The organism is Streptomyces sp. NPDC058469, from assembly GCF_042721125.1.
Classification (GTDB): Bacteria; Actinomycetota; Actinomycetes; order Streptomycetales; family Streptomycetaceae; genus Streptomyces.
On sequence record NZ_JBHXME010000059.1, the window covers coordinates 1 to 54,930 of the forward strand.

The following is a 54,930-nucleotide window of genomic DNA, read 5'->3' on the forward strand; positions in this document are numbered from 1 at the left end:
CGGGTGCCCTGCGCCGGGTGGAGAGTGGTCGTCGCGGTGCCGCTCGGCGGCCAGGTCGCCGACGTGACCCAAGCCACAGACACCACCGCGGCCGGAGCCGTCGTACGATCCCGCCGATCCCGCGGACGTGCCCACCGGCGCCTACCCCGACGCCCGTATCGGAGTCGCCGGGCTGTCCCTGCGCTATCAGGTCGGCGCCGCGCTGGCGGTCGCGGTCGTGGCGGTGGCCGCCCTCGTCCATCTCGGGATGGTGTTCCTGCACGTCGCGCCGTCGAACACGGTGACGAAGCAGCACGGCAAGGCGATCGACGAGTGGATCTACCCCGAGTTCGAGCAGAACTGGAAGCTCTTCGCGCCGAACCCGTTGCAGCAGAACATCGAGGTCCAGGTGCGCGCCGATGTCCGTACCGCGGACGGCACGACCCGTACGACCGGCTGGTACGACCTGTCGGCCGAGGACGGCGCGGCCATCGACGGCAATCTGCTGCCGAGCCACACCGAGCAGAACGAACTGCGCCGGGCCTGGGACTTCCTCACCGCCACGCACGACAACGCCAATCGTCCGATCGGCCTGCGCGGCACGCTCGCGGAGACGTATCTGCGGCGCATCGTCGTGCTGCGCCTGGGCCGGGACGACGCGGCCGGCGGGCAGGGCGGCGTGATCCAGCGCGTCCAGATCCGCTCCCGGACCACCAACGTGCCCCCGCCCGAGTGGAGTGACGAGCAGGTGTCGACCACCCCCCAGTACCGCCTGCTGCCCTGGTGGCCGGTCCCGGCGGACGAGGCCGCGGGAGGCGTCCGGTGAACGGTTTCGCCCTGTCGGTGTCCCGAGGCATCGCCCGCGTCACCGAATCGGCCCTCGGCCCCTACCAGAGCGCCGTGATCCGCATCGGCTTCGCCGGCACCTGGCTGCTGTTCCTGCTGCGCGAACTGCCCCACCGCCAGGAGCTCTACGGCCCCGACGGACCGTGGAACTGGGACCTCGCCCGGCAACTGATCGCGGACAACGGCGCGTTCACGGCCCTGATGTGGTGGGACGGGCAGTTCTGGTTCGAGACGGTCTACGCGCTGGCCGTGCTGGCGAGCGTTCTGCTGCTGCTGGGCTGGCGCACCCGCACGATGTCCGTGCTGTTCATGGTCGGCGTGCTCTCGCTGCAGAACCGCAGCGTCTTCATGGGCGACGGCGGCGACAACGTCCTGCACCTGATGTCCCTGTACCTGGTGTTCGCCCGCTGCGGCCGGGTCTGGTCCCTCGACGCGCGCCGGGCCCTGCGTACGCGGGAGGCACGCGCGCGTGGGGAGTGGATTTCCGACCGGGTCGGGCCCGTCCTGTGGGTCGTGCTCGGCGCGGCGCTCGTCGCGGTGACCGCGACGGGCCGGTTCGACAGCGACTGGTTCGTGCCCGCGCTCCTGTGGGGCGTCTGGCTGGCGCAGGCCCTGTGGTGGGTGATCGGGCGGTACGCGAAGTCGTACGAGCCCCGGGTGCTGCTCGACATCGTCGCGAACGTGATCCACAACGGCGCGCTGTTCGTGATCGCGAGCGAGGCCTGTCTGATCTACGCGACGGCCGGCTGGTACAAGATCCAGGGTTCGCGCTGGCAGGACGGCACCGCCGTCTACTACCCGCTCCACCTCGACTACTTCTCACCCTGGCCCGCCCTCGCCGACCTGCTGGCCGGCAACGGCACGATGGTCATGCTCGTGACCTACGGGACCGTGATCGTCCAGGTCGCCTTCCCGTTCACGCTCTTCAACCGACGCGTCAAGAACGTCCTGCTGGCCGCGATGATGACCGAGCACGCCGTGATCGCCGTAATCCTGGGGCTGCCGTTCTTCTCCCTGGCGATGATCGCGACGGACGCGGTCTTCCTGCCAACGTCGTTCCTGCGCAGGGTGGGCGACTGGGTGGCACGCGCGCGTGGACGGGTGTTTTCCGCACGCGGCCCAGCGCTGTTCCCCGAAGGGGCCGGCTCCGCCCCGCTACCGGAGGGCGGTTCTACGGTGCCCTCCGCGTCCGGTCCTACGACGCCCTCCGCGTCCTCCGCGTCCGGTTCCACGGCGCGCCCCGAAGGTGCCCCCACGACGCCGCGTCGGCGCCCCGAGGAGTCGCCCGCGGCTCCGGAGGACCCCGGCACCCAGGAGAGCCCCGCGCCCCGGACGACCCCGAGCACACCCACGTAGGCTGCACGGCATGACCGCCCTCGCCCCCGCCACAACCGCCTGGCGCCGGCTCGCCGACACCTCCGTGCTGCTCGACGGCTTCCACGCCCTCAAGCACGCGCTGCGTTTCGGGGCCGAAGTCCCGGTGGCGGTCGCCACGGACCGGCGAGCGGCTCTCGCCCTCGCCGACGAACTGGCCCCGGACGTACGGGACACCCTGGACGCGCTGTTGACCGAGGTCCCGGAGAACACGTACCGCTCCTTCGTGCCGCGCCCGCACCCCACCGGGGTGGCCGCCCTGGCCGTACGCCCCGCGCGCGAGGCCAACCTCCGACAACTCGGGCACACGCCCCGTAGCGCGCCCGTGATCGTCCTCGACAACCCGCGCAACCTGGGCAACGCCGGGGCCGTGATCCGGCTCGCCGCCGGTTTCGGGGTGACCGGTGTGGTCACCACTGGGACGCTCGACCCGTGGCATCCCACGGTCGTACGCGCCGGGGCGGGCCTGCACTACGCGACCGCCGTGGAGCGGCTGACGGTCGACGAGCTGCCGCCCGGACCGGTGTTCGCCCTCGACCCGGAGGGCGACGACATCCGGGGGCTGAAGCTGCCGGACGACGCCGTGCTCGCCTTCGGCTCCGAGCGCAGCGGACTGTCCGCCGAACTACGCGCGCGTACCGACCACTTGGTGGCCCTGCCGATGCGCCCCCAGGTCTCCAGCTACAACCTCGCGACCAGCGTGGCGATGACGCTGTACCACTGGAGCACGTCCACTGCAGCGCCCCTTTAGGGGCGCGGGGAACGGCGCGACAAGCCACAACGAACCGTCAGCCGCACAACAACCGCACCCCCCGAGCTCCTAGGCGTCCCGACGAACCTCAACAACCCGGAACCGATTGGCAACAAACGCCCCATCACACAGCGCCGCATTGGCAGCCGGGTTACCGCCAGAACCGTGGAAGTCGGAGAACGCGGCCGTCTGATTGACGAACACCCCGCCGGTCAGGTTCAGCGACAACTGCGCGGCCTCCTCCAGACAGACCTCCTCGACGGCCCGCTCGACCTCATCGTCGGTCGTGTACGCGCCGACAGTCATCGCACCCTTCTCACGCACCGTGCGCCGCAGCAGCTCCACCGCGTCGGTGGCCGAGTCGACCGCGACGGCAAAGGAGACCGGCCCGAAGCACTCGCTCATGTAGGCGGCCTCGTCGTCCGGCTTGGCCCCGTCCAGCTTCACGATCACCGGGGTGCGGACGACCGCGTCCGGGAAGTCCGGGTTGCTGATCTCCCGTGAGGCGAGGGCGACTTCACCGAGTCCGGCGGCGGCTTCCAGACGGGCCTTCACGTCCGGGTTGACGAGCGCGCCGAGCAGGCCGTTCGCGCGCGCGTCGTCGCCGAGGAGGCCGTCCACGGAGCGCGCGAGGTCGGCGACCACCTCGTCGTAGGACCGGGGCCCCTGGTCGGTGCGGATGCCGTCGCGGGGGATCAGCAGGTTCTGCGGGGTCGTGCACATCTGGCCGCTGTACAGGGACAGCGAGAACGCCAGGTTGGACAGCATCCCCTTGTAGTCGTCGGTCGACTCCACGACGACCGTGTTGACGCCGGCCTTCTCCGTGTAGACCTCCGCCTGGCGGGCGTTGGTCTCCAGCCAGTCGCCGAAGCCCGTCGACCCCGTGTAGTCGATGATCCGGATCTCGGGGCGGGTGGCCAGCGTCTTGGCGATGCCCTCACCGGGACGCTCGGCGGCCAGCGCCACCAGGTTCGGGTCGAAGCCCGCCTCGGTGAGCACCTGGCGCGCGATCTGCACCGTGAGCGCGAGCGGCAGCACCGCGCGCGGGTGGGGCTTCACCAGGACCGCGTTGCCGGTGGCGAGGGAGGCGAACAGGCCCGGATAGCCGTTCCACGTAGGGAAGGTGTTGCAGCCGATGACCAGGGCGGTACCGCGCGGCACCGGTGTGAACCGCTTGTTCATCACCAGGGGGTCGCGCTTGCCCTGGGGCTTGGTCCACTCCGCGGTGTCGGGGGTGCGGACCTGCTCCACGTACGCGTACGCCACCGCCTCCAGGCCGCGGTCCTGCGCGTGCGGGCCGCCCGCCTGGAACGCCATCATGAAGGCCTGGCCGCTGGTGTGCATGACCGCGTGCGCGAACTCGTGCGTCCGGTCGCTGATCCGCTTGAGGATCTCGACACAGACCACGGAACGCGTCTCCGCGCCCGCGTCCCGCCACGCCCGCTGCCCGGCGCGCATGGCCGGCAGCAGGACATCGAGGTCCGCGTGCGGGTACGTCACGCCCAACTCGACGCCGTACGGCGACACTTCGCCGCCCACCCAGTCGTCCGTGCCGGGCTGGCCGAGGTCGAGGCGGGTGCCCAGGAGGGCGTCGAAGGCGGCCTTGCCCGCCGCCGCGTCCAGGCTGCCGTGCTCGCCGTACGCCTTCGGGTGTTCGGGGTGCGGGGACCAGTACGCGCGCGTGCGGATCGCTTCCAGCGCCTGGTCGAGTGTCGGCCGGTGCCGGGCGATCAGCTCGTGCGCGGTCAGTACGGCGGCCATGCGGGACCAACTCCTCGTTTCAAGAACTCGTCTACGAGCTCATGACCTGGGCAGAGACATGGGCGGAAACAGGCAGTCAGAGTTAGAGTAACCGAACGATCGGTCGGGACAAGGGGGTCCGCCGCATCTGTGGAAAACCCCGTGCGGGAGGATCGCGCACATGACAGCACTCGACCTCAGCAGCCCCGTGGCCGTCGTCGGCACCGGCACCATGGGCATGGGCATCGCCCAGGTCGCGCTGACCGCGGGCAACGTCGTACGGCTGTACGACGCCGTCCCGGGGCGGGCCCGGGACGCGACCGCCGCGATCGGCGCCCGGCTCGACCGGCTCGTCGAGAAGGACCGGCTCACCGCCGCCGACCGGGACGCCGCACGCACCCGTCTGCTGCCCGCCGAGGCCCTCGCCGACCTCGCGGACTGCACCCTGGTCGTCGAGGCCGTGCTGGAGCAGCTGGACGTCAAACAGCAGCTGATGCGCGACCTGGAGGACATCGTCGGCGAGGACTGTCTGCTCGCCACCAACACCTCGTCCCTGTCGGTGACAGCCATCGGCGCTGCCCTGCGCAACCCGGGCCGCCTCGTGGGCCTGCACTTCTTCAACCCGGCGCCGCTGCTGCCGCTCGTCGAGGTCGTCTCCGGGTTCGCCACCGACGTCACGTCGGCCACGCGCGCGTACGAGATGTCCCGTGCCTGGGGCAAGACTCCTGTGGCCTGCGCCGACACGCCCGGCTTCATCGTCAACCGCATCGCCCGGCCCTTCTACGCCGAGGCCTTCGCGGTCTACGAGGCGCAGGCCGCCGACCCGGCCACCATCGACGCCGTCCTGCGCGAGTCCGGCGGCTTCAGGATGGGCGCCTTCGAACTGACCGACCTCATCGGGCAGGACGTCAACGAGTCCGTCACCCACTCCGTGTGGCAGTCCTTCTTCCAGGACGTGCGCTTCACGCCCTCGCTCGCGCAGCGCCGCCTGGTCGAGTCCGGCCGCCTCGGCCGCAAGACCGGGCACGGCTGGTACGACCACGGGGACGACGCCGAGCAGCCCGAGCCGCACACCGCGGAACCGGCCCAGGCGCCCGCGTACGTCGTCGTGGAGGGCGACCTGGGCCCCGCCGCCGAGCTGGCCACGCTGATCCGCGAGGCGGGCATCGTCGTACGCGAGGAGGAAGAGGACCACGGCACCCGCATGGTGCTGCCCGGCGGCGGTCAGCTGGCGCTCGCCGACGGGCAGACCTCCGTCGAGTTCCGTGACGTCGTCTACTTCGACCTCGCCCTCGACTACCGCAGGGCCGGCCGCATCGCCCTGTCCGCCTCCCAGGACACCGCGTCCCAGACCCTCACCGAGGCGATCGGCCTCTTCCAGGCGCTCGGCAAGAACGTCAGCGTCGTGGGGGACGCCCCCGGGATGATCGTCGCCCGCACGGTGGCCCGGATCGTCGACCTGGCGCACGACGCCGTCGCCAAGGGCGTCGCCACCGAGGAGGACATCGACACCGCGATGCGCCTGGGTGTCAACTACCCTCTGGGTCCGTTCGAATGGAGCCGCAGGCTCGGCCGCAGCTGGGCCTACGACCTCCTGGACGACCTGCACCTGCGTGACCCGTCGGGACGGTACGCGCCGTCCCTCGCGCTCTACCGCCACGCCTACGCCACCGAGAAGCGGGAGGGCACCCCATGACCACCGCCAAGCGCGACACGTACACCCCGGAGACCCTGCTCTCCGTCGCCGTCCAGGTCTTCATCGAGCGCGGCTACGACGGCACCTCCATGGAGCACCTCGCCAAGGCGGCCGGTATCTCCAAGTCGTCGATCTACCACCACGTCACCGGCAAGGAGGAACTGCTCCGCCGTGCGGTCAGCCGCGCCCTGGACGGCCTCTTCGGGATCCTCGACGAGGAGCACGCACGCGTGGGGCGCGCCGTCGAGCGGCTGGAGTACGTCGTACGGCGGATGGTCGAGGTGCTGACCTCCGAACTGCCGTACGTGACGCTGCTGCTGCGGGTGCGCGGCAACACCGGCACCGAGCGGTGGGCCCTGGAGCGGCGCCGCGACTTCGACCACCGGGTGGCCGAGCTGCTGAAGGCGGCGGCGGCCGACGGCGATCTGCGCGGTGACGTGGAGGTACGGCTCGCGACCCGGCTCGTCTTCGGGATGATCAACTCCATCGTGGAGTGGTACCGGCCCGACGGGCGGGGCATGGGCGAGCGCGAAGTGACCGACGCGGTGGCCCAGTTGGTCTTCTCCGGGCTGCGCGCGCAGAGCCAGGGCTGAGCCGAAGAAGGTCAGCTCTGGGGCTCCAGGTCCTCCTCCTCGAACACCAGCAGCGTGCGCGAGCTGAGCACCTCGGGGATCGCCTGGAGCCGGGTGAGGACCAGCTCGCGCAGCGCCCGGTTGTCCGGCGTGTGCACCAGCAGCAGGACGTCGAAGTCGCCGCCCACCAGCGCGATGTGCGAGGCACCCGGGAGCAGTCTCAGCTGCTCGCGGACCGTGCGCCAGGAGTTCTGCACGATCTTCAGGGTGATGTACGCCGACGTGCCCTGACCCGCGCGTTCGTGGTCGACCCGGGCGCCGAAACCGCGGATGACGCCGTCCTCGATGAGCCGGTTGATCCGCGCGTAGGCGTTGGCACGCGAGACATGCACCCGTTCGGCGACCGACCTTATCGACGCGCGGCCGTCCGCCTGGAGCATCTGCAGGATGTCCTGATCAATGGCGTCCAGCGGACGCGGTGGCGGCAGAGTGTTGCCCGCCTCCGGGCCTTCGGCCATTTGTTCAGGTGCCATGTCCCCCCGCCTCCCTACCATGGACGTACTGCGTTCATTTCAGGCTGTGGAGAACCGTTTGTCCACAGCCTGGAGGTGCCTGTAGCCAAAATGTGCCGACGACCGAACAATCGGTAGGGAGGCGCCGCACGTCCGACGCGCCTCTCCGAGCCACTCCCCTGAGGAGGTGCCGTCATGACGGTCATGGAGCAGCGGGGCGCGTACCGGCCCACACCGCCGCCCGCCTGGCAGCCGCGCACGGACCCCGCGCCGCTGCTGCCCGACGCCGCGCCGTACCGCGTGCTCGGCACCGAGGCGGCCGCGCAGGCCGACCCCGGGCTGCTGCGCCGGCTGTACGCCGAGCTGGTGCGCGGCCGCCGGTACAACGCGCAGGCCACGGCCCTCACCAAGCAGGGCCGGCTCGCCGTGTACCCCTCCACCACCGGCCAGGAGGCCTGCGAGGTCGCCGCCGCGCTGGTCCTCCAGGAGCAGGACTGGCTCTTCCCCAGCTACCGCGACACCCTCGCCGCCGTCGCCCGCGGCCTCGACCCCGTGCAGGCCCTCACCCTGCTGCGGGGCGACTGGCACACCGGCTACGACCCGCGCGAGCACCGCATCGCCCCCCTGTGCACCCCGCTCGCCACCCAGCTCCCGCACGCCGTCGGCCTCGCCCACGCGGCCCGCCTCAAGGGCGACGACGTGGTCGCGCTCGCCATGGTCGGCGACGGCGGCACCAGCGAGGGCGACTTCCACGAGGCGCTGAACTTCGCCGCCGTCTGGCAGGCCCCGGTCGTCTTCCTCGTCCAGAACAACGGCTTCGCGATCTCCGTCCCGCTCGCCAAGCAGACCGCGGCCCCGTCGCTGGCCCACAAGGCCGTCGGCTACGGCATGCCCGGCCGCCTGGTCGACGGCAACGACGCGGTCGCCGTGCACGAGGTGCTCGCCGACGCCGTACGGCACGCGCGCGAGGGCGGCGGTCCCACGCTCGTCGAGGCCATCACCTACCGCATCGAGGCCCACACCAACGCCGACGACGCGACCCGCTACCGCGGCGACACCGAGGTCGAGACCTGGCGCGCGCACGACCCGATCGCCCTTTTGGAGCACGAACTCACCGAGCGCGGGCTCATCGACGAGGACGGCATCCGGGCCGCGCGCGACGCCGCCGAGACCATGGCGGCCGAGCTGCGCGCGCACATGAACCAGGACCCGGTGCTCGACCCCATGGACCTGTTCACCCAGGTGTACGCCGAGCCCACCCCTCAACTGCGCGAGCAGGAAGCCCAGTTGCGGGCGGAGCTGGCGGCGGAACAGGAAGGGACGCACTGATGACCACCGTCGCCCTCAAGCCCGCCACCATGGCGCAGGCCCTCACGCGCGCGTTGCGCGACGCCATGGCCGCCGATCCCACGGTGCACGTCATGGGCGAGGACGTCGGCACCCTCGGCGGTGTCTTCCGGGTCACCGACGGACTCGCCAAGGAGTTCGGCGAGGACCGCTGCACGGACACCCCCCTCGCCGAGGCGGGCATCCTCGGCACGGCCGTCGGCATGGCGATGTACGGCCTGCGCCCGGTCGTGGAGATGCAGTTCGACGCCTTCGCCTACCCGGCGTTCGAGCAACTGATCAGCCACGTCTCCCGCATGCGCAACCGCACCCGCGGCGCCATGCCCCTGCCGATCACCATCCGCGTCCCCTACGGCGGCGGCATCGGCGGCGTCGAGCACCACAGCGACTCCTCCGAGGCGTACTACATGGCGACCCCGGGCCTCCACGTCGTCACCCCCGCGACCGTCGCCGACGCCTACGGCCTGCTGCGCGCCGCCATCGCCTCCGACGACCCGGTCGTCTTCCTGGAGCCCAAGCGCCTGTACTGGTCGAAGGACTCCTGGAACCCCGACGAGCCGTCACCCGTTGAACCGATAGGCCGCGCGGTAGTGCGCCGCCCGGGCCGCAGCGCCACGCTCATCACCTACGGCCCGTCCCTGCCCGTCTGCCTCGAAGCCGCCGAGGCGGCCCGGGCCGAGGGCTGGGACCTCGAAGTCGTCGACCTGCGCTCCCTGGTGCCCTTCGACGACGAGACGGTGTGCGCGTCCGTACGGCGGACCGGCCGCGCGCTCGTCGTGCACGAGTCGGGCGGCTACGGCGGCCCGGGCGGCGAGATCGCCGCCCGAGTCACCGAGCGCTGCTTCCACCACCTGGAGGCGCCGGTGCTGCGCGTCGCCGGGTTCGACATCCCGTATCCGCCGCCGATGCTGGAGCGGCACCATCTGCCAGGCGTCGACCGGATCCTGGACGCCGTGGGCCGGTTGCAGTGGGAGGCCGAGAACTGATGGCACAGGTGCTGGAGTTCAAGCTCCCCGACCTCGGCGAGGGCCTCACCGAGGCGGAGATTGTGCGCTGGCTGGTCCAGGTCGGCGACGTCGTCGCCATCGACCAGCCGGTCGTCGAGGTCGAGACGGCCAAGGCGATGGTCGAGGTCCCCTGCCCGTACGGAGGCGTGGTCACGGCCCGCTTCGGCGAGGAGGGCACGGAACTGCCCGTAGGGTCACCGCTGTTGACGGTCGCGGTGGGGGCACCGGCCTCTGACGTCACAGATGAGACCGGCGCCGAGACCGAGGGTTCGGGGAACGTGCTGGTGGGTTACGGCACGGGGGCGCCTCCGGCGCGGCGGCGGAGAGTACGGCGGATGGCGGCGGATGTCGTGACGTCGGTGGCCGATGCCCCCGCCGCTGAGACCGGCGGTCGCGACGACGGTCCCGTACCCGTGATCTCACCCCTCGTGCGACGCCTCGCGCGGGAGAACGGCCTGGAACTACGGGAGTTGACGGGTTCCGGGCGGGACGGGCTGATCCTCCGGGCGGACGTCGAGCAGGCGCTCCGCGCGGCGGCGACCCAGGAGGCGACCACACAGGAAGCGACCCTCCTCCCCCCGGCCACGCTCCCCACGACCACGACCACGACCGACACCGACGGAGTCACCCGCACCCCCCTCCGCGGCATCCGGGGCGCCGTGGCCGACAAGCTCTCCCGCAGTCGCCGGGAGATCCCCGACGCGACCTGCTGGGTGGACGCCGACGCGACGGAGTTGATGCGTGCCCGCGCGGCCATGAACGCCGCCGGTGGGCCCAAGATCTCCGTGCTCGCCCTCCTCGCCAGGATCTGCACGGCAGCGCTGGCCCGGTTCCCCGAGCTCAACTCCAGCGTGGACATGGAGGCGCGGGAGGTCGTCCGGTTCGACCGGGTCCACCTCGGCTTCGCCGCGCAGACCGAGCGCGGGCTGGTCGTGCCCGTCGTACGGGACGCGCAGACGCGGGACGCGGAGGCGTTGAGCGCCGAGTTCGCCCGGCTGACCGCGGCTGCCCGGGCGGGGACACTCACGCCCGGGGACCTCACCGGCGGAACCTTCACGCTGAACAACTACGGGGTGTTCGGCGTCGACGGTTCCACGCCGATCATCAACCACCCCGAGGCGGCCATGCTCGGCGTCGGCCGTATCGTCCCCAAACCCTGGGTGCACGAGGGCGAGTTGGCGGTGCGGCAGGTCGTCCAGCTCTCGCTCACCTTCGACCACCGGGTGTGCGACGGCGGCACGGCGGGAGGTTTCCTGCGATATGTGGCGGACTGCGTGGAACAGCCGGCGGTGCTGTTGCGCAACCTGTGATCACTGCGGCGCGGACAAGTTCCTTGTGATCAGGGCGGGACGCATACTCGGGGGGTGACCGCGTACGAGCCCCCCGACGCCGTTCGCGACGCCTATGACGCCGTCGTGCTCGCCGGTGGTGCCGCCCGGCGGCTCGGCGGTGCCGACAAGCCGGGCCTGCGGGTCGGCGGCCGGGCGCTGCTCGACCGGGTGCTCGGCGCCTGTGCCGACGCCGGGACCACGGTCGTCGTAGCCGACCCGAGGCCCGTCCCCCGGCCGGTGCGCTGGGCGCGTGAGGACCCGCCCGGCGCGGGCCCGGTCGCCGCGCTCGACGCCGGTCTGCGGCACACCACCGCCGTCGCCGTCGTGGTCCTCTCGGCCGACCTGCCGTTCCTCGAAGTGGCGACCGTACGGCGGCTGTTGACCGCTCTGCGGAGCAGCGGCGCCGAAGGGGTACTGCTCACCGACGCCGACGGGCGCGACCAGCCACTCGTGGCCGCGTACCGCGCGTCGGCCCTCCGCCGGGAGCTGACCGCACTCACCTCAGCTGCATCTGTCGGCGGCTCCGCTGCGGGCGGCGGCCTCACCGGGCTGCCCCTGCGCCGGCTGACCGCCGCGCTCGATCTCACCCGCGTCCCCGACCCCGTCGCGTCCTTCGACTGCGACACCTGGGACGACCTCGCCACCGCCAGGGCACGCATCAGGGAGCATGGGCACGTGTTGGATGAATGGATTTCCGCAGTCAAGGACGAACTGGGCATCGACCTGGACGTCGACACCGGCATCCTGCTCGACCTCGCCCGCGACGCCGCCCACGGGGTGGCCAGGCCCGCCGCACCGCTGACCACCTTCCTGGTCGGCTACGCGGCGGCGCAGGGCAAGGGCGGCCCCGAAGCCGTAGCCGAGGCCGCCCGCAAGGCCGCCGCGCTCGCGCTGCGATGGGCGGACGAGGAGACCCCGGAAGCCCCGTCCGACGCCAAGCCGGACGCCGCATCCGGTGCCGAGCCCGACGCCCCGGCGTCCGCCCCGGGTCCGGACGTCGCCTGATGACCGCGCGCGGTATTCACGCCGGTGAGCACGCCCAGGACACCGAGGACCTCCTCGACGTCGAGGAGGTCCTCGCCCTCGTGAACGAAGGCAGCAGCAACGGCGACCCCGCCGTGCCCCCACCGTCGACCTCCCCCTCACACTCACCGCAGGGCACCCCTCGCAAGCCCGACACCGACCAGCACAAGGCCACCCCCTGGCCCGAGGCCCGCGCGATCGCCGGCCGCGCCGCACGCACCGGTTCCCGCCGTGCCCCCGTCTCCGTGACCCTCGACGCCGCGCTCGGCCTCGTCCTGGCCGCGCCGCTCGTCGCCCTGAGTGACCTGCCCTCGTTCGACACCTCGGCGATGGACGGCTGGGCGGTCGCGGGCCCCGGCCCCTGGGCCGTACGCGAGGACGGGGTGCTCGCCGGGCACGCGCAGCCGGAGCCGCTGAGCGACGGCGAGGCCGTGCGGATCGCGACGGGCGCCCGGGTCCCCGCGGACGCCACCGCCGTCATCCGCAGCGAGCACGGCCGCACCGACGACAAGGGCCGCCTCCACGTGGTCCGGGACGTCGGACACGGCCAGGACATCCGCCCGCGTGGCCAGGAGTGCCGTAGCGGCGACCATCTGCTGCCCGGCGGCACCCTGGTGACCCCGGCGGTGCTCGGTCTCGCCGCGGCCGCCGGGTACGACACGCTCACCGCCGTACCCCGCCCCCGGGTCGAAGTCCTCATCCTGGGCGACGAGTTGCTCACCGAGGGGCTGCCCCGGGACGGGCTCATCCGGGACGCGCTCGGGCCGATGCTGCCGTCTTGGCTGCGCGCGCTCGGCGCCGAGGTCACCGCGGTCCGCCGGCTCGGCGACGACGCGAAGGCGCTGCACAAGGCGATCACCGCCAGCGGAGCCGACCTCATCGTCACCACCGGCGGCACCGCCTCCGGCCCGGTCGACCACGTCCGCCCCACCCTGCGCCGTATCGGCGCCGAACTCCTGGTGGACGGCGTGAAGGTACGCCCGGGCCACCCCATGCTGCTGGCCCGCATCAAGGACGACCAGCACCTCGTCGGCCTGCCCGGCAACCCGCTCGCCGCGATCTCCGGCCTGCTCACCCTCGCCGAACCGCTGCTGCGGACCCTGTCGGCACACCCCGCCCCGGAGCCGTACGCGCTGCCCCTCCAGGACGCGGTGCACGGGCATCCGTACGACACCCGGCTCATCCCCGCCGTCCTGCGCGGCGACTCTGCCGTGCCGCTGCACTACAACGGCCCGGCCATGCTGCGCGGGATCGCGGCGGCCGACGCACTCGCGGTCGTACCGCCCGGTGGTGCGCGGCAGGGGCAGCAGACGGAGCTCATCGATCTGCCCTGGGCGGCCGCCGGGATCGGGGTGTGTTTCACGTGAAACAATCGGGCCATGATGCGATCGCCCGCCAGGCGGACGAGCATCTCGTGACCCATCGGGTGGAACTCCCGAAGAAAGTGGTTGAGCACCCCTTCCAGCAGGTCGCGAAACGGCTGTCCATCGCGCTGTTCCTGCTCGTCGCGACCGCGTTGATCGTCTATGCCGACCACGAGGGCTACAACGACAACTCGGACGGCTCGGTCGACTTCCTCGACGCCTTCTACTACGCCACGGTCACCCTCTCGACCACCGGCTACGGCGACATCACCCCGGTCAGCGACGGCGCCCGGCTCACCAACATCCTCGTCGTCACGCCGCTGCGAGTGCTGTTCCTGATCGTCCTCGTCGGCACCACCCTCGAAGTCCTCACCGAACGCACGCGGGAGGAATGGCGTCTCAACCGCTGGAGGTCCACGTTGCGGGATCACACCGTCGTCATCGGCTTCGGGACGAAGGGGCGGTCGGCGATCCAGACCGTGTGCGCGACGGGGCTGAAGAAGGAACAGGTCGTCGTGGTCGACCCCAGTGGGAAGGCGATCGAGGCGGCGAGCAGCGAGGGATATGTCGGAGTCGTCGGCGACGCCACCCGCAGCGAGGTCCTCAAGCGCGCCGAGGTGCACAAGGCGCGGCAGATCATCATCGCGACACAGCGCGACGACACGGCCGTGCTGGTGACCCTCACGGCGCGGCAGCTCAACCGCGGCGCGAAGATCGTGGCCGCGGTCCGCGAGGAGGAGAACGCGCCGCTGCTCAAGCAGTCCGGCGCCGACGCCGTCATCACCAGCGCCAGCGCGGCCGGCCGCCTGCTCGGCCTCTCCGTGCTCAGCCCCGCCGCCGGCATGGTCATGGAGGACCTCATCCAGCAGGGCAGCGGGCTCGACATGACGGAACGCCCGGTCATAAAGGCCGAGGTGGGCAGGTCGCCGCGCGACACGGACGACCTGGTGGTGAGCGTCGTACGCGGGCACCGGGTGCTCGGCTACGACGATCCGGCCATCGGGACCCTTCAGCTGACGGACCGGCTCATCACGATCGTGCGGGTCTCGCCGGGTTCGCAGGTCGCGCCGGACACCCGGCCGTTGCCGGAGTGACACACCTTCGGCGGTCGGCCGCATGACGAGGAGTAGCGTCGGCCTCATGTATGCGATCACGATTCCCGAACCTGGTGGACCCGAGGCGCTGGTGTGGGGCGAGGTCCCGGATCCGGTGGCCGGCGAGGGCGAGGTCCTGGTCGAGGTGGTGGCCAGTGCCGTCAACCGGGCCGACATCATGCAGCGCCAGGGCTTCTACGACCCGCCGCCCGGCGCGTCCTCCTACCCCGGCCTCGAATGCTCCGGCCGGATCACCGAGATCGGCCCCGGGGTGTCCGGATGGTCGGTCGGCGACGAGGTGTGCGCGCTGCTCGCGGGCGGCGGTTACGCCGAGAAGGTGGCCGTTCCGGCCGGGCAGCTGCTGCCCGTGCCCGCCGGCCTCGACCTGAAGCAGGCCGCCGCGCTGCCCGAGGTGGTCTGCACGGTCTGGTCGAACGTCTTCATGGTCGCCCACCTCCGCCCCGCCGAGACGCTCCTCGTGCACGGCGGTTCCAGCGGCATCGGCACCATGGCGATCCAGCTCGCCAAGGCCGTCGGCGCGAAGATCGCCGTCACGGCGGGTACCAAGGAGAAGCTCGACTACTGCGCCGAACTCGGCGCCGACATTCTGATCAACTACCGCGAGCAGGACTTCGTCGCCGAGATCCAGCAGGCCACGGATGGTGCGGGCGCCGACGTCATCCTCGACAACATGGGCGCCAAGTACCTGGACCGCAACGTCCAGGCCCTCGCCGTCAACGGTCGGCTCGCGATCATCGGGATGCAGGGCGGCATCAAGGCCGAGCTGAACATCGCCACCCTCCTCGGCAAGCGGGCCGCGATCAGTGCGACCTCGCTGCGGGCCCGTCCGCTCGGCGAGAAGGCGGCCATTGTCGCGGCCGTACGCGAGCACGTGTGGCCGCTGATCGAGGGTGGTCACGTGCGGCCGGTCGTCGACCGGGAGCTGCCGATGAGCGAGGCGGCGAGCGCGCACCAGGTGGTCGAGGACAGCGGGCACATCGGGAAGGTGCTGCTCGTCGCGCCGTAGGCCCGGCGGGTTCTAGCTCCGGCGCACCCGGAGGGCGATGAAGGCGAGGCCCAGGCCGAGCCCGATGAGGATCAGGCCGCTGCCCAGCGGCAGGATCCGCAGCACGGGCTCGGCGGAGCCCTCGGCGCGGCTGACGGTCTGGTGCAGGGGCTGGAGCGGCGGCGAGGACGGCACGGGTGCCGCCTCCTGGTCGGACGCGGAGTCTGCGGGAGCGGGACTGGCGGGACTGGCCGATTGGCTTCCGTCGTCGTCACCGTCCGCTTTCAGGCCGGCCGTGTCGTCGCCGTCTCCTCCGCCGCCATCCCCTCCTCCTCCTCCTCCGCTTTCGTCCTCGTCCTCGTCGGCGGTCGGTTCCGCGGTGCGGCCCGGCCGTTCCCGTCCTTCGCCCGCCTGGCTTCCGGCTCTGGAGGGGTCGGGGGAGGCGGGAGCGGGGGCCAGGGCATCACCTGGGCCGGGTGCGTGGGCCGGTGGACGCGGATGAGGTTGTGCGGGGAGGCGGCCGGTATCGGAGCCGGGGCCGGGGGAACCGGGACGGGAGCCGGGGCCGGAGTCACCGCCGGGCGCGGAAGCAGTCGTAGCGCGGGCCGCAGCCGTAGCGCCATCACCGCTGACGGCAACCACAGCCGTCGCACCCCCCACCTCCGCCCCATCCCCACGCCGTACGCCAGGACACCCCCGTAAGGGCCCACCACCGCACCCGTGCCCAGCACAAGCAGCAGTCCCGTTGTACGCAGCCATGGAGTCACGTGCGTGACCCCCTCCCGAGCCGAGGCGGCAAGATCGACGCAACCAGCGTCACATCGGCCGGACGCTCCGGCACTCCGGGTTCGGCCAAGCGGAAACGCTGGATCACCCTTCTAGGGGGGCACCACGGTGGTGAGGTGTACGAGTGCGAGAGAATGGCGGCATGGAGATGCCGAGGAACGAAAGGTCACCGGAGAAGCCTCAGATCCTGGTCGTGGGACAGGACGGGATGGCGCTCGGTGGCACCGGGGACGAGGACTCCCGCGAGATCCCGGTGACGGAGATGGTGGAGCAGCCGGCCAAGGTCATGCGGATCGGCAGCATGATCAAACAGCTTCTCGAGGAGGTGCGTGCGGCTCCCCTCGACGAGGCGAGCAGGGTGCGGCTCAAGGAGATCCACGCCAGCTCGGTGAAGGAGCTGGAGGACGGGCTGGCGCCGGAGCTGGTCGAGGAGCTGGAGCGGCTCTCGCTGCCGTTCACGGACGAGGCGATCCCGAGCGACGCGGAACTGCGTATCGCGCAGGCCCAGTTGGTGGGCTGGCTGGAGGGACTCTTCCACGGGATCCAGACCACGCTGTTCGCCCAGCAGATGGCCGCGCGGGCCCAGTTGGAGCAGATGCGCCGGGCCCTGCCGCCGGGTGCCGGCGACGGCACCGAGGAAGGGCTGCCGGGCGGCCGGGTAGGGGGGCCGTACCTCTAGGGATGTCCATGGGGGACCCCGACGAGTGGGGCCGGGATGCGGCGAGGACGACGGAGACAACATCGCGTGGAGCTGGCACCACTTCAACGGCAGCAGCTCCGGTGAGTCGGCGACCTACGACACGTCGGCGTCGTCGACGAACGGCATCGCTGCCGTGCGGGTCCAGGCCGGGGCCTTCGAGGGAAATACGCTGGAGACCATCTGCTCCAGCACTCTGAAGTACAACCCGTACAACTGACGGCTCAGCGGGATGTCAGTGGGGTGGGGCCGCTCGCGGCTCCACCCTGTACTCGTTACTGGGGCGGGTTGCCCGTCGAGACGCTGAGCTCGATCTCCGGCATCTTCTTCGGATCGACGTCCGTGCCGGCGGAGGGGAACTGATCCCTGATGGAGCCCTCGCCGTACGTGTTCTCGTCGACGGACGTGACTTTCACCTTCCAGCCCGCGGCCTGCAGGCAGGCCTTGACCGACCCGATGTACTTGAACTGGAAGTCCGGGACCTGGATCTTGGTGGGGTCGTTGTACGACTCCTGCGGCTCCGTGCACGCGGTCGTCTCGATCGTCTTCGACGTGTCCGGCCCGCGGTGACCCTCGACCGCGGTCGCCGATGCGCTCGCGCTGGAGCTGCTGCCGTTGCTGCCCTTCAGGTCGGCGGCGCCGCCGTTGGACATCGCCAGGGCCGTGATCAGCGAGCCGACCGCGACGAGAGCGACCACGATCGCGCCGATGATCACCGGCTTGTTGTTCTTGCCGCCGCGTCCCCCGGAGGCCGGCGTCGGGTGCTGCGGGTTCAGGTTGTACGGCGGCGGGGTCGCGATGCCCTGCTGCCCGAACCCGACCGAGGGCTGCGGCTGGTAGCCCGCCTGCTGCGGATAGCCGTAGGCCGGAGCGGGCGTGCCGCCGTAGGGACCCGGCTGGTACGGCGTCTGTACGGGGCCGGTGGGTGCCGGGGCCGCCTGGTCGACCGGCGGGAACACCGCGGAGGCGACGCCCGCGCCGCTCTGCGAGGGTGCGCCCGGCACGATGCTCGGGGTCGCCGCGTGCAGCGAGGACACGACGCGCAGACACTCGTCGCGCATGGCCTCGGCGCTGGGAAAGCGCTCGTTCGGGTTCTTCTTCAGCGCGCGGGCGACGAGCGCGTCCACGGCCGGCGGCAGGGAACGGTTGATCGAGGAGGGCGCGACCGGCTCCTCCTGCACATGCGCGTACGCGATGGCCAGCGGCGAGTCCGCGTCGAACGGGATCCGCCCGGTGACCAGTTGGAACAGCATGATGCCGACCGAGTACAGGTCGCTGCGCGCGTCCACGCCCCGGCCGAGCGCCTGCTCCGGCGAGAGGTACTGCGGGGTGCCGACGACCATGCCGGTCTGCGTCATCGAGGTGACGCCGGACTGCATGGCGCGGGCGATGCCGAAGTCCATGACCTTGACGACACCGCGCTTGGTCATCATCACGTTGCCCGGCTTGATGTCCCGGTGGACCAGGCCCATCTCGTGGCTGATGTCCAGCGCGGCCAGCACGTCCGCGGTGATCTTCAGCGCCTTGTCGGCGGGCATCGCGCCGAATTGCCGTACGTCCTCGTCGAGTACGGAGCCGAGCGGGCGGCCCTCGACGTACTCCATGACGATGTACGGCATCGTCGTGCCGTCGAGGGCGTCCTCGCCGGTGTCGAAGACCGAGACGATGTTGGTGTGGGTGAGTTTGGCCACGGCCTGGGCCTCGCGGCGGAAGCGCTCGCGGAAGGCCTGTTCCCGGCCGAGTTCGGTGTGCAGTGTCTTGATCGCGACCTGGCGGTCGAGCACCGAGTCGTACGCCAGGTGCACGGAGGCCATGCCGCCCTCGCCGAGCAGGTCGCGCAGTTGATAGCGGCCACCTGCGAGCGCGCGCCCCGCATACCGGCCCTGTGCGCCGTCCTGGCTCATGTTTCCGTGTCCCCCATCGGCGCCGGCTCAGTGATCGAATGTGCGATTCCCGGCCAAGTCTGCCGGAGGGCACTGACACGTCAAGCGCGGTGCCCGTTCCGTGACCGTACGCGAAAGAAGAGTCGTGGAAGCGTTACAGGTGCTGTACCGGCGGTACACAGAATTTGCACGACGGCGCGTGATACCGATTTGATGGCCGGTCCGTCTCCGGACGATTCCGGCACCGATCCCGGACCGGAGGCTTGCGCCGAGCCTGTAGCGTGGCCGACGGAGACCGTAACAACACCGCGCGCACCGCGGGCAGAAACGACGGCGAGGACTGATGGCACAGCAGCACGCTCAGGGCCCGTCCGACCCCGAGGCGGCTGGCGGCGGCGGAATGTCGGACGCACCGGAGCTGTGGGGCAACGGCGGACTGGTCGGCGACGGCCGGTACCGGCTGACCCACAGACTGGGCCGGGGCGGTATGGCCGAGGTCTTCGCGGCCGAGGACGTACGGCTCGGGCGCACGGTCGCGGTCAAGCTGCTCCGCTCGGACCTGGCCGAGGACCCGACGTCCAAGGCCCGCTTCACGCGCGAGGCCCAGTCGGTGGCCGGGCTCAACCACCACGCGATCGTCGCCGTGTACGACTCCGGCGAGGACTACGTGGGCGGCATGTCGGTGCCGTACATCGTGATGGAGATCGTCGAGGGCCGCACGATCCGCGACCTCCTCCTCAACGCCGAGGCGCCTGGGCCCGAGCAGGCCCTGATCATCGTCTCCGGGGTGCTGGAGGCGCTCGCCTACTCGCACCAGCACGGCATCGTGCACCGCGACATCAAGCCCGCGAACGTGATCATCACGCACAACGGCGCCGTCAAGGTCATGGACTTCGGCATCGCGCGCGCCCTGCACGGGGCGTCCACGACGATGACGCAGACCGGCATGGTCATGGGCACGCCCCAGTACCTCTCGCCGGAGCAGGCGCTCGGCAAGGCCGTCGACCACCGCTCCGACCTGTACGCGACGGGCTGCCTCCTCTACGAACTCCTCGCGCTGCGGCCCCCGTTCACCGGCGAGACGCCCCTGTCCGTGGTCTACCAGCACGTCCAGGACATCCCGGTCCCGCCGTCCCAGACGTCGAACGGCGTCTGCCCGCCGGAGCTCGACGGCCTCGTCATGCGCTCCCTGGCCAAGGACCCGGACGACCGTTTCCAGACGGCCGAGGAGATGCGCGGGCTCGTCCAGTACGGCCTGCAGATGCTCTACGACCAGGGCGGCCACACCGGCACCTGGAACACCGGGCCCGTGACCGTGGCCAACGGGCAGGGGACCCCGCCCGGGGGCTTCGCCGGTACGACCGCGATGCCCCAGGACGCCTCCGGCACCACGCAGATCCCGCAGCCGATCCTGCCCGGCGGCTACGGCAACGGCGACGACGGCGGTTTCGAGGGGCACGGCAACCACGGCAACGGCCGCGGCAAGCTGTGGATTCTCGCCGTGCTCGCGGTGATCGCCATAGCGGCGGGCGTCGCGCTGGCGCTGAACAACACCGGCAACGGCAGCGGCGGTTCGGGCACCACCCAGTCGCCGACCACCTCGCAGTCCGCGACCGACGACACGGCCACCGAGACGCCGAGCGACGATACGACGGCCTCGCCGACCGACACGAACACGGACGACAGCGGCACGAGTTCCGGTTCGCAGTACACGCCGACGCCCACGCCCTCGTACACCCCGACCGAGACGGCCACCGAGGAGCCGTCGAACACGCCGACCCCGTCGGCCACCAAGGAGCCGTCGAACACCCCGTCCGCGACGACCTCGGCGAACCCGACGGACACGGGTGGCACCGGTGCCGACGGCGGTACCGACGCGGGCACTGTCGCGGGCGCCCTGGGCGGCGGCTGACCCGGCTCGGATCACCGGCACCAAAGAAGTTCACGCGTGCGTGCACCCCGTAACAGGGGTCCACGCGCGCGTGCTGTTTTTCACAGCCCCTATGGGGCGCTCTCCGCGAACGCCTCGCACACCGCGTCGTACTCCCGCGTCCACCACACGGCGAGTGCCGAGGCCGCCGGGAACTGGGGGTCCGCGCGGGTGTCGCCGCGTTCGTAGTGCCAGCGCAGCATCCAGAAGTCGTTGAGCCGCTCCCACCACACCCGGTGCACGGCGGCGGCGAGTTCGGAGGGCGAGGCGCGCGCCGAACGCCGGTACGCGTGCGCGTAGGCCCGCACCTTCGGCAGGTCGAGGGCACCGTCGGGCCGTACGAAGAAGATCGCGGCGGCGCGTACGGCCTCCTCCGCGCGGGGCTGTACGCCGAGGCGGTCCCAGTCGACGATCGCGGCGGGGGCGTCGCCCTTGTAGAGCAGGTTGAACGGGTGGAAGTCCCCGTGCACCCACCCCACGGAGGCCCCGCGCGGCGGACGCCGGTCCGCGTGCCGTTCCAGCAGCTCCCGCCGCTCCAGGAGCCGGTGGCGGGCCAGTTCGTCGAAGGCGTCGGCGGGTTGGTGCCGGCGGACGTGCCCGAGGAGGTCGTCGATGAGGGCGAAGGTGTCGGCGGGGTCGGCACCCGGCGCACACTCCTCCCGGCGCCCCGGCATGACCCGCTCCAGACTCGCGTGGACGACCCCCAGCAGCGCGCCGAGGCGTCCGCACTGGACGGTGGTCAACTGGCCGCCGTGGCGGTGCCTGCCGTCGATCCAGGGGTGCAGGGCGTAGGCGTGACCGCCGACGACGGCGACCGTACGGCCGTCGCGGGCGGGCAGCGGGGGTGCCACGGGGACGCCGAGGTCGGCCAGGCGGCGGGTCGCGGTGTGCTGGCGGGCGATCGCCGCCGGGTCCGCGGTCTCGGGGTCGAAGTGGTGTTTGAGGAAGTAGCGGCCGCGGGTCGTGCGGAGCCGGTAGCCGCGGTTCAGCAGGCCCTGCTCGACGGGATCACAGGTGACGGCGGACCCGGCGGCGTACTGGCGGAGGAGGGCGCCCAGCGGGGGCGCGTGGAGCACGGGGGGTGGTACACGTAAGGGCGGCACGCGGCCGATGCTAGGGCACGGGACGGGCCCTTGAGCTGCGGTTTGTCACAGAAAGTCACCGCTCGGTCGTCGATGGTCACTTTCGGTCACAGGGGGTGCCCGAAGTGCCGTTCCAGGCCGTCGTCCGTCGAGTGCACGGTGCCCAACTGCGGCTCGATGCGCAGATAGACCGGCTCGTACGACGCGCCGTCCACCGTGGCCGGAGCGGGGCCGAAACGTTCGACCTGGTCGGCCGTCGGCTCATGGGTCTCGCACGCGCCCACGACCTGCACGGACCACAGGCCCTCGTCCGGTCCGGCCGAGCCCAGGTTGTCGGCCCCGTAGGCGACGACGCTGCCCACGCACGCGTGGTGGTAGCCGTGGCTCCGGGGCATGCGCAGCAGCAGCCGGCCGTCCTGCACGATGTGGCTGGCGAAGGCCAGGAAGGGCAGTGCCCGCAGGGTGGTGGCGACCCTGCCGTGATCGGTGCGGGCGAGCAGGTCGACGGCGAGCTGTTCGGCGCCGGGCTGTGCGTCGATGGACATAGGAACACTGTCGGCCGGACCGCGTGCCCAGGGGAGGGGTCTTTGGTCCCTAATGGGGTCCCAATGGTGCCGAATCGATCCCCAGGGGTCTCAATGGCGCTGCTGCTCGACCTGTCTGCGCGCCACGTAGGCCGCCGCCTGCGAGCGCCGCTCCATGCCGAGTTTGGACAGCAGACTGGACACGTAGTTCTTGATGGTCTTCTCCGCGAGGTGCAGCCGTTCGCCGATCGCCCGGTTGGTGAGCCCCTCGCCGATCAGGTCGAGGATTCTGCGCTCCTGGTCGGTGAGCCGGTCGAACTTGTCGTCCTGCTTGGCGCCGCCGTTGCGCAGCCGCTCCAGGACCCGGGCGGTCGCCACCGGGTCGAGCAGCGACTTTCCGGCCGCCACGTCCCGTACGGCGGTCAGCAGTTCGTTGCCCCGGATGGCCTTCAGGACGTACCCGGAGGCGCCCGCCATGATCGCGTCGAAGAGAGCCTCGTCGTCCGCGAACGAGGTCAGCATCAGGCACTTCACGGACTCGTCCCGGGCGCGGATCTCGCGGCACACCTCGACACCGCTGCCGTCCGGGAGCCGTACGTCGAGAATCGCCACATCCGGGCGCGTGGCCGGGATCCGCACCAGCGCGTCGGCCGCCGTACCGGCCTCGCCGACCACCTCGATGTCGTCCTCGACCGAGAGCATCTCGTGGACACCCCGGCGGACCACTTCGTGGTCATCGAGGAGAAATACGCTGATTTTTCCGTCTCCACGCACGCGGTAAGTCTCACATACGGGCTCTTCCCGTGCCCGAGGTGGGCGAGATAACGTGCCGTTGTTCCGGCCCCCTGCAAGGCTGTGACCAGGACTTGTTCCCGACTTTCGCGATTTACTTGGAAATCCAAGCAAAAACGCAGGTCAGGAGGGGTTTCACAGAATTGTGGAGCACTGGGTAACGTGCCTTTTGCAGGGCGCTCGCCGGGGCACCTGTCACGCCTGTTCCCGACGAACCGCACCCACCCTGTGCGTCCGTGGGGCGCAGGTGAGCCGCACTGGCACCCGGCGAACCCGGGGAGCCGGACCGACGGAGGAGCACACGTGACCGTGGAGAGCACTGCCCCGCGCAAGCCGCGACGCAGCGCCGGAAGCAAGGCCAAGGGCGCCGACCCGGACCTCGTCCAGCTGCTGACGCCCGAGGGCAAGCGAGTCAAGAACGCGAAGACCGCCCCGTACGACAAGTACGTCGCCGGCATCACCCCCGATGAGCTCCGCGGCCTGTACCGCGACATGGTGCTCACCCGCCGCTTCGACGCCGAGGCCACCGCCCTGCAGCGCCAGGGCGAGCTGGGCCTGTGGGCGTCGCTGCTCGGCCAGGAGGCCGCCCAGATCGGCTCCGGGCGGGCCACCCGCGAGGACGACTACGTCTTCCCGACGTACCGCGAGCACGGCGTCGCCTGGTGCCGCGGGGTCGATCCGACCAACCTGCTCGGCATGTTCCGGGGCGTCAACCACGGCGGCTGGGACCCCAACACCAACAACTTCCACCTGTACACGATCGTCATCGGCTCGCAGACGCTGCACGCCACGGGCTACGCGATGGGCGTGACCATGGACGGCGCGGACAGCGCCGTGATCGCGTACTTCGGGGACGGCGCCTCCAGCCAGGGCGACGTCGCCGAGTCGTTCACCTTCTCCGCGGTCTACAACGCCCCGGTCGTGTTCTTCTGCCAGAACAACCAGTGGGCCATCTCCGAGCCCACCGAGAAGCAGACCCGTGTCCCGCTCTACCAGCGCGCACAGGGCTACGGCTTCCCGGGCGTCCGCGTCGACGGCAACGACGTCCTGGCTTGCCTCGCGGTCACCAAGTGGGCGCTGGAGCGGGCCCGCAACGGCGAGGGACCCACGCTGGTCGAGGCGTACACGTACCGCATGGGCGCGCACACCACCTCCGACGACCCGACCAAGTACCGGGCCGACGAGGAGCGCGAGTCCTGGGAGGCGAAGGACCCGATCCTGCGCCTGCGCAGGTACCTCGAAGCCTCAAACCACGCGGATGAGGGATTTTTCGCGGAACTGGAGACGGAGAGCGAGGCGTTGGGCAGGCGAGTGCGCGAAGCGGTCCGTGCCATGCCGGACCCGGACCGGTTCGCCATCTTCGAGCACGTGTACGCGGACGGGCACGCGCTCGTCGACGAGGAGAGAGCCCAGTTCGCCGCCTACCAGGCGTCGTTCGCGGACGAAGAAGGGGGTAAGTGACATGGCGGAGACCGCGACTTTCAAGAACCTGCCGCTGGCCAAGGCGATCAACGAATCGCTGCGCGCCGCCCTGGAGTCCGACCCCAAGGTCCTCATCATGGGCGAGGACGTCGGCAAACTCGGCGGCGTCTTCCGCGTCACCGACGGCCTCCAGAAGGACTTCGGCGAGAGCAGGGTGGTGGACACCCCACTCGCCGAATCGGGCATCGTGGGCACGGCCATCGGCCTCGCCCTCCGCGGCTACCGCCCGGTCGTCGAGATCCAGTTCGACGGCTTCGTCTTCCCGGCCTACGACCAGATCGTCACCCAGCTCGCCAAGATGCACGCCCGCTCCCTGGGCAAGGTCAAGCTCCCGGTCGTCGTCCGCATCCCGTACGGCGGTGGCATCGGCGCGGTGGAACACCACTCGGAGTCCCCCGAGGCGCTGTTCGCGCACGTCCCGGGCCTGAAGATCGTCAGCCCGTCGAACTCGTCGGACGCCTATTGGATGATGCAGCAGGCCATCCAGAGCGACGACCCGGTGATCTTCTTCGAGCCCAAGCGGCGCTACTGGGACAAGGGTGACGTCAACACCGAGGCGATCCCCGACCCCCTCCACAAGGCCCGCGTGGTCCGCGAGGGCACGGACCTCACCCTCGCCGCCTACGGCCCGATGGTGAAGCTCTGCCAGGAGGTCGCCGACGCGGCCGCCGAGGAGGGCAGGTCACTGGAGATCCTGGACCTGCGCTCGGTGTCCCCGCTGGACTTCGACGCGATCCAGACCTCGGTCGAGAAGACCCGCCGCCTGGTCGTGGTCCACGAGGCACCGGTGTTCTTCGGCTCCGGCGGCGAGATCGCGGCCCGCATCACGGAGCGCTGCTTCTACCACCTGGAGGCCCCGGTGTTGCGGGTGGGCGGCTATCACGCCCCCTACCCGCCGGCCCGCCTGGAGGAGGAGTACCTGCCGAGCCTGGACCGGGTGCTCGACGCCGTCGACCGCGCTCTGGCGTACTGAGGAGAGGGTCGTGACGACGATGACTGAAGCGTCCGTACGCGAGTTCAAGATGCCGGACGTGGGCGAGGGTCTCACCGAGGCGGAGATCCTCAAGTGGTACGTCCAGCCCGGCGACACCGTCACCGACGGCCAGGTCGTCTGCGAGGTGGAGACGGCGAAGGCGGCGGTGGAACTGCCCATTCCGTACGACGGGGTGGTCCGCGAACTCCGGTTCCCGGAGGGGACGACGGTGGACGTGGGGACGTCCATCATCGCGGTGGACGTGGCGGGGGGCGCCCCCGCTGAGGCTCCGGTGGAGGCTGCCACCGAGACACCGGCGGAGGAGGCGAAGCCCCCGGCCCGTACGCCGGTGCTGGTGGGCTACGGCGTCTCCACGTCCGCGACGAAGCGCCGCCCCCGCAAGGGCGCGGAGATCCCGGCGCAGGAGGCGTCGTCGGCGGCGATGGTGGCGGTGGCGGCCGTACAGGCGGAGCTGAACGGCCAGGCGACCGGGACCGCCGCCGTGCGGTCCCGCCCGCTGGCGAAGCCGCCGGTGCGCAAGCTGGCGAAGGACCTGGGCGTGGACCTGGCGACGGTGACCCCGTCGGGCCCGGACGGTGTCATCACACGCGAGGACGTGCACGCGGCGGTGGCACCGGCACCGGTGCAGGCCCCCAAGCCGGTCGCGCCTTCGGCGCCTTCCGCGACGTACGACACGACCCGGGAGACCCGTATCCCGGTCAAGGGTGTCCGCAAGGCGACGGCGGCGGCGATGGTCGGTTCGGCGTTCACGGCACCGCATGTCACGGAGTTCGTGACGGTGGACGTGACGCGGACGATGAAGCTGGTCGAGGAACTGAAGCGGTCCGACAAGTACGGGATGCAGGGCCTACGGGTGAACCCGTTGCTCCTGATCGCCAAGGCCCTGCTGGTAGCCGTCAAGCGGAACCCGGACATCAACGCGTCCTGGGACGAGGCCGCCCAGGAGATCGTCCTCAAGCACTACGTCAACCTCGGCATCGCGGCGGCGACCCCGCGCGGCCTGATCGTGCCGAACATCAAGGACGCCCACGCGAAGACGCTCCCGCAACTGGCTGAATCGCTGGGTGAGTTGGTGTCGACGGCGAGGGAAGGCAAGACGTCCCCGGCGGCGATGCAGGGCGGCACGGTCACCATCACCAACGTCGGCGTCTTCGGCATCGACACCGGCACACCGATCCTCAACCCCGGCGAGTCCGCGATCCTCGCGATGGGCACGATCAAACTCCAACCGTGGGTCCACAAGGGCAAGGTGAAGCCGCGTCAGGTGACGACGCTCGCGTTGTCCTTCGATCACCGGTTGGTGGACGGGGAGTTGGGCTCGAAGGTGCTGGCGGATGTGGCGGCGATCCTGGAGCAGCCGAAGCGGCTGATCACCTGGGGGTAGGGGTCGGGGGCCGCGCATCTCCGTGAGGGGTGCGCGGCTCAGCCCTGTTGCGCCGGGGCCCCGTAGTCGGCGCGTGGCGTACTGAGCCGGTCGGCGACCAGCGCGAGCCAGCCGCTGGGTGAGTACGGCGCCGGTGGGTCGACCTCCATCCCCAACTCGGCTACGGCGAGGGCGTAGTCGGACTCTTCGATGTCCAGGGCGAGCAGTTCGTGCAGTTCGCCGGTGAGGCGGGCGACGAGTTGTGGGTCGGTCGAGGTCCGGTAGTCGTCGATCGCCGCGTCGTGGTTGGCGAACTCGTCCGGCATGTCCTGGGAGAACCATCCGCCGAGGAACTGACCGAGTTCGGGGAAGCGGGCGTGCCACTCCCAGTGGGTGGCGGGGGTGGCCGGGGGCGGGACCTCACCCTCCTCGACGCTGTGCTTGATGTGGTCGGCGAGGCAGTACATCCATTGCTGGATCTCGCCCTCGGGGAGCCCCACGTCCGGCATGGCGTAGAACTCGCCGAGGCGCAGGCGGAGTCGGCCCGGCGGATTGTCGGCGTACTCCCGCAGTTGCCGCTCCGCGATGGCGAGGGCCCACGGTCGGCTCTGCCAGGTGTGGCGCAGGTAGGCGACCAGTGCCTCGCTCGGCTTGTCCGGTGTGTCGTCGGCCGGCTGACCGGCGTAGGCGCGGATCACCTGGTCCAACTCGCCGTAGCGGCGGTCGTGTTCGAGGGGGCTCAGGGGCACGGGGATCAGCCTCTACGGATCGTCATCACAGGTACATCGGAAACGTGGCGTGGACTGCGAAACCGTGCGGCCGGGATGCGTCCCGCTTCAGGATCACCCGGGCCGCGCGGACGTCGACGGGGTCTCGCCCGGCCAGCATCATCGCCTGGAGCAGGACCCGGCCGAGAGGTTCGGGGCGGGAGGGCCAGGACGCCTCGATGGTCAGACGGGGGCGGGTGGATTGGGCGAGCCAGCGGTGGATGACCTGCTCGTTGGCGGTGACGACCTGTTGGGTGGCCCATTGGGCGGTTTCGTGGTCGGGGTAGGTGGCGGTGCGGGTACGCATGCCATGACTCCTGCCGGTGCGAATTACGCGGAAACCCAGTGCGGCGGGTGCTCTTCGCGCATATGGGTGGTGAAGGTCTCGACGATGAGAGGTAGCCAGTCCGACCAGTCAAGGATGCCTGATCCCAGGCCGTGTTCGACCTCGAAGAACCGGTGCAGTGATTCCTCGCTGTGGAAGATGGCCAGTGCTTCCGTGCACTCTGCCACGAGAGGGGGGAGGTACCACAGACAGATGGGGTGGCGGTGGCATTCATCCATGAAAAGTTGGAGTCCCTCGGACTCGGTCATGTCGTCCTCGGTGGCGATTCCGTCCTGGCCGTAGTAGTTCGACAGGAACTCGCTCAACTGAGGGAAACGAGAGGCGAGTTCCGGGCTTGTGGGGACAGCTCGGGAAAGTTTGGTCACGAAGCCCGACTTCCAGGACTCGGTGTGCGTGGCGATGCCCCGCAGTACCGTCCATGGTTCGTCCGTCTCCCAGCCCGTCGTCATCTCTCTCAGGTCATCGGGCACCACCCCGGTGCCTGCGAAGCCCGGCTCCAGGGCATCGGCCATCAGACGAACCTCGGCGGCGACCTCGTAGAGGTTTCTTCCGCCTCTCTCGCCCGCAAGCCACAGGGACCGCAGCGAGGGCTCCAGCGCGGCCGCGTGTTCCTCGATCGGATCGGGGGCGCGATGACGGAACGCCGACAGCAGCGTCCGCGCTCCCGAGAAGCGGAAGTAGTTGATCGTCTCTTCCTCAAGCATGCTGCTGTGTCGTTCCTCAGTTGTCTGTGGGCGTGGAGGTGATGAGCGTGAACGGCGGGTCCATGCCCGGGGCGGGTTTTACTCGGATCTGCACGCCGTGAGACTGGACCACGTTCGGCTCACGATGCGAACTGATTGCTTGCTGGTACTCGTCCTTGGTAATGCTGCTGCCGGTCACCGGGCCTTGGGCATCACGGTAGAAGAAGGGCTTGTTCGACGGTTGATACGGAGGCCCGCTGTTCAGGTAGTCCCTGATCGCGTCCTGGTTCTTGTCGATGGCCAGCTGTGTGAACTTCTGGGCATCAGCCAGATTCTTGAAGGTGGATGCCGCAGGAATGTTGCTCTGGTCGCGCAACCGCTGCACGAGCTGTGCGTCGGTTTTCCCGATGTGCTTGTCGACGCCGTGCGAGTTCTCGATGTATTCCTGGTTCGCCAGGTCGAGGGGATACCTGTGGTTTCCCGCCGAATCGTTCGGCACGGTCCACTTGTGTTCCTTCTTGAAGTCGTTGAGCGCACGCGCGCCGAAGGCCTCGGCCCTGGCCTCCTCCGCGTCGAACGTGGGCGCGCTCCGGAGCGCCTCGTCCAACTCCCAGTCCAGTTCGAGGAGTTTGGCAGCGGCGTCGCTGAAAGCCTGCTGGTAGATCTCGACGGCCTTGTCCGCGGCCTGCCGGTCCATGTGCCTGCGGAAGGCCATCACCAACTCGCCGAACATGTCGGTGGCCGCGAGTTTGAACAGTTCCAGCGGGTCGAGTCCGGTCGTCAGGTCCACGACCATCCCCTTAGCCGCCGTCTTGGCGAGGTTCTCGGTGGTCGTCCGGCAGGTGCGCACGACCAGGGCCAGGTCGGCGCAGGTCTTTTGGACGGTGTCGGCGGTGTGGTGCAGCACCTCCAGGATCGGGCGGCGTTGCGCGGGTGCCACCGTTCCCGAGGTCTTCCAACTGCGGCCGCCCTGCTGCGCGATGTTGCCCCGCGCGTCACGGTTGCGGCCCCAGGCGGTGGTCCCCCAGATCGCCTGGCAGAACGACTTCATCGCGCCCTGCCATTCGCTGTTGCCCTGTGGATCGGTCATGTAGTCGATGGCGGCGGTGAAGTTGTCGCCCGCCTTCAGCACGGTGCCCGCCGTCTCTCGCCATGCGGTGGCCATCCCCTTGAGGTCGTCGTCGCGTGCGCCCGGGGTGATCTCGTGGGTCTTGCCGAGGTTGAGCCCGTACTCGATGGCGGGCCGCATGACGTCCGCGAGGAAGTCCGGGATCTCACCGAGTGCCCCGGAGATGGCCCACGAGTCGGCGTCCTCGCCTGTCCCGGACCACTTGATGTCGTTGATCTTCCCGTAGTCGGGCTGTCTGTCGATGACGGCCGGCGGGGTGCGGCGGGGCGGCGGTCCGTACATACCGCGTGAAGACCAGTCCGCCGCCTGGTAGTTGTTGGCGGTCACGGTCAGACCGACCGCGACACCGCCCACGCTCAGCACGCTGGTCGCCCAGACCTTGACGAACTTCTCGGCGATCTGCATGTAGACGTTGGCGAAGGAGTCCGGGCCCCATCCGGTGCCGGCCGACTGGCTGTACTCATTGAGTGCGCCGACCAGTCGGGTGGCTCCCTTGTCGTAGTCGAACTGTCCGTCGCGCACCACCGCCGACGAGTAGTAGAGGTGCGGCGGCTGTACGTCGAAGCCGCCACCGGCGTTCGGCGCGGCCGTCTTCAACTGGTCGCGTTCCTGCTGGCGTTCGGCGTCACCGGGGCGGTCTGTCATCAGGCCGCTCCCCAGCCGCGCAGCACCGCCCGATGAGCCGCCGCGTAGTTCGAGTGACCGGTGGTGACATATGAGTGCAGCCACTTCTGCGCGGCCTGCAGATCCTGCGCCGAGCGGTCCCACTCGTCGAGCTTCTGGACGAAGACCTCGCGGGCCTCGCCCTTCCATGACAGGACGACCGGTTCGGCGCGGTCGTAGAGGTCGTCGAGTTTGCCGTTGAGCTGCTTGAGGATGTCCTCCAGCTCGGCGGCGAGGTCGTGGAGCGTGGCGAAGGAGACGGCTATGTGGTCGTCGTCGGCGGAAGCCCCGGTCGACATGATCCCCCTGGATATCGGTCGGCAACTACGGCTGGGCGCTGGGCACTTGACGGCTCGCGTGCGGAAGGATCAGAAGGAGTCGAGGCTGCTGCGGGGCGGCGGCGTCGGCGTATCTCCTGTCGCCTCCACGTTGGGCGTGGACAGCTTGTCGACCTCGCTGCCGACGTTCACCTGGATCTTCCGCATCCGCTCCAGCACCTCGATGTCGTGCGCGGAGAAGCCGTCCCGGCTCATTCGCACGGCCTGCTCCAGCAGCTTCATCACTTCGCGGATGCGTACGGCGTCCTCGGTCGCCGCGCGGTGGAACTCGCGGTACGCCGTCGCCGCCGGGCCGCGCCAGCCGGCCTCGATGCGGTCGACGATCGCGTCCATGCGCCTGACCTGCTTGTCGAGGTGGTCCTGCATGTCGTCGAGGTCGCCGGCGAGCTTGGTGAGGTCGGTGGACGTGACGTGCAGGTCGGGGCCGCCGCCCCCGCCTCCGCCCTCACCGATTCCGGGCACTGTCATGCCGTATCCCCGTCCCCGTCACGTCGGCATCACATGGCACTTGCGGTTGCAATGATCCTACGGACGACAGGGATTTCGGAAGCCTTCAAGTCGGCGTGGGGCGGGCTCCGTTGGATGTTTCGGGATGTCCAACTCCGCCCAGACGGTCTTGCCGACGGTGAGCTTCTCCACGGCCCAACGGGCGGCCAGCGTACGGACGATGAGCAGGCCCCGGCCGAACTGGTCGTCGGGGCTGGAGGTTTGGGGGTACGGGAACCGCTCACCTCTCGGGTCGGTGACCGCGACGCGCAGTGCGTTGCCGGTGAAGGACGTCTCCACACGGAACAGGCGGTCCCGCAGGCACCCGTGAAGTAAGGCGTTCGTGCACAACTCCCTTGCCAGGAGCGCCGCGTCGCCGGCGGAGTGGGGATGTCCCCAGGTGGTGGTGAGGTGGGCGACGTGTCTGCGGGCGCGGGGGATGTTGATCGGGTACGGGGTGTAGGTGACGGCGTCGTAGTGGTCGTACGGGCCGTAGGGCTTGGGGAGTCCGGGAGGACAGGAGTCGGTCACCGGGGCGCACCTCCTTGTGCGATGGGGGGACGAGGGCCAGGTGGGGTGGCTCTGCCGTGCTGCACCGGGTGCGGGCAGCGTGGTGCACTTCCACCAACTGGTGTCGCTGGGTGGGTGGTTCGGTACTGACGGTAGCGGCGCGCGGGGTTGGCCAGCAAGTATGAGGCCATAAATTTCTACTCGAACTTGCTTGCTCGCAGTGCGACGACGGCACAGACTGTGACCAACTCGTCGGGAGGGAGCGCGAGATGGCAGGTCGGAACCCTGATCGCGGGGTGTCCGTGTCGACCGTGCTGGCGCGGCGGCTGGGCGGTGAACTGCTTCGCATGCGTGAGGTGCGGGGGCTGCGTCAGGCGCATGCCGCCGAGGCGTTGTCGGCGTCGGTGGCCAAGGTCGCGAAGATGGAGCGCGGGCAGGTGCCGGTTCGCGACCCGGACATTCGCGCGCTCTGTCACCTGTACGGCGAGACGGCCGAGCCGGTGATCGGGCGGTTGCTGACCCTTGCGAGGACGGACCGTGAGAGACGCAAGGCTCGTGGTTGGTGGAACCAGTACCCGCAGCTTTCCGCGATGGTCGAGTACGTGGCACTGGAGGACATCGCCACCAGCATGCGTACCTGGGAACTCGCCTTTGTTCCCGGCCTGTTGCAGACCCCGGACTACGCGCGGGCGGTGGCCGTCGGTGCGGGATCGTGGGAGGACCCGGGCGAGATCGAGCCCTTCGTGGAGGCCAGGCTGGCTCGTCAGGCTCGACTGCGTTCGGAGCGGCCACTGGAGTTGTGGGCTGTGGTGCACGAGGGAGCGCTACGCCAACTCGTGGGCGGCCGTGCCGTGATGAAGGAGCAGCTCGGGCATCTGCTGGATCTGGCGCGCACGGGCACGGTGACTTTGCAGGTGGTGCCCTATCTGGCAGGTGCCAACCCGGGCATGATCGGCGCGTTCAGCATTGTCTCGTTCGCCGAACCTGGTGCCCTGGACGTCGTACACATGGACGTACCCTCTTCTACGCTCTGGTTGGAGAGCGAGGATGACGCAGCCCGGCACGGTCGGATCTTCGACCGCATCGCACGGGTGGGACTTGCGGAGCGCAACGCTCTCGACCTGATCGAAGCCATTCGCAAGGAGATGTAGATCCGGTGACAGAGTTCGTGTTCGTCAAGTCCAGCTACAGCGGCGGAGATGCTGGACAACAGTGCGTCGAAGTCGCCCGCAATGCTCCTGGCGCGGTGGTCGTTCGTGACTCGAAGGACGTGGACGGGTCGATACTCCGGCTCACCCGCAATGCATGGGCGGCATTCACCAGAGACCTGTAGACCGTGCTCCGCTTCGTGTTCGTCAAGTCCAGTTACAGCGGCGGGAACGCCGGCCAGGAATGCGTTGAAGTCGCCCGCAACCTCCCCACCACCATCGCCGTCCGCGACTCCAAGGAACCGAACGGACCGATACTCCAGGTCGCCCCCTCAGCCTGGGCGGCGTTTACCCCACACGCGGCGACCTCCCCCATGAAAGTGTGACACTTCCACCCGAACTGTCACACTTTCGCGCCCCACCCTCCCGGCGGGACCACGACGAAGGGCCCGCCGCTGGCATGCGGCAGGCCCCTTCCGTACCGAATAAAAGCGAGCTGACCGAACGTCAGCCGATCTTTGCGAAGCCGTAGTTGAGGAGCTTCTTCGCGTCCGTCTCGCGCTGGGTGACCGACGTCGACGCGAGGACCGTGCCGATGACCGTCTTGCCGTTGCGGGTGGCGGCGAAGACGAGGCAGTACTTGGCCTCGGGGCCGGAGCCGGTCTTCACGCCGATGGTGCCGCTGTAGCTGCTGAGCAGGGTGTTCGTGTTGGTCCAGGCAGCCATCGTGCGGGTGCTGCCGGTCTTGGTGATCGTCTTGGCCTTGTACGACTTGGTCTTGACGACCGTCTTGAACGTGGCGTTCTTCATCACGTTGCTGGCGAGCTTCGTCAGGTCGCGCGGCGTCGAGTAGTTGTTGCCGTTGCCGATGCCGTCGAACGAGTCGAACTTCGTGTTCGTCAGGCCCAGCGACTTCGCCGTCGAGTTCATCTTCCCGATGAACGACTTCACGCGCGCGGCCCGCGTCGAGCCCGCGCCGAACTTGTCGGCCAGCGCGTACGCCGCGTCGCAGCCCGACGGGAGCATCAGGCCGTAGAGGAGCTGGCGGACGGTGACCTTGTCGCCGACGATCAGGTGGGCGGAGGAGGCGGTGTTGGCGACGATGTAGTCGCTGTACGCCTTCTGGATGGTGACCTTGGCGTCGAGGTTGAGGTTCGACTGGGAGAGCACGACCTTCGCGGTCATGATCTTCGTGGTGGAGCCCGTCGACCGCTTGGTGTCCGCGGCCTTCGTGTAGAGCGACTTGCCGGTGGCGTTGTTCATCACAAAGCCGCCCTTGGCCACGATCGACGGCGTCGTGACAGCCTGCGCGGGTGCCGCGGTCAGGGCCCCGGTCGCGAGCACGGCGCCTGCGGTCACGGTGACCGCGGCGGCTCTGCGGAAGCGGCTGCCCTTGATGCCGGTAATGGCAGTAATCAACTGAGGTACCCCGAATACGTTGAATGCCCCTGAGGAGCGGCCCAGTTGGAGGGGGGAAAGGAAGGGCCGCACGTGTGTGACACGTAAGTAGCACAGAAGGTTGTGCGGTTGCTGCGCCGGGTTCCCCGAATGTGTGAAACGCCCCCGAGAACCGGCCGCGGAAACTCACGCCGTGGACGCACCCCCGTAGACGCGCCCCCGGCGTCCCTCGGTTCCGTCTGGTCCCGTCCGACTTCCGCCCCGCTTCCGTCCGCATCCTGGACGCCCGTCCTCATGCGTACGTGTTGTATCTATGCTGTCCTCATGCCGTACCCGTCCCCGTCTCCGTCCCTCGCCTCACCACCCGCCGTCAAGCAACCCCCCGCCGCCGACCGCGTCTACACCCACGTCAAGCAGGGTGTCCTGGACCGGCGTTACGAGGGCGGCACCCTCCTCACCGAGGGCGAGCTCGCCGAGGCTGTCGGAGTGTCACGGACGCCCGTGCGCGAGGCGCTGCTGCGGCTGGAGGTCGAGGGGCTGATCCGGCTCTACCCGAAGAAGGGCGCCCTGGTCCTGCCCGTCTCCTCGCAGGAGATCGCGGACGTGGTGGAGACCCGGATGCTCGTGGAGCAGCACGCGGTCCGCAAGGTCGTACCGGCGTCGCCGACGCTCATCGCCCGGCTCGAAGAACTCCTCGACCGGCAGAAGGAACAGGCCGCCGCCGGGGACCTCGCCGGCGCCGCCGTCACCGACCGCTGCTTCCACGCCGAGATCGTCCGCAGCGGCGGCAACGAGATCCTCTCCCGGCTCTACGACCAACTCCGCGACCGGCAGCTGCGGATGGGCGTCGCCATCATGCACTCGCACCCCGACCGCATCGCCAAGACCCTCACCGAGCACGCGGCGATCCTCGACGCGCTGCGCACCGGCGACGCCGAGGCGGCCGCCGGGATCGTCCATCAGCACGTCGACTGGTTCTCCCACCTGGCTCGGGGCGAGGTCCGATGAGCAGCGGCAGTTCGAGTTCCGCTTCCGCGATATCCCTGCCCGGTGATCCGCCCGGCGGCCGGCGCGCCCTCGCTGTGTGGGGCATCGGCGTCTCCGTCTACTTCGTCGCCGTCATCTTCCGTACGTCCCTCGGTGTCGCCGGCCTCGACGCCGCCGAGCGTTTCCACGTCAACGCCTCGGCCCTGTCGACGTTCTCGATCCTCCAACTGCTGGTCTACGCGGGCATGCAGATACCCGTCGGCCTCCTCGTCGACAGCCTCGGCACCAAGAAGGTGCTGACCATCGGCGTGGTCCTCTTCACCGCCGGCCAGCTGGGCTTCGCCTTCTCGCCCTCCTACGGCACCGCCCTCGCCTCCCGCGCGCTGCTCGGCTGTGGTGACGCGATGACGTTCATCAGCGTGCTGCGGCTCGGCACCCGCTGGTTCCCGGCGCGGCGCGGCCCGATGGTCGCGCAGCTCGCGGGCCTCGCGGGAATGGCCGGAAACCTCGTCTCCACGCTGGTGATCGCCCGCCTGCTGCACGGCATCGGCTGGACGGCCGCCTTCGCGGGCAGCGCGCTCGCAGGCGTCGTAGTCCTCGTCCTGCTCCTGCTCTTCCTGAAGGACCACCCGGAGGGCCACGAACCGGCCCCCTCCCCGCACCGCGGCGCGGCCTACGTCCGCCGCCAGATCGCCGCCTCCTGGCGCGAACCCGGCACCCGTCTGGGCCTCTGGGTGCACTTCACCACCCAGTTCCCGGCGATGGTGTTCCTGCTCCTGTGGGGCCTGCCGTTCCTGGTCCAGGCCCAGGGCCTGTCCCGCGCCACCGCCGGCGAACTCCTCACCCTCGTCGTCCTGTCCAACATGCTGGTCGGCCTGGTCTACGGCCAGATCGTCGCCCGGCACCACACCGGGCGGCTGCCACTGGCGCTCGGCACGGTCGGCGCGACGGCGCTCGTGTGGGCGGTCACGCTTCTCTACCCCGGTGACCACGCGCCGATGTGGCTGCTGATCGTGCTGTGCACCGTGCTCGGCTCCTGTGGACCCGCCTCGATGCTCGGCTTCGACTTCGCCCGCCCGGCCAACCCGCCGGAGCGTCAGGGCACCGCCTCCGGAATCACCAACATGGGTGGTTTCGTGGCCTCGATGACGACCCTGTTCGCGGTCGGTGTGCTCCTCGACGCGACCGGCGACAACTACTCGATCGCCTTCTCGGTGATCTTCCTGCTCCAGGCGATCGGCGTCAGCCAGATCCTCCGGCTACGGCGCCGGGCGGCCCGCCGCGAGAGCGAACGGCTGGTGGCGAGCCGGGTGGAGACGGTGCACGTGCCGGCGTGAGCCTCTTTCAGGCCGGTACGAGCGTGAGGTAGGCGATCCCCAACACGCCCCGGTAGCTCATCCACTGGGACCGGTGCCGGTCGAGGCGCTCGCGGGTCGCTGCGGCCAGCGGATGGTCGCCGTGCCCGGCGAGCCACACCTCCGCGTCCGCCTGGTACCCCGACTCGAACTCCTCCCACTCGTCCGCGTTCGCCGTCTCGACCCACTCGGGACGGAAACCGGCCGCCACCGCGAGGTCGACGAGCATCGCCAGATCGTGGTGCTCGTCGGCACGCGCCCCCGGCCACATGCCGGCCAACTCGGCCGGGGTCGGCGGGCGTTGCCAGAACCCCTCACCGAGCATCACACGCCCCCCGTCGACGACGAGCCGCCGCAACTCGGGCAGGGCCTCGACGGTGTGCCGGGGAGGCTCCTCGGCGCTCAGGGCATGGCTCGCGCCCAGACACAGCACCAGATCGGCCGGCCCGCGCACCGTCCCCACGGCCGACTCCTCGACGAACTCGACCCGCTCCGCGAGCCCCCGCGCCCCGACACCCCGCGCTTCCGGTACGGCGGCCAGGACCCGGAGCATCAACTCGCCCCAGCCGCACCCGAGGTCGAGCACCGTGCGCGGTCCCGTACCGGCCAGTCGCCGCACGATCCCGGCGGCGCGCGCCTCGGAGAGCGGGTTGTGAAAGGCGAGGCGGGTGAGCCGGGGAGGCCCGTCGTCCACCTCGGTGGGCGTTGTGTTCCCGGTTGCTGGCGTCACGTCAGGCACGCGGCGGAGGCCAGCGACAGATGGTCGGCCGCCAACAACGAATTTCCGCCCCGCCGCTGCTACTTCGTGACCGTGAAGTTCCGCAGTATCGACGCCGACAGCTCCGGATCGCCGTCCGCCTTGACGCGGTCCGCCACCGTGCCGAGGGCGACCCGCCCGCAGGCCAGCCGCACGTACGTCTCCCAGTCGAGGATCAGGGTCGCGGCGGGGCCGAGCGCGGGGGCCGTCTCCAGGGAGCCGCGGCCCTGGATGTCGACGCGGATCGTACGGAGGAACTCGATCGGGCCGTGCACGTCGAAGACGACCGCCGAACTGCGCGGTGCGCCCGAGTCGTCGGCGACCACCTTCGGGAGCGCGGCGAGGAGCACGTCACGGGCGATGTGCGCGCCGGGCGAGTCCAGGTTGCCGGGGCGGCCGAGGGCGGCGCGCAGATCCTGCTCGTGCACCCACACGTTGAACGCGTGGTTCCGCATCGACTCTTCGAGCGTGACCTCGGTGCTGACGTGGCCGCGCACCTTCGTGCCGGGGTCGCGTGACTCGTTCCGCAGCTGCCGGTTGCGGCGGATGATCGTGTACTCCAGCTCCGACGTCATCTCCGGCGCCGTGTGGTGGCGTCGTACGTCGACCTGCATCTCCATGTACCGCTGGTGCTCGTTGGTGACGTGGTAGAGGTCGCGCGGGAGGGTGTGGATGGGGCGCGGGTCGCCGAGCATCTCGTTGTCCAGCCCGATGACATGCGAGACCACGTCACGCACCGACCAGCCCGGGCACGGCGTTCGCCGGTTCCACTCTCCCTCCACGAGCGGGGTCACCAGCTCGGATATCGATTCGATGGAGTGGGTCCAGGCGTCGGCGTAGGGCTGGAGAGTGGGATGCAGACTCACGGAACGGGACCCCTCGGCGGTCGGTACAGGTCAGGCGGTACAGGTCTGGTGATGGCGGCGTTGCCAGCGGGAGGTGGCTGTCGGCGGGTGTCTTGAAACTCCCCCAGTTCTCGACTGCGCTCGAGCCTGGGGGGACCCCCAAGTTACGCTGCTGTGAGGCACCTCGGCAGTGCTTTCGTGTGACGATCGTAGGCCCGTGTGAACGGCTCGAATGCCAGGACGGTGGTAGTGTGCGCGCCTCCCTCATCCAGATCGCCGTAGAAGAGGGCGAATCGGTCGAATCTCGTCGGGGTCGGGTGGCATCGCTCGTCCGCGAGCAGGCCGGTGCCGATCTCGTCGTCCTGCCGGAGCTGTGGACCACGGGCGCGTTCGCCTACGAGCGGTTCGCCGACGAGGCCGAGCCGCTGGAGGGGCCGACCTACGAGGCGATGGCCAAGGCGGCGAGCGACGCGGGCGTATGGCTGCACGCGGGCTCGATCCCCGAACGGACTGCGTCTGACGGCGGCTCCGCCGCGGGGGAAGGCCCCCTCTACAACACGTCCCTCGTCTTCTCTCCCTCCGGTGAACTGGCCGCCGCCTACCGCAAGATCCACCGCTTCGGCTTCGACAAGGGCGAGGCCGTGCTGATGGGCGCGGGCAGCGAACTGGTGACGGTCCGTCTGCCCGAGACGACCCTGGGTCTGGCCACCTGCTACGACCTCCGTTTCCCCGAACTCTTCCGCGGCCTCGTCGACGCCGGCGCCGAGACCCTCGTCCTCCCCGCGGGCTGGCCCGAGCGCCGCCGCTCCCACTGGACCCTCCTGGCCCAGGCCCGCGCGGTCGAGAACCAGTCGTTCGTCCTCGCATGCGGAACGGCCGGTACACACGCCGGAGTTCCCCAGGCGGGTCACTCGATCGTGGTCGACCCTTGGGGCGAGGTTCTCGCGGAGGCGGGCGCGGGCGAGGAGATCCTCACGGTGGACTTCGACCCGGCGAAGGTCGCGACGACCCGGGAACAGTTCCCGGCCCTCAAGGACCGCGTACTGGGACGGGAGCCCTAGTCCTCCCGTTCCTTCTCCGCCAGGTGGATCACGCATACCGCTACCGCGATCAGGAGTGCCGCGTCGGCGTCGTCCCGGACGATGTCGACGCCGTAGGTCTCCCGGATGTGGAGCCAGCGGCGGGAGATCTGGGCGAGGAGTTCGCCGTCGTAGTCGACGCCGAACTCGCGGTCGAGGACCTTGCCGCTGACGTCGAGTTCGGTGCCGTCGACCAGGGACACCTTGTAGTGGTTGCGCAGCAGTGAGAACCGCTTGTGTCTGATGGTCGCCAGGGGCTCACCGTCCCGTTCGATGACCATCGTGTCGCGCAGGGCGAGCATCTTCTTGTGGATGTCGATGAGCACGCGCCCGTGCGTGTCCTTCAGCTCGAAGGTGTCCCTGATCCGCATGGCCTTGCCGTCGACCAGGAACACCTTGTTGCCGTGCTGGTCCTCGATCCAGTAATCCTCACCGAAGCCGAGGATCCGATCGCGTACGAGGAATCTCATGCCCTTACGGCTTCCCCGGCAGCCGGTCCGAAACGCCGCCGATAGGCCGACGGGCTCAATCCGGTCTCCCGCCGCAGCCGCACCCGCAGGTTCGCGCCGGTGCCCAGGCCGCACCTCGCCGCGACCACGTCCAGCCGTTCCTCCCCGCGCTCGATCAACCGGCACGCCAGCGCCACCCGCTCCCCGGTCAGCCACGCCAACGGCGTCGTCCCGAGCTGCGCCCGGAAGCGCCGGTGCAGGGTCGCCGGGCTGACCGCCGCCCGGGCCGCCAGACCGGCCACGGTCAGGGGCTCGCCCAGCCGCTCCTGCGCCCACGCGAGCAGCGGGGCCAGGGACTCGTCCGGTACGTCGGGCAACGGCCGCTCCACGAACTGCCGTTGCCCCCCGTCCCGGTGGGCCGCGAAAACGAGCCTCCTGGACACCGCGTTGGCGATCTCGGCGCCGTGGTCCCGCCGTACGACATGCAGCCCGAGGTCGAGCGCGGCGGCGCTGCCGGAGGCGGTGAGGATGTCCCCCTCGTCCACGAAGAGGACGTCCGGTTCGAGCCGCACGCGCGGGTGCAGGGTGCGGAAACGGTCGGCCCACATCCAGTGGGTCGTGGCCCGGCGCCCGTCCAGCAGCCCGGCCTCGGCGAGCGCGAAACTCCCGGTGCACAGGCTCATGACACGGGCCCCGCGCGCGTGGGTGCGCCGGATGGCGTCCAGGACGGCGGCACCGCGCGGTACGACGTTGTCGGGCCGGCCCGGCACGACGAGGGTGTCCGCCGTGTCCACCGCGTCGAGACCGTGCGCTCCGGTGAGGGTGAAGAACCCGTGGTTCATCCGCACCTCACGCGCGGGCGTGCACACCAGCACCTCGTACAGCGGCCCGGGCAGGCCGAGTTCGGGCCGGGGCAGTCCGAACAGCTCGGTGGCGACACCCACCTCGAAGGGGTTGGTGCCCTCGTCGACGATCACCGCGACACGGTGGGGCTGCGACGGAGGACGCTGAGAGGATCCTTGCGGCATGTGCGATTCCTAGCACTCGCAGGGCGCCCCCACCACCCCCGACGATGACTTCATGACGACCACCACGGAACCCGTCTCCCTGCCCGCCGCCCTCGCCTCCTTCACCGACCGGTGGAGCCCCCGCATCGTCACCACCGTCAACGACTACGACGTACGCGTCGCGAAGGTCGAGGGCGAACACCTCTGGCACACCCACGACCACACCGACGAGTTCTTCCTGGTCCTGGACGGCGAACTGCACATCGCCCTACGGGAGTCGGCAGGCTCCGGCGAACGCACGGTCGTGCTCCCCAAGGGCTCCGTCTTCACGGTCCCGCGCGGCACCGAACACAAGCCCTACGCCCCCGTCCCCACCGAGATCCTCGTCCTCGAACCGACGGGCACCCTCTCGGTCGGCGACCACCACGAGGCCGTACCGGACCACGTGGACGCCACGACGGGGCACGCGCTGGCGTGACTGTCAGACGGGGGTCCCCCCGCGCCCTTAAGGCAGTGGGGGAGAGTGGCACTCTTGATCCATGACCGATGCATCCCCGGCCCCCACTCCCCGACGAGCCCGCGTCCGCGCCCCCGAGCTGACCGGCAAGGGCGGCTGGCTGAACACGGGCGAGAAGCAGTACACCCTCGCCGACCTGCGGGGACGCATCGTCATCCTGGATTTCTGGACCTTCTGCTGCATCAACTGCCTGCACGTCCTCGACGAACTCCGTGAGCTGGAGGAGAAGCACCGGGACACGGTGGTGATCATCGGCGTGCACTCGCCGAAGTTCGTGCACGAGGCCGAGCACCAGGCGGTCGTGGACGCGATCGAGCGGTACGGCGTCGAGCATCCCGTGCTCGACGACCCGGAGTTGGCGACCTGGAAGCAGTACGCCGTCCGCGCCTGGCCGACGCTGGTCGTCGTCGACCCGGAGGGGTACGTCGTCGCGCAGCACGCGGGCGAGGGGCACGCGCACGCCATCGAGCGCCTGGTGACGGAGCTGGAGACCGAGCACACGGCGAAGGGCACGCTCCGGCGCGGCGACGGTCCGTACGTGGCACCGGAGCCGGAGCCGACGGTGCTGCGTTTCCCCGGCAAGGCGCTGGCCCTGCCGTCCGGCAACTTCCTGGTCAGCGACACCACCCGGCATCAGCTGGTCGAGCTGGCGGCGGACGGGGAGACGGTCGTACGCCGGATCGGTTCCGGTGCGCGCGGCCTGCACGACGGTTCGGGCGACTCCGTCACCTTCAACGAACCGCAGGGCCTCGCCCTCCTCGACGACGGCTCCGTCGTCGTCGCCGACACCGTGAACCACGCCCTGCGGCGGCTCGACCTCGCCACCGGTGCCGTGACCACCCTCGCGGGCACCGGCCGTCAGTGGATGCAGGGCGAGCCCACCTCGGGGCCCGCGCGCGAGGTCAGCCTCTCGTCCCCCTGGGACGTGGCCTGGTGGCAGGGCAAGGTGTGGATCGCCATGGCCGGCGTCCACCAGCTCTGGGCCTACGACCCCGCCGCCGACCCCACCGATGACACCGTCGCCGTCACCGCCGGCACCACCAACGAGGGGCTCGTCGACGGGCCCGGCCCCGAGGCCTGGTTCGCGCAGCCCTCGGGACTCGCCGCGACCGCCGACCGGCTGTGGCTGGCCGACTCCGAGACGTCCGCCCTGCGCTGGGTGGACCTCGACGGCGCCGTCCACACCGCCGTCGGCACCGGACTCTTCGACTTCGGACACCGCGACGGACCGGCCGAACAGGCGCTGCTCCAGCACCCGTTGGGCGTCACCGCGCTCCCGGACGGCTCGGTCGCAATCAGCGACACGTACAACCACGCCCTGCGCCGCTACGACCCCGCGACCGGCGAAGTCACCACGCTGGCCACGGACTTGAGGGAGCCGAGCGATGCCGTGCTCGTCGGTGACGAGATCCTGGTCGTCGAGTCGGCCCGGCACCGGCTGACCCGGCTGCGCCTGCCGGAAGAGGCGGTGCGGGTCGAGTCCGTCGCCCATCGCACCCAGCGCGCTGCCACCGAAGTCGCCCCCGGTGAGCTGCGGTTGGACGTCGTCTTCCAGGCCCCGGCGGGCCAGAAGCTCGACACCCGCTACGGCCCCTCGACCCGGCTGCTCGTCTCCGCGACCCCGCCCGAGCTGCTCGTCGAAGGTGAGGGCGCGGGCACGGACCTGAACCGCGCCCTGACCCTCGACCCGGCCGTGGCGGAAGGCGTGTTGCACGTCTCGGCGATGGCGGCGTCCTGCGACGACGACCCCGCCAACGAGTACCCCGCCTGCCACGTCCACCAGCAGGACTGGGGCGTCCCGGTCCGCCTCACCGACGGCGGGGCGGACCGTCTCCCCCTCGTGCTGGCCGGCATGGACGACCAGGACGCCTGAAACGGGGGATCAGCCGACCATCAGATCAGTGACGGGGGACCGACAGGGCCCGACAAGGACCTGTAGGGACCGACAGGCTCAGCGGCGGCGCGGGCGCGGCGCCGGCTTGTAGAGCGCCAGGCCCGCCGCCACCAGCGTGGTCGGTGCAGTTGTCGGTGACGACGACGATGAGGTCCGGCTTACGGGTCTGCCGCCACAGGCCCTCGATCGCGGCACCGATGCGGTCCGCTTCGTTGTGGGCCGGGATCAGGACCACCAGCCGTGGTTCGAGCACGGCAGCGGCCCCCCATGGCGATCGTGAGACGGGCCCGGGGCTGCCTCTCCCCGGGCCCTCACCTGCACAGAGTCTTCACGGTGTTCACACAACCCCACCATGCGAACCGCGTCGCGGATTGCTCACGGTTGTCTGTGGATGTCCTGTGCGGGTGATTCGGCCCGAGTGCGGGGTACGTCCACGTATCCGCCGTGGATGACGTGGCTGCCGTGGATCCGGCACCCCTGCCCCTTGGCCGTCCGCGTGGGATCAGGCGCCGTAGCCACCGCGGTAGCCGCGCGACTCGTCGTCCTCGACGACGGTCGTCTGACCCGGTATCAGCACACGTCGGCGCCGGGCCATGCTGGTGAACGTCACGACGCCGATCAGCCCGACGATCATGAGAATGACGCCGACCAGGTCGAGATTGACCCCCTGCATGTGCCAGTCGGTCGCGAACGTGAGTATCGCGCCGACGGCGATGAGAATGATGCATCCGCCCAGGCCCATGAGTGTCGCCTCCCTGCCGGTCCGCTCGTTCCGGTCCGACTCCGGGTACCCGGGAAGGCAACACCCATGCGCCATGCGGGAGTTGACTAACCCTCCAGGAAGGCGAGCAGCGCGTTGGCCAGCAGGAACGGGTCCCGGTCGCCGCAGAGTTCGCGGGCGCTGTGCATCGAGAGGATGGCCACGCCGATGTCGACGGTCTTGATGCCGTGCCGGGCCGCGGTGATCGGGCCGATCGTCGTGCCGCAGGGCATGGAGTTGTTGGAGACGAAGGTCTGGAAGGGCACGCCGGCCTTCTCGCAGGCGGCGGCGAACACCGCGCGGCCCGAACCGTCCGTGGCGTAGCGGTTGTTGACGTTGACCTTGAGGATCGGTCCGCCGTTGACGCGGGGGTGGTGCGTCGGGTCGTGCCGCTCCGCGTAGTTCGGGTGCACCGCGTGACCTGTGTCGGAGGAGAGACAGACGGTGCCGGCGAAGGCCCGCGCCCGGTCCTCGTAGGACCCGCCGCGTGCGAACACAGAGCGCTCCAGGACCCCGCCGAGCAGCGGCCCGTCCGCGCCCGTGTCGGACTGCGAGCCGTTCTCCTCGTGGTCGAAGCCGGCCAGCACGGGGATGTACGGCAGGTTCTCGCGGGCGGCGGCGGAGGCGAGGGCCGCCAGGCCCGCGTGCACGGACAGCAGGTTGTCCATGCGCGGAGCGGCGACCAGCTCCTGGTCGCGGCCCAGGTAGGCGGGCGCCTCCACGGAGTGGGTCATCAGGTCCCAGCCGGTGACCTCGCCCGGCGCGAGCCCCGACTCCTCCTCCAGGAAGGCGATCAGGTCGCCGTCGCGGACGTCGTCGCCCAGGCCCCAGATCGGCTGGAGGTGCCGCTGCTTGTCCAGCTTGAGCCCGTCCGCCGACACGGAACGGTCCAGGTGGATGGCGAGTTGGGGCACCCTGAGCAGCGGCCGGTCCACGTTCACAAGGCGCGTCGAACCGTCCCGCAGGGTCAGCCGGCCGGCGAGACCGAGATCGCGGTCGAGCCAGGAGTTGAGCAGCGGCCCGCCGTAGATCTCGACGGCGACCTGGCGCCAGCCGTGCCCGCCTGTGTCGGGACGCGGTTTGACCCGCAGGTTCGGGGAGTCGGTGTGCGCTCCGACGATGCGGAAGGGGGTGTGGGGTGCCGCACCTTCGGGGACGAACCAGGCCACGATCGCGCCACCGCGCAGCACGTATTTGCCGCCGCTCGTCCCGTCCCAGGCGTCCGTCTCGGCGACCTGCCTGAAGCCGGCCTTCTCCAGCCGCTCGGCGGTGTTCGCCACGGCGTGGTACGGCGTGGGACTCGCCGCCAGGAAGGACAACAGGTCGTCGGTGTGGCCGCGGTCGAAGCGGGAGGGTTCGCTCATGGGGTTCACCTTAACGACGTACGAGGGCCCGCTCCCGGCGCCGGGAGCGGGCCCTCGTAAGGGCGATGTGGGGTTTCGCGAAGCTGTTCCGGTCTGTCCCGGAACGTGGTGCGTGGCTGGTGCGGGGCAGACGGGAATGGTCGGGCAGGCCTTTAGAAGGCTGCCTCGTCCAGCTCCATCAGGTCCAGTTCTACGCCCTCGGCGACCTTGCGGGCGAGGGTCAGGCCGGGCAGAACGTTGGCCGCGAAGAACTTCGCGGCCGCGATCTTGCCGGTGTAGAACGCGCGGTCCTTGGCGGAGGCCGTCTCCAGCTTCTCCGCGGCGATCGCCGCGCCCTTGAGGAGCAGGTAGCCGACGACGACGTCACCGGAGGCGAGCAGCAGGCGGGTGGTGTTGAGGCCCACCTTGTAGATGTTCTTGACGTCCTGCTCGGTCGCCGCGAGGTCGGTCAGCATCAGGCCGACGATGGCCTCCAGCTCCACGGCCGCCTTGGCGAGGTGCTCGCGGGCGCCCGCCAGATCCTCGCCCCCCGTCCCCAGCGCGAGGAACTTCTTGATGTCCTCGGCGAGGGAGTTGAGGGCCGCGCCCTGGTTGCGGACGATCTTCCGGAAGAAGAAGTCCTGGCCCTGGATCGCGGTGGTGCCCTCGTACAGGGTGTCGATCTTGGCGTCCCGGATGTACTGCTCGATCGGGTACTCCTGGAGGAACCCGGAGCCGCCGAAGGTCTGCAGCGACTGGGCGAGCTGCTCGTAGCCCTTCTCGGAGCCGTAGCCCTTGACGATCGGCAGGAGGAGGTCGTTGAGCGCGTGCTCGGTGGACGTGTCCTCGCCCTCGGCCTCCTTGACGGCGATCGCGTCCTGGATCGACGCGGTGTACAGCACCAGGGCGCGCATGCCCTCGGCGTACGCCTTCTGCGTCATCAGGGAGCGGCGCACGTCCGGGTGGTGCGTGATGGTGACCTTGGGCGCGGCCTTGTCGCCGAAGGCCGCGAGGTCGGAGCCCTGGACGCGCTCCTTGGCGTACTCAAGGGCGTTGAGGTAGCCGGTCGACAGCGTCGAGATGGCCTTCGTGCCGACCATCATGCGGGCGAACTCGATGATCCGGAACATCTGGCGGATGCCGTCGTGCTTGTCACCGATCAGCCAGCCCTTGGCCGGGTGGCGGTCGCCGAAGGTCATCTCGCAGGTGTTGGACGCCTTGAGGCCCATCTTGTGCTCGACGTTGGTGGCGTAGACGCCGTTGCGTTCGCCCAGCTCGCCGGTCTCGACGTCGAAGAGGAACTTCGGGACGAGGAAGAGCGACAGTCCCTTGGTGCCCGGGCCGTGGCCCTCGGGACGGGCCAGCACGTAGTGAAGGATGTTCTCCTCCATGTCGTGCTCACCGGACGTGATGAAGCGCTTGACGCCTTCGATGTGCCACGAGCCGTCGTCCTGCTGGATCGCCTTCGTACGGCCCGCGCCGACGTCCGAACCGGCGTCCGGCTCGGTCAGCACCATGGTCGAACCCCAGGTCCGCTCCACCGCGAGCTGCGCGATCTTCTTCTGTACGTCGTTGCCCTCGTCGTAGAGGATGCCGGCGAAGGCCGGGCCGGAGCAGTACATCCACACGGCCGGGTTCGCGCCGAGGATCAGCTCCGCGTACGACCAGATCAGGGACGGGGGAGCCGTCGTACCGCCGATGGCCTCGGGGAGTCCCAGCCGCCAGTACTCGGACTCCATGAAGGCCTTGTAGCTCTTCTTGAAGGACGCCGGCACGGGCGCGGTGTTCGTCTCCGGGTCGAAGACCGGCGGGTTGCGGTCGGCGTCGGCGAAGGACTCCGCCAGCTCGTTCTCCGCGAGCCGGGTCAGCTCCGCCAGGACGCTCTTCGCGGTGTCCGTGTCCATCTCCGCGAACGGACCGGTTCCGTACAGCTTGTCGCGCCCGAGGACCTCGAAGAGGTTGAACTCGATGTCGCGGAGATTCGACTTGTAGTGCCCCATGGCGACGACTCCGTAGAGAGATATGTACAACGAGATGTGTATCGAGCTGCGTACGTGGTGCGTATCGAGATCTGTACCAAGTAGTAGCTACGATGATGCTACCCGTCGGTAATAAGAAGCAACCCCAAGCCGTCCATCTGTGACTCAGTACTCTTGCTCGCATGTACGGCTACGACCAGAACGTGGGCGCTCAGCAGGGGTACGTCCCGCCCCAGCAGCAGATGGCCGGTGGCGCGGGCGGCTACGGCCAGCAGCCACCGCTCTACCCCGAGCCGTCCCCGCCCTCGCTCGCGGACGCGGTGCGCGCGTTCACCACCGGGCAGATGGCGGCCGAGGACTTCCAGCAGGTCTTCGCGACCTCCAAGGTGTACTGCCCGCGCGGCGACAACCCGGGCTTCCTCGCGCTCCACAACACCCAGCAGCCGGTGATCCCGATGTTCACCTCGCTGAAGGAACTGCGCCGCTACGCCGGCAAGGAGTCCAAGTACTTCGTGATCACCGGCGCCGAGGTCATCGACCTGCTGCCGACGGGCTACGGCTTCGTCGTCGACATGGAGGGCGAGCACCGGATGGTGTTCGACGCGAAGGCGGTCGAGCAGATGGTGGAGTTCGCGATGCGGAGGATGTACGGCTGATCGCGGCCCCCTGTCGGTCGCTTCATCCCGGCGTGAGCCCGGAGGGAATGCCCTCCGGGCTTCTTCTGTTGTGGGGTAGCAGAAAGTTCAACGCTCAACTAAACTCGACGCACAAGGAGGTCCCGACATGCCTGCAGTGACCGTAGAGAACCCGCTGACCCTGCCCCGCGTGGCCGCGCCGGCCGACGCCGTGGCACGTCCCGTGCTCGCCGTCTCGACCGCGCCGAGCGGATTCGAGGGTGAGGGCTTCCCGGTGCGCCGCGCGTTCGCCGGGATCAACTACCGCCACCTCGACCCGTTCATCATGATGGACCAGATGGGCGAGGTGGAGTACGCGCCGGGAGAGCCCAAGGACTCTACCAGTTGGGTGCGTACGTCGGTAGACGGTCGCTGAGCTGCGGAAACTTCCACCTGAAGGAGAGTCACCATGCCTGCCGTAACCGTCGACAACCCTCTGACGCTCCCGCGTGTGGCCGCCTCGGCGGACGCCGTGGACCGTCCCGTACTTGCCATCAGCACCGCGCCGAGCGGCTTTGAGGGTGAGGGCTTCCCGGTACGTCGTGCGTTCGCCGGGATCAACTACCGCCACCTCGACCCGTTCATCATGATGGACCAGATGGGCGAAGTGGACTATCAGCCTGGGGAGCCGAAAGGAACCCCGTGGCACCCTCACCGTGGCTTTGAAACGGTCACGTACATCATCGACGGCGTCTTTGACCACCAGGACTCCAACGGCGGTGGCGGGACCATCACCAACGGCGACACGCAGTGGATGACGGCGGGCGCGGGCCTGCTGCACATCGAGGCGCCGCCGGAGTCGCTCGTCGTGTCTGGTGGGCTGTTCCACGGGCTTCAGCTCTGGGTCAACTTGCCTGCTAAGGACAAGATGATGCCGCCGCGCTACCAGGACATTCGCGGTGGTCAGGTGCAGTTGCTGACGACTCCTGACGGTGGCGCGCTGCTGCGGGTCATCGCTGGTGAGCTGGACGGCCACCAGGGTCCCGGCGTCACGCACACGCCGATCACGATGGTTCACGCGACGGTGGCGCGGGGTGCGGAACTCACCCTGCCGTGGCGTGAGGACTTCAACGGCCTGGTGTACGTCATGGCGGGCAAGGGCTCGGTGGGCGCGGATCGTCGTCCGATCCACCTGGGGCAGACGGCTGTGTTCGGTGCTGGCTCGGCGCTGACTGTTCGCGCGGACGAGCAGCAGGACGGGAACACTCCGGACCTGGAGGTCGTCATCCTCGGTGGTCAGCCGATTCGTGAGCCGATGGCGCACTACGGCCCGTTCGTCATGAACACCCGCGAGGAACTCCAGCAGGCGTTCGAGGACTTCCAGAAAGGGCGGCTGGGCACGATTCCGGCCGTGCACGGGATGTCTGAAGGCGGGCTGTAAGTCTCAGCAGAGCGCAAAAGCCGAAGGCCCCGTCCTTGACGACTGGACGGGGCCTTCGGCTTGGGGTCGTTTAGCTCTGGTGCCGGTTGGTGCTCAGTTCTTTGGTGAGCGGCCCTGGCGTGATGAGTGGGGCGCAGTCCGCGCAGGCGTACACCCTGAAGCTTGGGCCGCTAGGACGCTGAACGTCCTGGACGGGCACGGGGGCTTCTGTGTTGCGGTCGCATCGGCAACAGACTTGGACGCTCATACTGCGGCCCCCACGCGGACGGTGCGGCCGTGGGGGCTGAGGTGGACGCCGTGGATGACGTAGGGGCCGACGTCGATTCCGCGCGTGGCCATGTCGAGTGCCCAGAGTCGGTGCGCCTGGAGTCGTTGCTTCGGTGTGGTGGGACGCCTGCGGGGCGGGGCGTCGATATAGGGACGCACGGGATTGATGGTGTCGACGAACGGCAGGTTGGCGGCTGCGTCGGCTGCATAAGGGCTCTTGTGGGGCGGCAGCGGCCTGCGGTGGGGCTTCGGGTCCGGTGCGGCCGTGATGGCCGGCGCAATTGTGCGGCGCGTGCCAGTCGCAGGAAATAGGAGAGTGCAGAGGGCGCGGAGTGCCCGCGCGATAAGGTCTGCCACGTTCGTCAGCTCCTTGGGCTGATGGGCCACGCCCCGGGACGGCTGCAACCGTCGCCGGGGTCTTTCGTGAGCGAGACTAGCGCTACCTGTAAAAGCCTGTAAAGGTCTGTAAGTGCCTGTCAGGGGATGCCGCCATTTCATCGGCCGGATACCTTCGGCGCATGGAGTACGGGCCTGACGACCAGGTGGAGCGCGACGCCCCGGCCGCGCCGTTTGAGCAGCTGACCGGGATTCTGCGAGCGCGCTTGCAGCGGGGTGACTGGAAGACCAACCGGGCCATTTCCAGCGAGAACGCGCTAGCTGATGAGTACGGGCTCTCTCGTCCGACCGTCCGGCGCGCTCTCGCCGCGTTGGCGGAAGAGGGCCTCGTCTACGCGGTGCCGGGGCGCGGGACCTTTGTTTCGGAGAAAGATCCTGCGGGACCCACTGGCGCATCTGAGTGAGCAGGAACCCGAGAACGGCGCGCCGCTAGGGTTGATGGTCTGTACCACTACTGCGTGAGTATGTGCGTTTGAGGTGCAGGCAGCGTGTTCCGGCTCTGAGGGTGTGTAGGTAGGGACGCCGATGGGCATCGCACGTTGTACAGCGCGCTGGCCATGCCTTCCGCTTGCCTGGGTAGGGAACGAGGGGTTCATAACCTGCGGCACGTAGTTCGGCCTCGGCCGCCTTCCCCTCATCCATCAGCTCTCTGCAAGGGCACCAGCGAGAGTTTTTGAGGCTAACGGCACGAACCGACTGCACTTCCTGACAGGTGTCGCAACGCGTCCGCCATCGCAGCTCTTTGTTGCCCGGGTACGGTTCCAGAGGTACTAGCCCAGCCTGCCGCGCCAGGGTGGCAGCGTGTTCGGGAGTCCACCAGAGGTGTGCGCATCGCACACCAGCGCGTACTCGATTCAGGCGCGTTGACCTCTCTGCGCCACATGCGATGCAACGCGACCGCCAAGGCGCACTAGAGATGCCTGGGTAGGTCTCAAGCGGTTCGTATCCTGCTGCACGCATCGCCGCCACAGCGATTGCGGGAGAGATCCTGTTGGACACGGGGGTGAAGTCTCCATTTCATAGTGCTTCTGTCGTAGCAGTGCCGTGAGAGCCCGTGTTCGCCCGCCGCAGGGGACGGCAGGCGAACACGGGCTCTCCTTCCTCTCAGGCACACTCCCTATGGCTGCCTGAAAGGGCACTGCACCCATTCCGGCCGCTCGACCTGTCCAAGGGTTCGGGGTCGACCGAATCGGGCGTCTACGCCTGCCACTTGGGGCTAGGCTCGGATCATGGCTGAGGCTTTCGTCAGTGGTGACGCACTCCACCTTGCGTGTGGCATCTGTCCCTCGCGAAGTTTCCCGATTGGGGAGTTCGACGTGTTCGAGCGGCCAACGCAGGATTGTCCGTTCGATCCAGCGGACGGACATCGGTATACGGCTGACGGGACGCCGGTATGTGTCCACCCTGAAAAAGTCGGTCTTCCGGCTGCTCGGTACAAGAGCGAGAAAGCTCCGCTGGTCGCTGAAATTCACTTGCCTGCCGAACAATCCGAAGTGATCCCGTATCTTCGCGAATTGCTGTACGGCGCAGCACCAGTGCTGCTCGAAGGCCTCATTGAGCAAGCCTCGGCCGAGATTCGGCGAGTGTTCCCTGACCTCGACCCACTCACGACGCTGCGCCGCGCACTCAGCTAGGGGCTATGCCGCGACGACTTCGGCGAAGTCGATCACGTGGGCCTGCCCCATGTTGAGGAATCCCGCCGCTTCGTACTTCATGCGAAGGACGCCCAACCGCCGTTGTGCCTCCTCGTGGCCGATCCAGTACCGCTCGGGCGGTATTCCCCAAGCCAGTTCGTACGCCTGGTGCGTGTAGTCGCCGACTCGGTAGTCGGTGTGTTCTTGGTTGGTCTGGTGAATGATCTGGACACCGCACCGAGCTGTGATGCGTGCGAGGATCTGCGGCTGTGCGATCATCGCGTGCGTCATCTCGTCCACGGGAATGGCGACCGGGATTTCGGCCGTGTTCTCGTCGTCGGTCATCTGGAAGACTGCGGCCTTGAGGCAGAGCGCCCGAAGCCCCTCGGTGAAGAGCGGCGGCGCGTCCGTCACCTGGTCGTACATGCTGATGATGGGCGTTCCGCTGTAGCACGTCCAATCCGCGTCATACTTCAGTGACGCTGCCGCGAAGGCTGGGAACTCGGGGTCGTCCTGGAGGGCGGAGAGGATTTCCTTTGCTCGCCTCGCCACGCTTTCGGCGGCGGGAAGGGCCTGAGTTGAGATATTCACTGCTGAACTCTCCTTCTGTCGGGGAGGGGCCGCCCCTGCCGAATTCCGGTTGGTCGTGGGGGACGACGGTTCGGTTGTATCCGGCAGGGGCGGGGAAATTGGGGCCAATACTTCATGGCGAATCATCGGTGGGCGAGATATCAGACTTGGGGAGGGAGAAGCTCCAGCCGCATTTGTTGACTCTCTGAAATGCGTTCTTTGTGGCGGCACTCTTCGAAGGGGTCGGAGTTGACCAGTGAAAGGAAGAGGACGGGTCGCACAGTCCACTCGATCCAGGCGCCATGATCGCTGAGGGAGAAACCGCAAGGCTGTCCTCGGTGCAGCGCGGCTACGGCTCCGATGCATCCGTCTCCATCGGCCCATGTAAGAGCGCGAAAGATTTCCTGTGCCGGTAGCGCGGACACTAGGGTCCGCACTTCCACTCGAATGCGGCGGACTGCTTGGGCGGGGTTCGTCGTGGCGAAGTAGCTGGCTGACAGAACGTCAGAATCGGTCAGCGTGCTGGTTCTGATGCGCTCGCACCAGAACCCCGGTTGGATGAGCCCTGATGCTGCCCTGTCCGTCATGGGTTCTCTCCGCTCGCTTGGTGCAGGCGCGGAACCATGGAAAGAGTCGTGGGCTCTGCGGTCAGGATGTATACAGCCCCTTCCTCATCCGAAGCCCTGAAGAAGTAGGACTCCCCTCGGAGTAGTCCCTCTAGCGCCCATTGATGTTCGATGTTGTCGTTGAGCCAAGAGAGGACAGGGCGGGCAAACGGCGGGTCCAACTGATCCGCGACGTGTCCGGCGCGCTCTCGTAGCCAGCGCATGGCTAAGCGTGGCGTCTTCGTCGAGAGGCCCCCCAGGTACACCCGGTGTCCGCTCGGAAGGTGGGCGACGGCGCGAGCTTGGTAGCCGGTCTCCAGACAGCGCCATGTCGGCGCCTCCGCTTCTACCGTCGCTGCCATGATCACTCCGTAGTCCTCAACATCCGGGTAGCTCTGTGGGGTTGCTCCCTCTGCCACTACGCAACCGCACGATCACCGTGAGCGGTACGGTGGCAACGACGTGGGGACTTGAAAGCCCTGAAAGTTCCGGGAGCGCGGGAGTTGCTGCATGGGCGGACGCGAACCGAACACGGCGCTGAGTCGTCTACTCGCCGAATCGGGCTGGACGTTCAGTCAGTTCGCCATGGCCGTGAACCGTGTTGGCACGGAGTCGGGCGCTCCCCTTCGGTACGACGACTCGGCGGTGAGCCACTGGCTTGACGGCACGATCCCGCGAAAGGTCGTGCGGCCGTTCATCCTGGAAGCTCTCTCCCGGAAGCTGGGGCGTCCCGTTACGTACGAGGATGCTGGGCTTCCCTCTCCAGCTCTGGGAACAACGACCCGTCCAGATACCTTGGAAGGGTTGATGGAGCTGGGGAGGCAAGACATGGACCCGTCCCGCCGTGGTGTCCTCGGAGCTGGGCTCTTTTCAGTCGCTCTCACTATTCCTGACTGGCCAGACGTCGTGGGCCGGCTCACGGACGTGCAGATCGGAAAGGCTCGTCGCATCGGCTATCGGGAGGTTGACGCAGTAGCCGCGATGACCGAGAAGGTCTCAGAGCTGGATGATCAGTTTGGAGGCCGTGCCGCTCGGCCCATGGCGGCGGCCTTCCTGGTGAACACCGTTGCGCCGCATCTCCAGGCGGACGCGCCGGACGATGTACGCAAGTCCCTGTTGTCCACAACGTCAGACCTGCTCTATCTCACCGGCTTCATGGCCGTGGATGAGGGGCTCCATGGGCTGGCGCAGCGTTACTACGTCAAGGCTCTGGAGCTGGCCGGGGCTGCTGAGGATCACCTGACGTACTGCACGACTCTCCGGGGCATGAGTCTTCAGGCTGTGGACTTGGGGCACAGCTCACAAGCGTTGCGTCTCGCCAACGCAGCAGCGGCAGCGTCGCCCAACGCGGGTCCTCGGATGCGTGCATTCCTGGCCGGGCAACAAGCTCATTCGTATGCGGCGACTGGCGACCGATACAACGCCCTGAGCTTCATCAAAGAAGCCGAGGTTGCTATGGATCGGGCAGAGTCCCGAGCGAAGGCCTTCGGGAGCTACGCTCCGTCCTCCTTGGCCTATCACGTCTCCCAAGTGCGCTATGCCCTAGGCGACAAGCGGGGGGCTGTGGAGTCGCTGAAGGAGTCGAACCACCTGCGGAACAGCCACTATCGGCGGGTCAACGTCCGCTACAACGCTCTCTTGGCTGAGCGACAGTTGGAGCTTGGGCACCTTGAAGAGGCATGTACGACCTTCGACACAGTCTTGGACGATTACCCGTTGGTCCAGTCGGGAAGCGCTGACGAAAAGGTTCGGAACCTGCAAGCGCTCCTCAAGCCTCACCTACGGAAC

At 69.3% G+C, this 54,930-nt stretch carries 57 protein-coding genes and 1 pseudogene (1 of these 58 only partly in view); 33 read left to right on the forward strand and 25 right to left on the reverse strand.

The genetic code is table 11. From position 1 onward, the window contains the following. Positions 1-127: 127 nt before the first annotated feature. From ACFWP5_RS24485 to ACFWP5_RS24495, 3 genes are read left to right on the forward strand one after another with little or no spacing between them, the layout of a single operon-like run. On the forward strand, positions 128-805 hold the full coding sequence (locus tag ACFWP5_RS24485; protein WP_384160311.1) for a DUF5819 family protein: 678 nt from the start codon (positions 128-130) through the stop codon (positions 803-805). Next, entirely contained in the window at positions 802-2,181 is a 1,380-nt protein-coding gene (locus ACFWP5_RS24490; protein ID WP_384160314.1) for an HTTM domain-containing protein, read from the forward strand. The genes ACFWP5_RS24485 and ACFWP5_RS24490 overlap by 4 nt, the downstream gene beginning before the upstream one ends. A 10-nt stretch (positions 2,182-2,191) precedes the next feature. Beyond that, positions 2,192-2,950, forward strand: a complete 759-nt coding sequence (locus ACFWP5_RS24495) for a TrmH family RNA methyltransferase (RefSeq protein ID WP_384160317.1) — start codon at positions 2,192-2,194, stop codon at positions 2,948-2,950. Positions 2,951-3,019: 69 nt separating this feature from the next. On the opposite strand, the gene paaN is transcribed toward ACFWP5_RS24495, so the two are convergent. After that, complete coding sequence (paaN, locus tag ACFWP5_RS24500) at positions 3,020-4,711, reverse strand: phenylacetic acid degradation protein PaaN (protein ID WP_384160320.1); 1,692 nt, start codon at positions 4,709-4,711, stop codon at positions 3,020-3,022. A gap of 160 nt (positions 4,712-4,871) precedes the next feature. Here paaN and ACFWP5_RS24505 point away from each other — a divergent pair, with 160 nt between their 5' ends. Together ACFWP5_RS24505 and ACFWP5_RS24510 are read left to right on the forward strand one after the other, a co-directional pair. Beyond that, positions 4,872-6,386: a 3-hydroxyacyl-CoA dehydrogenase gene (locus ACFWP5_RS24505; RefSeq protein WP_384160323.1), complete on the forward strand. Its 1,515-nt coding sequence runs from the start codon at positions 4,872-4,874 to the stop codon at positions 6,384-6,386. Beyond that, positions 6,383-6,979 carry a TetR/AcrR family transcriptional regulator gene (locus ACFWP5_RS24510; protein ID WP_384160326.1) on the forward strand — a complete coding sequence of 199 codons (597 nt, stop codon included), beginning with the start codon at positions 6,383-6,385 and terminating at the stop codon, positions 6,977-6,979. The genes ACFWP5_RS24505 and ACFWP5_RS24510 overlap by 4 nt, the downstream gene beginning before the upstream one ends. 11 nt (positions 6,980-6,990) lie before the next feature. On the opposite strand, the gene ACFWP5_RS24515 is transcribed toward ACFWP5_RS24510, so the two are convergent. Beyond that, positions 6,991-7,491, reverse strand: a complete 501-nt coding sequence (locus tag ACFWP5_RS24515; RefSeq protein ID WP_384160329.1) for an Lrp/AsnC family transcriptional regulator — start codon at positions 7,489-7,491, stop codon at positions 6,991-6,993. Between the two features lie 174 nt (positions 7,492-7,665). Here ACFWP5_RS24515 and pdhA (ACFWP5_RS24520) point away from each other — a divergent pair, with 174 nt between their 5' ends. Genes pdhA (ACFWP5_RS24520) through ACFWP5_RS24550 form a run of 7 tightly spaced genes read left to right on the forward strand, consistent with a single transcriptional unit; the run spans position 7,666 to position 15,663 of the window. Next, a complete protein-coding gene (gene pdhA / locus ACFWP5_RS24520) occupies positions 7,666-8,799 on the forward strand; it encodes a pyruvate dehydrogenase (acetyl-transferring) E1 component subunit alpha (protein WP_384160332.1) in 1,134 nt (377 codons plus the stop codon). Continuing rightward, positions 8,799-9,803 (forward strand): alpha-ketoacid dehydrogenase subunit beta, encoded by a 1,005-nt coding sequence (locus ACFWP5_RS24525; RefSeq protein WP_384160335.1) that lies wholly within the window; start codon positions 8,799-8,801, stop codon positions 9,801-9,803. The genes pdhA (ACFWP5_RS24520) and ACFWP5_RS24525 overlap by 1 nt, the downstream gene beginning before the upstream one ends. Further along, positions 9,803-11,134, forward strand: coding sequence for a dihydrolipoamide acetyltransferase family protein (locus ACFWP5_RS24530; protein WP_384160338.1), 1,332 nt, complete (start codon positions 9,803-9,805; stop codon positions 11,132-11,134). The genes ACFWP5_RS24525 and ACFWP5_RS24530 overlap by 1 nt, the downstream gene beginning before the upstream one ends. 54 nt (positions 11,135-11,188) lie before the next feature. After that, positions 11,189-12,160, forward strand: a complete 972-nt coding sequence (locus tag ACFWP5_RS24535; protein WP_384160341.1) for an NTP transferase domain-containing protein — start codon at positions 11,189-11,191, stop codon at positions 12,158-12,160. Beyond that, the gene (locus tag ACFWP5_RS24540) at positions 12,160-13,545 is read left to right on the forward strand and encodes a molybdopterin molybdotransferase MoeA (protein ID WP_384160344.1); all 1,386 of its coding nucleotides are present in this window, start codon (positions 12,160-12,162) and stop codon (positions 13,543-13,545) included. Before ACFWP5_RS24535 ends, ACFWP5_RS24540 begins: the two co-directional genes overlap by 1 nt. Then, the gene (locus ACFWP5_RS24545) at positions 13,542-14,636 is read left to right on the forward strand and encodes a potassium channel family protein (RefSeq protein WP_384160347.1); all 1,095 of its coding nucleotides are present in this window, start codon (positions 13,542-13,544) and stop codon (positions 14,634-14,636) included. Before ACFWP5_RS24540 ends, ACFWP5_RS24545 begins: the two co-directional genes overlap by 4 nt. Before the next feature lie 46 nt (positions 14,637-14,682). Beyond that, positions 14,683-15,663 carry an NAD(P)H-quinone oxidoreductase gene (locus tag ACFWP5_RS24550; RefSeq protein WP_384160350.1) on the forward strand — a complete coding sequence of 327 codons (981 nt, stop codon included), beginning with the start codon at positions 14,683-14,685 and terminating at the stop codon, positions 15,661-15,663. Between the two features lie 12 nt (positions 15,664-15,675). On the opposite strand, the gene ACFWP5_RS24555 is transcribed toward ACFWP5_RS24550, so the two are convergent. Further along, positions 15,676-15,837, reverse strand: a complete 162-nt coding sequence (locus tag ACFWP5_RS24555) for a hypothetical protein (protein WP_384160352.1) — start codon at positions 15,835-15,837, stop codon at positions 15,676-15,678. Between the two features lie 60 nt (positions 15,838-15,897). Here ACFWP5_RS24555 and ACFWP5_RS24560 point away from each other — a divergent pair, with 60 nt between their 5' ends. From ACFWP5_RS24560 to ACFWP5_RS24570, 3 genes are all read left to right on the forward strand, one after another. Continuing rightward, complete coding sequence (locus tag ACFWP5_RS24560) at positions 15,898-16,344, forward strand: hypothetical protein (RefSeq protein ID WP_384160355.1); 447 nt, start codon at positions 15,898-15,900, stop codon at positions 16,342-16,344. A gap of 226 nt (positions 16,345-16,570) precedes the next feature. Next, positions 16,571-17,107, forward strand: a complete 537-nt coding sequence (locus ACFWP5_RS24565) for a bacterial proteasome activator family protein (RefSeq protein WP_384160358.1) — start codon at positions 16,571-16,573, stop codon at positions 17,105-17,107. A gap of 25 nt (positions 17,108-17,132) precedes the next feature. Further along, positions 17,133-17,345 (forward strand): hypothetical protein, encoded by a 213-nt coding sequence (locus tag ACFWP5_RS24570; RefSeq protein ID WP_384160360.1) that lies wholly within the window; start codon positions 17,133-17,135, stop codon positions 17,343-17,345. A gap of 55 nt (positions 17,346-17,400) precedes the next feature. Here ACFWP5_RS24570 and ACFWP5_RS24575 read toward each other — a convergent pair whose 3' ends face one another. Beyond that, positions 17,401-19,029, reverse strand: coding sequence for a protein kinase (locus tag ACFWP5_RS24575; RefSeq protein WP_384160363.1), 1,629 nt, complete (start codon positions 19,027-19,029; stop codon positions 17,401-17,403). Positions 19,030-19,351: 322 nt separating this feature from the next. Here ACFWP5_RS24575 and ACFWP5_RS24580 point away from each other — a divergent pair, with 322 nt between their 5' ends. Then, the gene (locus ACFWP5_RS24580) at positions 19,352-20,920 is read left to right on the forward strand and encodes a protein kinase (RefSeq protein WP_384160366.1); all 1,569 of its coding nucleotides are present in this window, start codon (positions 19,352-19,354) and stop codon (positions 20,918-20,920) included. 89 nt (positions 20,921-21,009) lie between these two features. Here ACFWP5_RS24580 and ACFWP5_RS24585 read toward each other — a convergent pair whose 3' ends face one another. The 3 genes from ACFWP5_RS24585 to ACFWP5_RS24595 all read right to left on the reverse strand — a co-directional run bounded on the left by ACFWP5_RS24585 (position 21,010) and on the right by ACFWP5_RS24595 (position 23,318). Beyond that, positions 21,010-22,014 carry a phosphotransferase gene (locus ACFWP5_RS24585; protein WP_384160370.1) on the reverse strand — a complete coding sequence of 335 codons (1,005 nt, stop codon included), beginning with the start codon at positions 22,012-22,014 and terminating at the stop codon, positions 21,010-21,012. Between the two features lie 113 nt (positions 22,015-22,127). Continuing rightward, on the reverse strand, positions 22,128-22,565 hold the full coding sequence (locus ACFWP5_RS24590; RefSeq protein WP_384160372.1) for a pyridoxamine 5'-phosphate oxidase family protein: 438 nt from the start codon (positions 22,563-22,565) through the stop codon (positions 22,128-22,130). 90 nt (positions 22,566-22,655) lie between these two features. Next, entirely contained in the window at positions 22,656-23,318 is a 663-nt protein-coding gene (locus ACFWP5_RS24595; RefSeq protein ID WP_384160375.1) for a response regulator, read from the reverse strand. A 321-nt stretch (positions 23,319-23,639) separates the two neighbouring features. Here ACFWP5_RS24595 and pdhA (ACFWP5_RS24600) point away from each other — a divergent pair, with 321 nt between their 5' ends. The 3 genes from pdhA (ACFWP5_RS24600) to ACFWP5_RS24610 are packed head-to-tail and all read left to right on the forward strand — an operon-like array spanning position 23,640 to position 27,196. Beyond that, entirely contained in the window at positions 23,640-24,797 is a 1,158-nt protein-coding gene (pdhA, locus tag ACFWP5_RS24600) for a pyruvate dehydrogenase (acetyl-transferring) E1 component subunit alpha (RefSeq protein ID WP_384160378.1), read from the forward strand. A gap of 1 nt (position 24,798) precedes the next feature. Continuing rightward, complete coding sequence (locus ACFWP5_RS24605; protein WP_384160382.1) at positions 24,799-25,791, forward strand: alpha-ketoacid dehydrogenase subunit beta; 993 nt, start codon at positions 24,799-24,801, stop codon at positions 25,789-25,791. Between the two features lie 10 nt (positions 25,792-25,801). Beyond that, positions 25,802-27,196 (forward strand): dihydrolipoamide acetyltransferase family protein, encoded by a 1,395-nt coding sequence (locus tag ACFWP5_RS24610; protein ID WP_384160385.1) that lies wholly within the window; start codon positions 25,802-25,804, stop codon positions 27,194-27,196. Between the two features lie 38 nt (positions 27,197-27,234). Here the strand turns inward: ACFWP5_RS24610 and ACFWP5_RS24615 are convergent, their stop codons facing one another. The 7 genes from ACFWP5_RS24615 to ACFWP5_RS24645 all read right to left on the reverse strand — a co-directional run bounded on the left by ACFWP5_RS24615 (position 27,235) and on the right by ACFWP5_RS24645 (position 32,118). Next, positions 27,235-27,924, reverse strand: a complete 690-nt coding sequence (locus ACFWP5_RS24615; RefSeq protein WP_384160388.1) for a contact-dependent growth inhibition system immunity protein — start codon at positions 27,922-27,924, stop codon at positions 27,235-27,237. A gap of 25 nt (positions 27,925-27,949) precedes the next feature. Beyond that, positions 27,950-28,249, reverse strand: coding sequence for an RNase A-like domain-containing protein (locus ACFWP5_RS24620; protein WP_384160391.1), 300 nt, complete (start codon positions 28,247-28,249; stop codon positions 27,950-27,952). 23 nt (positions 28,250-28,272) lie between these two features. Further along, on the reverse strand, positions 28,273-28,992 hold the full coding sequence (locus tag ACFWP5_RS24625) for a hypothetical protein (protein WP_384160394.1): 720 nt from the start codon (positions 28,990-28,992) through the stop codon (positions 28,273-28,275). Between the two features lie 16 nt (positions 28,993-29,008). Beyond that, positions 29,009-30,745 (reverse strand): RNase A-like domain-containing protein, encoded by a 1,737-nt coding sequence (locus ACFWP5_RS24630; RefSeq protein WP_384160397.1) that lies wholly within the window; start codon positions 30,743-30,745, stop codon positions 29,009-29,011. Continuing rightward, entirely contained in the window at positions 30,745-31,062 is a 318-nt protein-coding gene (locus ACFWP5_RS24635; protein WP_384160400.1) for a WXG100 family type VII secretion target, read from the reverse strand. Before ACFWP5_RS24635 ends, ACFWP5_RS24630 begins: the two co-directional genes overlap by 1 nt. Positions 31,063-31,131: 69 nt before the next feature. Continuing rightward, entirely contained in the window at positions 31,132-31,569 is a 438-nt protein-coding gene (locus ACFWP5_RS24640; RefSeq protein WP_384160402.1) for a WXG100 family type VII secretion target, read from the reverse strand. 57 nt (positions 31,570-31,626) lie between these two features. Continuing rightward, positions 31,627-32,118 (reverse strand): ATP-binding protein, encoded by a 492-nt coding sequence (locus tag ACFWP5_RS24645; RefSeq protein WP_384160405.1) that lies wholly within the window; start codon positions 32,116-32,118, stop codon positions 31,627-31,629. Between the two features lie 248 nt (positions 32,119-32,366). On the opposite strand from ACFWP5_RS24645, the gene ACFWP5_RS24650 reads away from it, so the two are divergent. Genes ACFWP5_RS24650 through ACFWP5_RS24660 form a run of 3 tightly spaced genes read left to right on the forward strand, consistent with a single transcriptional unit; the run spans position 32,367 to position 33,631 of the window. Further along, positions 32,367-33,248, forward strand: a complete 882-nt coding sequence (locus ACFWP5_RS24650) for a helix-turn-helix domain-containing protein (RefSeq protein ID WP_384160408.1) — start codon at positions 32,367-32,369, stop codon at positions 33,246-33,248. Between the two features lie 5 nt (positions 33,249-33,253). After that, a complete protein-coding gene (locus ACFWP5_RS24655) occupies positions 33,254-33,430 on the forward strand; it encodes a DUF397 domain-containing protein (protein ID WP_384160411.1) in 177 nt (58 codons plus the stop codon). Between the two features lie 15 nt (positions 33,431-33,445). Next, positions 33,446-33,631, forward strand: coding sequence for a DUF397 domain-containing protein (locus ACFWP5_RS24660; protein ID WP_384160479.1), 186 nt, complete (start codon positions 33,446-33,448; stop codon positions 33,629-33,631). Between the two features lie 121 nt (positions 33,632-33,752). On the opposite strand, the gene ACFWP5_RS24665 is transcribed toward ACFWP5_RS24660, so the two are convergent. Further along, a complete protein-coding gene (locus tag ACFWP5_RS24665; RefSeq protein ID WP_384160414.1) occupies positions 33,753-34,664 on the reverse strand; it encodes a D-alanyl-D-alanine carboxypeptidase family protein in 912 nt (303 codons plus the stop codon). A gap of 303 nt (positions 34,665-34,967) precedes the next feature. Between ACFWP5_RS24665 and ACFWP5_RS24670 the strand changes: the two genes are divergently transcribed. Then, positions 34,968-35,651, forward strand: a complete 684-nt coding sequence (locus ACFWP5_RS24670) for a GntR family transcriptional regulator (protein WP_384160417.1) — start codon at positions 34,968-34,970, stop codon at positions 35,649-35,651. Beyond that, positions 35,648-36,967, forward strand: coding sequence for a nitrate/nitrite transporter (locus tag ACFWP5_RS24675; protein ID WP_384160420.1), 1,320 nt, complete (start codon positions 35,648-35,650; stop codon positions 36,965-36,967). The genes ACFWP5_RS24670 and ACFWP5_RS24675 overlap by 4 nt, the downstream gene beginning before the upstream one ends. A 7-nt stretch (positions 36,968-36,974) precedes the next feature. Here ACFWP5_RS24675 and ACFWP5_RS24680 read toward each other — a convergent pair whose 3' ends face one another. Both ACFWP5_RS24680 and ACFWP5_RS24685 read right to left on the reverse strand, forming a co-directional pair. Then, positions 36,975-37,715, reverse strand: coding sequence for an SAM-dependent methyltransferase (locus ACFWP5_RS24680; RefSeq protein ID WP_384160423.1), 741 nt, complete (start codon positions 37,713-37,715; stop codon positions 36,975-36,977). Positions 37,716-37,783: 68 nt separating this feature from the next. Next, entirely contained in the window at positions 37,784-38,608 is an 825-nt protein-coding gene (locus ACFWP5_RS24685; protein WP_384160426.1) for a maleylpyruvate isomerase family mycothiol-dependent enzyme, read from the reverse strand. Between the two features lie 230 nt (positions 38,609-38,838). On the opposite strand from ACFWP5_RS24685, the gene ACFWP5_RS24690 reads away from it, so the two are divergent. Then, a complete protein-coding gene (locus tag ACFWP5_RS24690; protein ID WP_384160429.1) occupies positions 38,839-39,648 on the forward strand; it encodes a carbon-nitrogen family hydrolase in 810 nt (269 codons plus the stop codon). On the opposite strand, the gene ACFWP5_RS24695 is transcribed toward ACFWP5_RS24690, so the two are convergent. After that, the gene (locus tag ACFWP5_RS24695) at positions 39,645-40,136 is read right to left on the reverse strand and encodes an LURP-one-related/scramblase family protein (RefSeq protein ID WP_384160432.1); all 492 of its coding nucleotides are present in this window, start codon (positions 40,134-40,136) and stop codon (positions 39,645-39,647) included. The genes ACFWP5_RS24690 and ACFWP5_RS24695 overlap by 4 nt on opposite strands. Continuing rightward, entirely contained in the window at positions 40,133-41,143 is a 1,011-nt protein-coding gene (locus ACFWP5_RS24700; RefSeq protein ID WP_384160435.1) for a helix-turn-helix domain-containing protein, read from the reverse strand. Before ACFWP5_RS24700 ends, ACFWP5_RS24695 begins: the two co-directional genes overlap by 4 nt. A gap of 52 nt (positions 41,144-41,195) precedes the next feature. Between ACFWP5_RS24700 and ACFWP5_RS24705 the strand changes: the two genes are divergently transcribed. Both ACFWP5_RS24705 and ACFWP5_RS24710 read left to right on the forward strand, forming a co-directional pair. Further along, on the forward strand, positions 41,196-41,600 hold the full coding sequence (locus ACFWP5_RS24705) for a cupin domain-containing protein (RefSeq protein WP_384160438.1): 405 nt from the start codon (positions 41,196-41,198) through the stop codon (positions 41,598-41,600). Between the two features lie 61 nt (positions 41,601-41,661). Continuing rightward, positions 41,662-43,512 carry a thioredoxin-like domain-containing protein gene (locus ACFWP5_RS24710; protein ID WP_384160441.1) on the forward strand — a complete coding sequence of 617 codons (1,851 nt, stop codon included), beginning with the start codon at positions 41,662-41,664 and terminating at the stop codon, positions 43,510-43,512. Positions 43,513-43,537: 25 nt separating this feature from the next. Here ACFWP5_RS24710 and ACFWP5_RS24715 read toward each other — a convergent pair whose 3' ends face one another. From ACFWP5_RS24715 to ACFWP5_RS24730, 4 genes are all read right to left on the reverse strand, one after another. Beyond that, positions 43,538-43,786 carry a glycosyltransferase gene (locus tag ACFWP5_RS24715; protein WP_384160444.1) on the reverse strand — a complete coding sequence of 83 codons (249 nt, stop codon included), beginning with the start codon at positions 43,784-43,786 and terminating at the stop codon, positions 43,538-43,540. 249 nt (positions 43,787-44,035) lie between these two features. After that, the gene (locus ACFWP5_RS24720) at positions 44,036-44,275 is read right to left on the reverse strand and encodes a DUF6458 family protein (protein ID WP_384160447.1); all 240 of its coding nucleotides are present in this window, start codon (positions 44,273-44,275) and stop codon (positions 44,036-44,038) included. A gap of 86 nt (positions 44,276-44,361) precedes the next feature. Continuing rightward, complete coding sequence (locus tag ACFWP5_RS24725) at positions 44,362-45,657, reverse strand: M18 family aminopeptidase (protein ID WP_384160450.1); 1,296 nt, start codon at positions 45,655-45,657, stop codon at positions 44,362-44,364. Positions 45,658-45,809: 152 nt separating this feature from the next. Further along, complete coding sequence (locus tag ACFWP5_RS24730) at positions 45,810-47,636, reverse strand: acyl-CoA dehydrogenase (RefSeq protein ID WP_384160453.1); 1,827 nt, start codon at positions 47,634-47,636, stop codon at positions 45,810-45,812. Positions 47,637-47,797: 161 nt separating this feature from the next. Here ACFWP5_RS24730 and ACFWP5_RS24735 point away from each other — a divergent pair, with 161 nt between their 5' ends. From ACFWP5_RS24735 to ACFWP5_RS24745, 3 genes and pseudogenes are all read left to right on the forward strand, one after another. After that, on the forward strand, positions 47,798-48,271 hold the full coding sequence (locus tag ACFWP5_RS24735) for an SseB family protein (RefSeq protein WP_384160456.1): 474 nt from the start codon (positions 47,798-47,800) through the stop codon (positions 48,269-48,271). A gap of 127 nt (positions 48,272-48,398) precedes the next feature. Beyond that, a pseudogene (locus ACFWP5_RS24740) lies at positions 48,399-48,608 on the forward strand (pirin family protein); the annotation flags it as partial. 90 nt (positions 48,609-48,698) lie between these two features. Beyond that, a complete protein-coding gene (locus ACFWP5_RS24745; protein ID WP_384160459.1) occupies positions 48,699-49,670 on the forward strand; it encodes a pirin family protein in 972 nt (323 codons plus the stop codon). A 243-nt stretch (positions 49,671-49,913) separates the two neighbouring features. Here ACFWP5_RS24745 and ACFWP5_RS24750 read toward each other — a convergent pair whose 3' ends face one another. Further along, positions 49,914-50,096: a hypothetical protein gene (locus ACFWP5_RS24750; RefSeq protein ID WP_384160462.1), complete on the reverse strand. Its 183-nt coding sequence runs from the start codon at positions 50,094-50,096 to the stop codon at positions 49,914-49,916. A gap of 359 nt (positions 50,097-50,455) precedes the next feature. Here ACFWP5_RS24750 and ACFWP5_RS24755 point away from each other — a divergent pair, with 359 nt between their 5' ends. Together ACFWP5_RS24755 and ACFWP5_RS24760 are read left to right on the forward strand one after the other, a co-directional pair. Beyond that, positions 50,456-50,737: a GntR family transcriptional regulator gene (locus ACFWP5_RS24755; RefSeq protein WP_384160465.1), complete on the forward strand. Its 282-nt coding sequence runs from the start codon at positions 50,456-50,458 to the stop codon at positions 50,735-50,737. Between the two features lie 825 nt (positions 50,738-51,562). Further along, entirely contained in the window at positions 51,563-51,967 is a 405-nt protein-coding gene (locus tag ACFWP5_RS24760; RefSeq protein WP_384160467.1) for a hypothetical protein, read from the forward strand. Positions 51,968-51,970: 3 nt separating this feature from the next. On the opposite strand, the gene ACFWP5_RS24765 is transcribed toward ACFWP5_RS24760, so the two are convergent. After that, entirely contained in the window at positions 51,971-52,393 is a 423-nt protein-coding gene (locus ACFWP5_RS24765) for a hypothetical protein (protein ID WP_384160470.1), read from the reverse strand. A 1,259-nt stretch (positions 52,394-53,652) separates the two neighbouring features. Between ACFWP5_RS24765 and ACFWP5_RS24770 the strand changes: the two genes are divergently transcribed. After that, a protein-coding gene (locus ACFWP5_RS24770; protein WP_384160473.1) for a tol-pal system YbgF family protein crosses the window boundary here: on the forward strand, positions 53,653-54,930 show its 5' portion. 48 nt of this gene lie beyond the right edge of the window; only the first 1,278 of its 1,326 coding nucleotides appear in the window; it begins with the start codon at positions 53,653-53,655; the stop codon falls past the right edge of the window.

Coding starts and splice junctions, on each gene's coding strand:
- ACFWP5_RS24745 (WP_384160459.1), top strand. CDS start 48,699: ATGCCTGCCGTAACCGTCGACAACCCTCTGACGCTCCCGCGTGTGGCC.
- ACFWP5_RS24590 (WP_384160372.1), bottom strand. CDS start 22,565: ATGTCCATCGACGCACAGCCCGGCGCCGAACAGCTCGCCGTCGACCTG.
- ACFWP5_RS24515 (WP_384160329.1), bottom strand. CDS start 7,491: ATGGCACCTGAACAAATGGCCGAAGGCCCGGAGGCGGGCAACACTCTG.
- pdhA (WP_384160332.1), top strand. CDS start 7,666: ATGACGGTCATGGAGCAGCGGGGCGCGTACCGGCCCACACCGCCGCCC.
- ACFWP5_RS24505 (WP_384160323.1), top strand. CDS start 4,872: ATGACAGCACTCGACCTCAGCAGCCCCGTGGCCGTCGTCGGCACCGGC.
- ACFWP5_RS24630 (WP_384160397.1), bottom strand. CDS start 30,745: ATGACAGACCGCCCCGGTGACGCCGAACGCCAGCAGGAACGCGACCAG.
- ACFWP5_RS24760 (WP_384160467.1), top strand. CDS start 51,563: ATGGCTGAGGCTTTCGTCAGTGGTGACGCACTCCACCTTGCGTGTGGC.
- ACFWP5_RS24735 (WP_384160456.1), top strand. CDS start 47,798: ATGTACGGCTACGACCAGAACGTGGGCGCTCAGCAGGGGTACGTCCCG.
- ACFWP5_RS24725 (WP_384160450.1), bottom strand. CDS start 45,657: ATGAGCGAACCCTCCCGCTTCGACCGCGGCCACACCGACGACCTGTTG.
- ACFWP5_RS24620 (WP_384160391.1), bottom strand. CDS start 28,249: ATGCGTACCCGCACCGCCACCTACCCCGACCACGAAACCGCCCAATGG.
- ACFWP5_RS24635 (WP_384160400.1), bottom strand. CDS start 31,062: ATGTCGACCGGGGCTTCCGCCGACGACGACCACATAGCCGTCTCCTTC.
- ACFWP5_RS24695 (WP_384160432.1), bottom strand. CDS start 40,136: ATGAGATTCCTCGTACGCGATCGGATCCTCGGCTTCGGTGAGGATTAC.
- ACFWP5_RS24575 (WP_384160363.1), bottom strand. CDS start 19,029: ATGAGCCAGGACGGCGCACAGGGCCGGTATGCGGGGCGCGCGCTCGCA.
- ACFWP5_RS24765 (WP_384160470.1), bottom strand. CDS start 52,393: ATGTACGACCAGGTGACGGACGCGCCGCCGCTCTTCACCGAGGGGCTT.
- ACFWP5_RS24550 (WP_384160350.1), top strand. CDS start 14,683: ATGTATGCGATCACGATTCCCGAACCTGGTGGACCCGAGGCGCTGGTG.
- ACFWP5_RS24730 (WP_384160453.1), bottom strand. CDS start 47,636: ATGGGGCACTACAAGTCGAATCTCCGCGACATCGAGTTCAACCTCTTC.
- paaN (WP_384160320.1), bottom strand. CDS start 4,711: ATGGCCGCCGTACTGACCGCGCACGAGCTGATCGCCCGGCACCGGCCG.
- ACFWP5_RS24580 (WP_384160366.1), top strand. CDS start 19,352: ATGGCACAGCAGCACGCTCAGGGCCCGTCCGACCCCGAGGCGGCTGGC.
- ACFWP5_RS24720 (WP_384160447.1), bottom strand. CDS start 44,275: ATGGGCCTGGGCGGATGCATCATTCTCATCGCCGTCGGCGCGATACTC.
- ACFWP5_RS24670 (WP_384160417.1), top strand. CDS start 34,968: ATGCCGTACCCGTCCCCGTCTCCGTCCCTCGCCTCACCACCCGCCGTC.
- ACFWP5_RS24605 (WP_384160382.1), top strand. CDS start 24,799: ATGGCGGAGACCGCGACTTTCAAGAACCTGCCGCTGGCCAAGGCGATC.
- ACFWP5_RS24700 (WP_384160435.1), bottom strand. CDS start 41,143: ATGCCGCAAGGATCCTCTCAGCGTCCTCCGTCGCAGCCCCACCGTGTC.
- ACFWP5_RS24525 (WP_384160335.1), top strand. CDS start 8,799: ATGACCACCGTCGCCCTCAAGCCCGCCACCATGGCGCAGGCCCTCACG.
- ACFWP5_RS24650 (WP_384160408.1), top strand. CDS start 32,367: ATGGCAGGTCGGAACCCTGATCGCGGGGTGTCCGTGTCGACCGTGCTG.
- ACFWP5_RS24710 (WP_384160441.1), top strand. CDS start 41,662: ATGACCGATGCATCCCCGGCCCCCACTCCCCGACGAGCCCGCGTCCGC.
- ACFWP5_RS24675 (WP_384160420.1), top strand. CDS start 35,648: ATGAGCAGCGGCAGTTCGAGTTCCGCTTCCGCGATATCCCTGCCCGGT.
- ACFWP5_RS24755 (WP_384160465.1), top strand. CDS start 50,456: ATGGAGTACGGGCCTGACGACCAGGTGGAGCGCGACGCCCCGGCCGCG.
- ACFWP5_RS24495 (WP_384160317.1), top strand. CDS start 2,192: ATGACCGCCCTCGCCCCCGCCACAACCGCCTGGCGCCGGCTCGCCGAC.
- ACFWP5_RS24640 (WP_384160402.1), bottom strand. CDS start 31,569: ATGACAGTGCCCGGAATCGGTGAGGGCGGAGGCGGGGGCGGCGGCCCC.
- ACFWP5_RS24540 (WP_384160344.1), top strand. CDS start 12,160: ATGACCGCGCGCGGTATTCACGCCGGTGAGCACGCCCAGGACACCGAG.
- ACFWP5_RS24625 (WP_384160394.1), bottom strand. CDS start 28,992: ATGCTTGAGGAAGAGACGATCAACTACTTCCGCTTCTCGGGAGCGCGG.
- ACFWP5_RS24565 (WP_384160358.1), top strand. CDS start 16,571: ATGGAGATGCCGAGGAACGAAAGGTCACCGGAGAAGCCTCAGATCCTG.
- ACFWP5_RS24705 (WP_384160438.1), top strand. CDS start 41,196: ATGACGACCACCACGGAACCCGTCTCCCTGCCCGCCGCCCTCGCCTCC.
- ACFWP5_RS24530 (WP_384160338.1), top strand. CDS start 9,803: ATGGCACAGGTGCTGGAGTTCAAGCTCCCCGACCTCGGCGAGGGCCTC.
- ACFWP5_RS24510 (WP_384160326.1), top strand. CDS start 6,383: ATGACCACCGCCAAGCGCGACACGTACACCCCGGAGACCCTGCTCTCC.